Source organism: Ruegeria sp. CDSA193 (genome assembly GCF_059611885.1).
In genome coordinates, this window is sequence record NZ_JBXWPN010000002.1 from 344,211 (window position 1) to 399,878 (window position 55,668).

The window sequence follows — 55,668 nt, forward strand, 5'->3', positions numbered from 1 at the left end:
TCGAGGACTGGAAAGAACAGGCCAAGACCCTGACCGACGGGCGTGCGGTTGAGGTGTGCCGCAGCCACGAATTCGCGGCGGACCTGATGAACGCAATCGTGACCGATACGCCCTATACTGCCTATGGCAACCTGCCCAATACCGGCCAGATCCCGCAACTGCCCTTGGGGGCTGCTGTGGAAACGCCGTGCCTGGTGGACAGCAACGGGGTGCAACCCTCGGTCGTGACCGACATCCCACCGCAGCTGATTGCGCTGATGCGCACCCAGATCAACGTGCAGGAACTGACCGTGAGGGCGCTGACCGACCAGAACCCCGAATACATATACCACGCCGCCATGATGGACCCACACACAGCCGCCGAGCTCGACCTGCGACAGATCCGCAATCTGGTCAGCGATCTTTTGATCGCACATGCGGATTGGTTGCCAGACTGGTGCAAACCGGCCAAAGCGGCATGACCCAAAGATTACAAGGCTGAGAATAATGACAAAAAAACGCCGCTCGCAACATTGGTATGGCAAGCTGGACAAGGACGGGTTCATTCACCGGTCATGGATGAAGAACCAGGGCTTTCCCGACCATGCCTTTGACGGGCGACCCATCATCGGCATCTGCAATACGTGGTCCGAACTGACGCCGTGCAATTCCGGCCTGCGCGATCTGGCCGAAGGCGTCAAACGCGGCGTGTGGGAGGCTGGCGGCTTCCCGGTCGAATTCCCGGTCATGTCGCTGGGCGAAACCCAGATGAAGCCCACCGCCATGCTGTTTCGCAACCTACTGGCCATGGATGTCGAAGAATCCATCCGCGCCTATGGCATTGACGGCGTCGTTCTGCTGGGCGGTTGTGACAAAACTACGCCGGGGCAACTTATGGGTGCCGCCTCGGTCGATCTGCCCGCTATCGTTGTCAGTTCCGGCCCGATGCTGAACGGCAAGTATCGCGGACAGGATATCGGCTCGGGCACGGATGTTTGGAAGTTTTCCGAAGCCGTGCGCGCCGGGGAAATGACCCTGCAGGATTTCATGAATGCTGAATCCGGCATGTCGCGCAGCGCCGGTGTTTGCATGACCATGGGCACCGCGTCGACCATGGCCTCGCTGGTCGAGGCGATGGGCATGTCCCTGCCCACCAACGCCGCGCTGCCCGCCGTTGATGCTCGCCGAATGGCGCTGGCGCATCTGACGGGTAAGCGGATTGTCGAGATGGTGGACGAAGACCTCAAACCCTCGGACATTCTGACCAAGGAAGCCTTTGAAAACGCCATTCTGGCCAATGCGGCCGTGGGCGGATCAACCAACGCCGTCGTACATTTGCTGGCCCTGGCAGGCCGAGTTGGCGTCGATCTGACGCTGAAGGATTTTGAGATCGGGTCGGACATCCCCTTGCTGGTGAACTGCATGCCCTCGGGCCAATATCTGATGGAGGATTTCTGCTATGCGGGCGGTGTACCGGTGGTTCTGAACGAGCTCAAACCCTTCCTTCGACCGGCCAAAACGGTTCTGAACAAGGATATTTCGGCCCATTACGAAGGTGCAGAATGTTTCAACCGCGATGTGATCCGTCCCTTCAACGACCCAGTAAAACCTGCCGCAGGCCTGCGTGTGCTGCGCGGCAATCTGGCACCGAACGGGGCCATTGTGAAACCTTCGGCGGCCACGGACACACTGTTGGAGACCGAGGCTGTGGCCCATGTCTTCGAAAGCATCGAAGATATGAAGGCCAATATCGACAGAGATGACCTGCCGGTGACGCCCGAGACCATATTGGTGCTGAAAGGCTGTGGACCCAAGGGTTATCCCGGCATGCCCGAGGTTGGCAATATGCCGATCCCGGCCAAGCTGGTGAAGGACGGTGTGCGCGACATGATCCGTATCTCGGACGCACGGATGTCCGGCACGGCATTTGGCACTGTCATACTGCATGTCAGCCCCGAAGCCCAGGCGGGCGGCACGCTGGCGCTGGTCAAGACCGGTGACCGTATCCGTGTATCCGCTAGCAAGGGCGCGCTCGAGTTGCTGGTTGACCAAGTTGAACTGGACGCCCGACGCGCCGCATGGCAACCGGATGCTCCGCATTACACCCGCGGCTATGCCAAGCTTTACATAGACCACGTCCTGCAGGCCGATCAGGGTGCGGACCTGGATTTTCTTGTCGGCAAAGACACCCGCCTTGTGACCAGAGAGAGCCACTGATGGACCAACCCACCACTTTCCACGACCTGAACGGTGCATCCATCTTTATCACCGGAGGTGGTTCTGGTGTCGGGGCCGCTTTAACGGACGGATTTCTGGCGCAGGGTGCGCAGGTCGCCTTTATCGGGCGCTCCGACGCCAGTGCCTTTGTTGATGAGATGCGCGCCAAGCACGGGCGCGGGCCGCTGTTTCTGCAAGGCGACATGACAGATACCGACCTGCTGCGCGCCTCAATGGCCAAAGCCGCCGAGGCCCATGGCCCCCTTGGTGTGCTGATCAACAATGCCGCCAACGACAAACGCCATTCGCTTGACGAAACCACGCCCAAATTCTGGGACTGGATGATCGAGGTGAATCTGAAGGCGTATTTCTTTGCCTGCCAAGAAGCCGCACGTCAAATGCAGGACAAGGGCGGATCAATCATCAATTTCAGCTCGATCAGCTATATGATGGGTAATTCCGGTTATCCGATCTATACGACATCAAATGCCGGGATCACCGGGATGACCCGGTCGTTGGCGCGCGAGCTTGGCCCGCAGAAAATCCGCGTTAATGCGCTGGCCCCCGGATGGGTTCTGACACAGAAACAGCTGGACATGTGGGCCACGCCAGAAGATCTGGCCGCACATCTGGAACGCCAATGCCTAAAGGACCACCTGACGCCCGAGGATATGATCGCACCGACCCTGTTTCTTGCGTCGGAAGCCAGTCGCGCCATGACCGGGCAATGCATGGCCGTTGATGGCGGTGTTGTAGTAACAGGATGAGAACATGACAATCGAATGGATCGCTGTTGATTGGGGAACAACTCATCTGCGGGCATGGGCAATGCAAGGTGACACCATTCTGGACCAGGCTCAGTCCGCAAGCGGCATGGACCAAATTCCCCGGGATGGGTTTCAAAAAGCATTGCTGAACCTGATCGAGGGCTGGCTTGGCGATACGGTCATGGATGTGGTCGCCTGCGGTATGGTGGGTGCGCGTCAAGGCTGGGTCGAGGCACCATATTCCGCTGTACCTTCGGTTCCTGTTCCCGATGCACCTGTCCGCGTTCCGGCAACAGATCCGCGTATCCGCGCCTTTGTCGTACCCGGGCTAAAGCAAACAAGCCCCCCCGATGTCATGCGCGGAGAAGAGACACAGATCGCCGGTTTTCTGGCCCACCGGCCAAACTGGGACGGCATCATTTGCCTGCCCGGAACGCATACCAAATGGGTACAGGTCAGCGCGGATGAAATCGTCAGCTTCCGCACATTCATGACAGGCGAAATCTTCGGATTACTCAGCAATCAATCCGTCCTGAAACATACGGTCAGCGAAGGCTGGGACGACGCGGCTTTTGCCGAGGCTGTGGCGGATACCCTGTCCCGGCCGGAACAACTTGCCGCGCGCCTTTTCGGCCTGCGGGCCGCTGATCTGCTGCAGGGTCAGGACTCCGGTGTAGCACGTGCGTGTCTGTCGGGATATCTGATCGGAGCGGAACTGGCCGCGTCCCGTCCCTATTGGTTGGGCCAGCAGATTGCCATTATCGGGGACCAAAGCCTCTCGGAAATCTATGCCATCGCGCTAAAACAGCAGGGTGCATTTGTTGAAATAGCCGACAGCACGCAATCTACATTGGCAGGTCTTTTGCAGGCCCGAAATCTGACGAGGCAAACCGCATGAGCCGTCCTATCATTGCAATTCTGCGCGGTCTGCAACCCACCGAGGCCGCCGAAGTCGGGCATGCCCTGATCGACGCGGGCATAGACCGGATCGAGGTGCCCCTGAACTCACCCGATCCGTTGACCAGCATCGGCATTCTGGCGGAACGTTTCGGCGATCGCGCATTGATCGGCGCCGGAACCGTCCTGACCATCGAACAGGTCGATGCGGTGGCCGGGGTCGGCGGCAAGCTAATCGTCTCGCCAAATTTCGACGCTGAGGTCATACAGCAGACTATCAAACTGGGCATACAAAGCTGGCCAGGCGTCTATACCCCGACCGAGGCCTTTGGCGCGCTCAGCGCAGGGGCAACCGGGCTCAAACTGTTTCCGGGCGTGATGGCGGGGCCTTCGGGCCTGGCCGCAATACGCCCGATCCTGCCCAAGGACGCGCTTGTCTTTGCTGTGGGTGGGGCGGGCCCCGAAAACTTTGCCGATTGGCTCAAGGCCGGGGCGGACGGGTTCGGGATCGGCTCGGCCCTGTATAAACCGGGAATGGCCGTTGCCGACATTGCAGAGCGCGCGCGAAAGATCGTCTTGGCCTATGACAAGGCCACCCAATGAGTGTCGTGTTTGACGACCGTCCCTGCGATCTGGGCGAAGGGCCTTTGTGGCACCCGGAACGGGCGCAGCTATTCTGGTTCGACATCACCGGCAACCGCTTGATGACCCAGAAGGACGGACGACAGCAAAGTTGGCAGTTCCCCGAAAATGTCTCAGCCGCGGGCTGGGTGGACCAAGACACTTTGTTGATGGCTTCTGAAACCGGGCTGTGGCGCTTTAGTCTGAAAACCGGTGAGCGTAGCTTGATCACCCATCTTGAGGCGGACAACACCGTCACCCGTTCCAACGATGGCCGCGCTGATCCCAGGGGCGGTTTCTGGATCGGTACCATGGGCAAGAACGCCGAACCCGGCGCAGGGTCCATCTATCGGTTCTGGCGCGGAGAGCTGCGGCGGCTGGTGCCGGATGTCACGATCTCGAACGCCATCTGCTTTGCGCCCGATCGCTCTTGCGCCTATTTCGCCGACACGGTCACCAAACAGGTCATGCGCTGGGAATTGGACCCCAAAACCGGTTGGCCCGAAGGCCAAAGCACCGTGTTCCTCAACCTCACCAAAGACCAGTTGAACCCTGATGGAGCAGTGGTCGATACGAGCGGAAATATCTGGATCGCCCAATGGGGCGCCAACCGCGTGGCCGCTTACTCGCCCGAGGGTCGGTTCCTGAAGGCGGTCGGGTTTGATGCGGCCCATACTTCGTGCCCGGCTTTTGGCGGGCCAGACCTGACAACGCTGTTCTGCACCACCGCTCGCCAAGGGCTGGATGCGGCACAGATTGAAACCCAACCTACCAACGGAATGACCTTTGCCGCGCCCGACGCAGGCAAAGGTCAGGCAGAGCACAGAGTCATCCTATGAACCCCGAACTTGGCGTTTGCTATTACCCCGAACATTGGCCAGAGGCGATGTGGGCGGACGATGCAGCACGTATGGTCGAAACCGGCCTGACATGGGTGCGGATAGGCGAGTTCGGCTGGAGCCGGATGGAGCCCACGTCGGATGATATGCACTTCGACTGGCTGGATCGCGCAATCGAAACCTTAGGTGCTGCCGGGTTGAAAGTGGTGCTGGGCACGCCAACAGCGACGCCGCCACGCTGGATGCTGGACAAACACCCGGACATGCTTGCCGTGGATGCGCAGGGTCAGCCGCGCAAGTTCGGCTCTCGCAGACATTATTGCTTTAGCCACACCGGGTATATCGAAGAATGCGTTCGGATCGCACGTGTCATGGGCGAACGCTATGGGCGCAACCCGCATGTCGCAGCATGGCAGATCGACAATGAATATGGCTGCCACGACACCACTGTCAGCTATAGCCAACCCGCCCTACACGCCTTTCAAAACTGGCTGGAAGGTCAATACAGCACGATTGAAACCCTGAATGCAGCGTGGGGAAATGTGTTCTGGTCAATGGAATATGACAGGTTTGATCAGATCGACCTGCCGAACCTGACAGTAACAGAACCCAACCCGGCCCATGTTCTGGCCTTCCGGCGGTTCAGTTCAGATCAGGTGGTGGCCTTCAACAGGGCACAGGTCAAAGTGCTGCGGCCCCTGACCGATGCGCCCTTGCTGCACAATTACATGGGGCGTGTGCTGGATTTCGACCACTTCGCAGTGGGTACCGATTTGGATATCGCCACATGGGACAGCTATCCGATCGGGTTTCTATCTGACCGGCTTGAGGCGGATAAGGCACATAAGTCGGCCTTTCTGCAGCAAGGCGATCCCGACATGCAGGCCTTTCATCACGATCTGTATCGCGCTGTGGGACGCGGGCGTTGGTGGGTGATGGAACAGCAACCCGGCCCGGTGAACTGGGCCCCTTACAACCCTGCACCTCTGCCCGGTATGGTGCGCCTGTGGTCGCTTGAGGCCGTGGCGCATGGGGCCGAGGTGGTCAGCTATTTCCGCTGGCGGCAGGCGCCCTTTGCGCAAGAACAGATGCATGCAGGACTGCTGACGCCGGATAACCGCTCTGCCCCGGCTTTGGCCGAGGCACGCCAAACCGCCGATGATCTGGCCGGGCTGGGAGCAATCACACAGGCCAGAGCGGATGTCGCGATCCTGTTCGACTATGCCTCGGATTGGGCCTGGGCGACGCAACCTCAAGGGGCTGGGTTCGACTATTTCAAACTGGTCTTTTCAACCTACCAAGCCCTGCGCCGGGCTGGATTGTCAGTGGATTTCCTGCCTGCGGATAACATCCCAAAGGCGGGATATAAGGTGATCCTTGCACCGGGTCTGGCGACCATCAGACCCGATCTGGAACAACGCCTGACCAATGGTTGTGATCTGGCTGTTCTGGGCCCGCGCTCTGGCGCCATCACGCAGGACTTTCAGATACCCGCAACTGGTCGCCCCGGGCTGACTGCACTGGATTGCACTGTCGATCTTGTGGAAACCCTGCCCCCTCAGGTGACCCGGGAAGTTGATGGTGGCGGCGCAGCCCGTCACTGGGTCGACCGCCTGTCAGGAAAGGCCCCGGACCTTTTGACATTTCAAGACGGAACACCTGCCCTGAAAGGGACCGACCACATGTGGTATCTGGCCGGGTTCCCGGATGACACGTTATGGGATCGCGTGATCAGCATGGCCGCTGCTCTGACAGGCATTGCCTTGCATCCGATGCCTCAGGGTTTGCGGCGACGCCAGACGGCCGGGCATACATTCCTGATCAACTACAATTCGGCGCCGGTTGAATGGAACGGCCGGATGATCGAAGCCTGTGATGTGTTCATTCAGGAAAATGACACGCCCGCCGAGGGGTAACCCCGGCGGGCGCAAACTGCGAGGCGCTTAGTTCGCCTGCAAACTGTTGGGATCAAAGGCACCGCCATTGCCCGAAGGCGTTTCAGTACCAGAATCCTCTTCTTCGTCACCCAGAGTATTCGGCGCAAACACATTGCCGAAACCGCTGTTATTCGAGGGTTTCGGGGCCGATTCCTGCGCACCCTCTCCCTCTTGCTCAGCCGCTTCCGCCTCGCGCTTTTTGCGCTGTTCTTCGCGCTGCTTGCGCAGCTCTTGAATACGCAGATCAGCTTCAAGGCGCTTTTGCTCTTTGACATCTGCGACACACTGAGCCGGATTGTAGGCGGTTGCGGTTCCGACCACAGTGATCGTGGCAACCGCAAAGACAACCAGCAGAACCGCAGCAAGGTTCCCGGCAAAGAAGCTGGGAAGCTTGATCTTGCCCGCCAGTTCCTCGACCGTGGCGTTCTTGCGTGCAGCAGCCACCAGTTCCTGTCGCTTCAGCTTGGCCTCGTTCAGCAGGGCAAAGAACACCGTCAGCGCCACGATGATGAAGGCCAGCGCCGAGATCGAGGGCGTGATGCCATAGCGCACCTTCTGCGCCAGTTCGATGGTCAGCGTCGGGTATTCACCAAAGGTGAAGGTGGTGGTGTTGTAGTTCTCAAACGAGGCCAAGAACGCCAGCACTGCCGCGCTGGCAATCGCCGGACGCATGAACGGAAGCATGATCTTGCGGAACGCCTGAGCATGGGTTGCACCCAGATCCAGCGCGGCCTCGGTCAGCGCCATATCATAGCGCTGCAACCGTGCCACCAGCACCAGCATGCAATAGCTGGCGATAAAGGTGGATTGGCCGATCACCGTCAGGAATATCCCGTTTGACAGGAAACTGTCGGCACCCAAGCCCAACATCCGGTTGATCCGGTCCCAGAACACCAGTGTCGAGATACCCAGAACAACGCCCGGGATCAGGATCGGCGCGATGATGACCGTATAGTAGGTCGCGCGCAGTTTCGGCCAGATCTGCGTCAGCATCAGCGCGCCCGCAAGACCCATCGCCACCGATAGAACCACCGTTCCGGCGCCGATGATCAGTGAGTTCTTGATGCCGTTCAGGATACGTTGGTCCTGAAACAATTCGCCAAACCACTGGAAGGTCAGACACTCCCACGGTGTCATCCTTGGGAATTCGGACGAGTTGAAGGCCGTGACCGACATGATCACCAGCGGACCCAGAAGGTACAGGAAGAACAGCACCAGGTAGACCCAGATGCTTACACGGAGGAAGGACAAATTCATTTCCCGATATCCCCCATATTCACCTTGAACAGGCGCATTACGGCCAGCACGAACAAGATACAGGTCACCAGCAGAACGATGGCGTAGGCGGCACCCTGCGGCCAGTCATTGTTGTCGTTGAACTGCTGATAGATCAGCTGCGTGAACCACAGGGAGGACGGCCCGCCCAGAATTTGCGGCGCGGCCAACGCACCCGCGGACAGCATGAACACCATAGTACAGCCCGAACTGATCCCTGGCTTGGCATAGGGAATGACCACGCGCCAATGGATACGCCACCAGGGGGCTCCCAAATCTCGCGCCGCCTCGATCTGGTTTTTATCCAGACTTTCTATGACGTTATACATCGGGAAGATCATCAGCAAGATATAGGCATAGCCCAGCCCGGCATAGAGCGCGATGTCATTGCGGATGAAATCAAACGGCATATCCCAGACCCCCAGCCCAGTGAACAGCGTGTTCAGTACACCGGTTTCGCCAAAGATGATCCGCAGGGCAAAGGCGCGCAGGATCTCATTGATCCAGTAGGGGATGATCAGCATGATCGCAAAGATGCGGATGTGACTGCCCTTGGACTGACCCAGATAATAGGCGATCGGATAGCACAGGATCAGGTTGAAAATCGTAACGCATACCGCGGCCAGAAGGGTGCGGAAAAACACCCTCAGATCGACGGCGTTATAGTCCTGGCTGCCACCTTCCGGGCCATAGATCAGGTATTTGTAGTTCTCCAGCGTATAGACATCTTTTGGCCCCCCGATCTCGGGCGGGGGCAGGTTTGGCCGAAATGAGAAATCCAGCATCGACAGCTGCGGCAGGATGATCAGGCCGATGGTCCAGAACAGGACCAAACCGAGTATCATCAATCCCATGCCGGTGCCGTTGCGGTTGAAGAATTCTTTCAGAAAATGGGGCATATTTTTATCCCCTTATTCCGCGGCCAGCTCACCCGCTGGAACCAGAACCGCATTATGGGTCTGATATTCCAACGTGATGGTCTGCCCGGTATGGTCATCGAAAGACTGGCCTAGATTGGGCAGCGATACCTTAATTTCCTTGCCGCCATCACCTTCGGTGAAAATATTGAAGGCGTTACCTTCGAATTCTTCATGGTTCACGCGGGCGGTTACAAAATGGTCGCCCACTGCACCGTCCGGGGCAATCGCCAGCGCCTCGGGGCGAATGAACATCATCGCATCATCGCCCTCTTTGAGTTTGCCCTGATTGGCGGTGGAAATCCGCGCCACCAGTTCGCCGGACCGGTTGGTCGCAATTAGCGCCTCAGTTCCCATGACCTGCTTGATCTTGCCGCGGAAGACGTTGTTTTCGCCTACAAACGAGGCGGCAAATGCCGTGTTGGGATCGTTGTAAATTGTCTTGCCATCGGCAATCTGGTCGATCACTCCTGCACGCATTACGGCGATATTGTCCGACATGGTCAGCGCTTCGCCCTGGTCGTGGGTGATGTAGATGAAGGTGATACCAACACGCTTTTGAATCTCGCGCAGCTCGGTGCGCATATGCTGGCGCAGCTTCAGGTCCAGCGCCGAAAGAGGTTCATCCAGCAGCAGTACATCGGGTTCGGCACACAGCGCGCGGGCAATCGCCACACGCTGACGCTGACCGCCCGAAAGTTCGCTGGGCAGTTTGTCGCCCTGGCCCGGCAGCGCGATCATGTCCAACAGCTCATCGGCCCGCTTGCGGCGCTCGGCCGCGCTGGCGCCTTTGATCTCCATCGAGAAAGTGATGTTTTCCCAGACTTTCATCAGGGGAAACAGCGCGAGGTTCTGAAAGATCAGGGCAGTCGGGCGCTTGTTGGGCCCGATGCCGCGCATGTCATTACCACCGATCAGAACCTTACCCTCGCTGGGGTCCAGAAACCCCGAAACAGCGCGCAAAATCGTTGTCTTGCCGCAACCGGATGGTCCCAGGAACGAAAAGAAATCGCCCCCGTTTATGTTCACATTTGCGTCCCGCACCGCGACAAAATCGCCGAAACGGATCCACAGGTTTTCAAGATCTACACCGACCCCTGCACTCATTTTTGGTATCTCCGATTGATGCGCTTGGTGGTGCGCACCCAAATGGGTTCCGTCACGCAGTGGCGTGCGGGTTGGGAGCCCCCCGCGTTTGGCGGAGGGCACTTTTTTGAAAAGCTATCAGGCGCTTTTGAACTTGTTGACGAACTCGGTCCGGGTTTCCGCATACCAGGGCGCTTCGGCCGGCCACGGATTGAGGTTGGCCAGCGAGTCGCCCGGATAGGCTTCGGCGAAGTTCTTCTTGTAGGTGTCGCCCGAATATTGGTCGGCACCCAGAACGGGCGAGTTGTACCCGTGGCTGTCGATCGCAACACCGGCCGGTTTGGCCTGGTAGGCAAAGTCGATGAAGGCATAGATCTGGTCGATATTGGCAGCACCTGTTGGAATTGCCATACCATCAACCCAGGCCATCGCCCCCTCAACCGGAGCCTGATAATGCACAGGCTCACCTGCAGATTTAAGTGCCAGCGGCGGGCCATCCCATGTCTGGCCAACAATCACGCCTTCGTTCAACAGACCGTTCTTCTGTGTGTCGGCGTCGTTCCAGATCAGCTTGATGCGGTTCTTACGTTCGATACACCAATCTGCGATCTGACCCCAAACCTTGCGCATGGTATCTTCGTCGCCATAGGCGGCCCAGACGGAACCGGGCTCCATCTCGCCTGCGCGCTCCATGTACAGGCCTGCGCCCAGCATCATCGAGTGCGCGCGGCCCATGGTTTTACCTGCGTTTGCCTCGGACCAGACATCGCCATAGGACGGTGCATCACCTTCAGGCAGCCACAGGTCAGTCCGATATGCGATGCCTTCGGTGCCCCAGATATGTGGCAACCAATGCACACCGGAATCGCCAAAGTTCCAGGCATCTGTACCAATCGCTGCCATCGCCGGGTTCACCAGATCAATCGGAACCTTGTTCATGTCGAATGGCTGCAACAGCTCAAGCGGTTCCCACTGCAAAGACCGGTTATTGGTCGGCGACACGATGTCGAAACCCTGCCCCTTGGTGGCCTTCATCTTGTTGATGATTTCTTCGTTCGACCCGATACCGGTATAGTTCACCTTGATTCCGGTCAGTGTCTCGAATTCCTGCAAGAATGCTGGCGGCAGGTAATCGGACCACATCAGAATGTTGATCTCACCCGAGGACGCCAGCGCGCTTTTGCTGTACAGCGGTGCAGCAAGTGCTGCCGCCCCTGCGCTCTTCAAGATAGTACGTCTGGAAAGGTTTTTCCGTTCGGCCATATTCGATTCTCCCATAGTTGGACTTTCAGTCCTATTGTTATGCAATCACAGGCTAGAGGGTTGCTGCAAAGCTGTCAGTCCAAAAGGGACAGTTTGCAGAATTCATAGGTCCAGTTTGCAATCATGTCCGCAAGCTCTGGTTTACTTCCACTTCCAGACTGAGACACCATAGGATGGGATTTCTGAAGTACCAACAATATATTGCCGATTTTCGTCATCCGGCAGAACCTGTGCGGCAGCCCCGAAGTTGAACGCAAAGCCGAGGTCACCCCGCTGTGTAACACGAAGGTCCGGGTCACATTCCCGTATCGGAAGGCCCGCCCATGTCAGCGCTTTAATAAGGATCGACCGTAGCAACGGTCCGTTTGGGATCATCGCCAGATACATAGCCCGGTCCGATTGCACAATCGCCGGACTGCCAGCCTTGTAAGCACTTACGAAATGCGCGATTACCTGATTTTCGGTCTCGATGACTTCCCGCCAGCCCTTAAAATCAAAGGTTCCGGTGCTCTCGAGGCTTACGGATTCACCCGCCAGATCCGGCAGGGATTCGACGCGTATGACTTTTATCCCTGCAAGATCGGCCAACTCACCGGGAGCGAGATTTTCAGGGGTCCACATGTCCACAGTCTTGCTGCCCGCACGGGCACCGATCAGCAATTTGGCCTGGCTGTGGTGCAATCTCTTTGCCAGATCGGGCGAGATGATCATGTTTTGCGGCAATACGATCAATGAATACCCTGTCAGATCATCATCGGGACCAACGAAATCCAGATCGACCCCCAATGCACGCAGGCCAGCATACCAAACCCGGAAAATCCCGGCATTCGGGAATGCGTCATCTTGCGGCAGGATATCTGCAGCCCAGATGGATTCGTAATCCAACAGAATTGCCACAGCTGCCTTCTGCCGGGTGACTTCCGGCAGGGCAGCACGCTCTTGTGCAACCTGCGCCAGTTCCAGCGCAGCCTGATCCGGGCTGCCATCCGATCGCAGAAGCGCCGTGTGGAATTGTTCCTGCGCGAACTTCGCCTGACGCCATCGGAAGAACATCACTGCCTGTGCACCGTGGGCAAAAGCGGCCCAAGTCCAAAGCCTGACCATCCCATCCGCAGGTGAGGGGTTCTTTTCGGCCCAGTCCACCGGACCGGGCTGTTGTTCCAGAACCCACATTCGGCCCCTGCCCTGGCTGCGATACAAATCGCAGTGAAACCCCTGATAGTCCGGCGCGCCTGTTCGCAGGTATCGACGTTTGTCTTCATCAGACAGCGACGATCCCAACAGGTTGCCAAGCGGATAGCTGTCAAAACCGACTACATCCAGATCCGCCGCAACAGCGTGATGGTCGAACTCAAAGCTGCCTGCCATGAAATTATGGGTAATATCGCGGCCCGGCGCAAACCTGCGCAGAATATCCGCCTGAGCACGATTGAAATCCCGCACCCGATCCGAAGAATAGCGGGCAAAATCCAGAGCATGGGTCGGGTTCGGGCTGGCCACCAAACTTATAGGCAGTTCGATCTGATCAAAATCGGAATAGAGCGACCCCCAAAAGACTGTCCCCCATGTTCGGTTAAGCGCCTCAATCGTGCCATAGCGGTCTTGCAACCATCTGCGAAAACCGGTGCGAGCGGCGTTGGAATAGCTCAGAACCGTATCGTGATCGTTATATTCATTGTCGATCTGCCAGGCACAAACAAATGGATTTTCGCCATATCGACGGGCATATTCCGTGGTGATTCGACGGGCCTCGGTCAGGTAGATATCGCTGGAAAAACAATAGTGTCGGCGCGACCCGAACCCACGCACCCGGCCATCCGGCCCCACTGGCAGGATCTCAGGGCATTCATCCACTAGCCATTTCGGAGGTGCAGCCGTAGGCGTCGACATCATCACGCGCAAACCGGCATCGCCCAGAATTCCAATCACCTCGTCCAGCCAGCCCCATTCGAACCGGCCTCTTTCCGGCTCGATCAGGCCCCAGGTAAACTCAGCAATCCGAACCCAATCCAATCCCATATCGACCATGCGCTTAGCATCGTCGCGCCACAGCGATTTGTCCCATTGCTCGGGGTAATAGCAAACGCCCAGCTCAAGCCTGCTCATCGGTTTTCCCGTGCGCTGCGGCGTTCGATCCATTTGAGGAAACTAGCGCAACCAAGCGTCACCACGACATAGAGGATCGCCGCTGTGTTGAATGGCGCGAAGGGCAGAAAACTTGAGGCCTGAAACTCGCGCATGCGCTGAGTCATGTCGCGGACCGACAGGATGGACAGCAATGAGGTATCCTTGATCATCGCGATAAATTCATTGCCCAAAGGTGGCGTCACTATGCGCAATGCCTGTGGCAGGATAATAAGCCGGGCAGTTTGCCAGCGGGACAGCCCAAGCGAGCCGCCTGCTTCGATCTGACCTCGTGGGATAGCCTCAATCCCTGATCGGAAAATCTCGGCCATATAGGCCGAATACCCTATGGAAATGGCGATGATGCCGCGAGTCATGTTGGTCATGTCGATGCCGCCACCTGTCGCATCCTTGACCGCACCGGCAAGCGGCAAGCCGATATAAAGGATGATGACCAGCATTGGAATGCCGCGAATGGTATCGACAAAAAACTCGGCCCCTACAGCCAGCGGATGCAGCTTGTGCTGTGCGCCTCCGACCGTCAGTGTCAGAAGCAAAAACCCAAAAACCGCAAAAGTCAGCGCCGGGGTACGAAACTTGTCTGGCAGAAAACTGGATTGCCAGATCACCGGATAGCCCTGCGTATGAACGCCAGCCGGAACAAAAGCACCAGATACGCTGTCGACGGTTGTAATCTGATCCAGTGCAGAGACGGCATCGGGGGCGCTGCGAATGCGATACTGTTGGCCTTCACCTCCGTCGAACTCTCCGAAGCGGATCAAATCCGCCTGGGCCTGCGGCGTACCCCGAACAATGGCAATTCTTGCTTCAGTACTGCCAACCAGAACAAAGCTCACCTTTGGTTGCATAAAAAAGAACGCCGACACGGCCAATAGTGTCAGGCTGATGGACCCATAGACAACGGTTGTCCGAGCTTTGGGCTTGAAGGACTGCAAACCGACCCAGACCAGACCCATAATGGCCGCAAAGATATAGGCAAAGATCGCTGCACGGAACGTTATCGCGACCCCGGTCGCAAATTGCCAATGCGCCAGAAACATCAGGTAAAACAAAACCAGCCCGGTCAGCAGTTCGAGTCCAATCTGAACATAGACTTTCATGGATTGTGGGAAACGGGCCGTAAGAGGGATCACCGCAACCACCATCGCAAACCCTACCAGCAGGGCCTGTAATCTCATTTGCACCTTTGCGACGATCTCGGGGAACAAGACCCAAGGTTGCGAAGATCGGTCAATGAACTCAGACGTGTTTTCGCTGAGCGCATTAAAGAAGACGGATTCCGCAAAGGGCATCAGCACCTGAGGCTGGACAAGTCCAAGGATCGCCAACCCGACCGAGGCCGGGATTGCCAAAACCGCCGCAACCCTCAACCAGTTCGGCGCTATCGTTTGAAACCGGATGTGGCGCGCCGAGAGATAGGCCAATATGGCCACAGCCAGTATCAGAAGAAACCCAACAAAAATGGGCCCCGCATTTTCACCAATCCCCAAAATGGCAACCAATGACCTCAGATATTTCGAGGATGAGGCAAACAGGTAGATGATGAACGGGGCAGCGGCGAGCAAAACAAGATTACTCGGCCGGATCGAGCTTAGGCGGATCATGGCGTCCCTCGGGTTATGCGTGACCCGGCAGGTTTTCCCGCCGGGTCAGAAAGGGTTTCAACGGCTCAATCAGTGCCCCAGTATTTGGCAACCAATGCGTCCATCGTACCGTCAGCCTGAATGGCGGCCAGCCCTTCGTTTATGGCGTCAACGGTTGCGTCGCCTTCCTGAAACACAATACCCAGTGGATCAGACTGAAGGCCTGTGATGCCTACAGCCAATTCCCCGGCAAATTCCTGTTCATATGCCGATGCCGAGGTTCCATCAATGATTACCCCCTGTACGTCAGCATTCTGAAGCGCCAGGATCGCAGCAGAGAAATTGTCATACAGGCTGACATTCTCGCGTCCCACCAGTTCTTCGGCCAGCTGGGCATTGGTGGTGCCAGTCTGCGCGGCTAGCTTCTGACCACCTGCTTTGAAGTCATCCAACGTCATGTCAGCATTGTCGACCTGCAGCAGGATCGCCTGACTTACAATGATATAAGGCTCGGAAAAATCCATGTTCTCTTCGCGTTCCGGAGTGATTGAGACACCCGAGATCACGAGGTCGAACTCCCCTTGCTGAAGCGCGGCAAAGATCCCATCCCAGGCTGTATTTACGAAATTCGGGACGCAGTTCACCTTTTCACAGATCGCATTCATGACATCGACATCAAATCCCACAATCTGACCCGTGGACTCATCGACCGTCTCCATGGGCGGATAGGTGGCATCTGTTCCGATCTTAAGTACGCGCCCTTCAAGATCCGCTGCAAACACAGCAGGCGCGGCAAGCGCGGTCAGGGCGGCGGCGGCAAATAGGTTTCTTAACATCTCCGGTTACTCCTTTGTTGGTTCAGGTGTTTAGCGCCGCTTCTGGCGCGACTGTGTCAGGTTGCCGCTCGATCAAAATGGCCCTGATCTTTTTTTGTGTTTCGGACGGGTCAACCCCGTCCAAAGCCTTGAGCATATACTCACCCAGCAATCGACTGGTTTCCTCAATAGGGACGTAATAGGTGCTGGGCGGAGGGACAAAATAACGGCTAAGTTGCAGATCATCGGTCGAGATCACGGTCAGTTCGCGACCGACCTCAACACCCGCCGCATGGGCAGCAGAAAGCACACCCAGGGTCATGGCTTCGTTCGCGCAGATGATCGCGGTTGGCCTATCGGATAGCCGCATCAAAGCTTCAAAGGCATTATACCCCGTTCGCGCGGTCGTAGGCCCGCTGAAGATCAGGGCCGGGTCAACGGCCAGACCGGACGCTCTGAACGCCTGGGCATAGCCCGTTCGACGTTGCGTCGCATAAACCAGGTCATCCGGCGGGTTCACCAGGGCAATCCGGCGATGCCCCAAGGCTAGCAGTCGTTGCGTTGCATCGTGACCTGCTGCCTGACTGTCGATATCGACATAGGCATGTGATCTGCCGCTGTCGCTCATACCCATGGTGACAAAGGGGAAACCATTCTGTTGCAGATAGGCAATGCGCGGATCGGCGTGGCGCGTACCCGAGAATATCACCCCGTCTGCCAATCCGTTCTGAACGATTTCCTTCAGCGTCGCCATCGTTCCCTGCAGGCCCGCCACGCTGTGAACGCCAAGCTCATAACGCGACCCTTTCAAAGCCCGCGAAATACCCGCGACAATGCGTGTGAATTCGACGCCTTCCCATTCTTCATCTGAATCAGGTGACACGCTGACCAGAACGCCGATGCGATAGGACTTTTTTGTCCGCAGCTTCAGCCCGTCCAGATTGACCCGGTATCCAAGCTGTTCGGCGGCAGACTGAATCTGCTGCCGCGTTTCTTTCTTGACGGTTTCGGCACCACGCAGCGCGTTCGAGACGGTTCCGACAGAAAACCCCGTCTGCTTTGCAATCGACTTGATCGTCGCGCGCGCCACTATGTCACCTCAACGCTGCGCATTCGCATCAACAGGTCATGTCCCGTCTGCAATGTTTGCGCGTGATCGGCAGTTTCATCATGTTCCACAAAAAGGTCAGCGCAGGGACTGTCAGCCAGAACACGCAGGACCAGAGGCCAGTCCACAACCCCCTGCCCCAGATTTCGCCAGCGCTCGTCGCCTTGCCCGGCCAATAGATCGACGTCTTTAGTATGGACGGAAACGATCCGGTCGGAATAACGGCTCAGCAGTGCAGCGGGGTCAGAAAGCGCCGAATATAGCCAACCGATATCCGGCTGCCATCCAATGGTCTCATGCGACAGGACCATATCCAATGGCGAGCCCTGCCCAAGATCGACAAGGTCAAAATCGTGGTTATGATAGGCAAGGCGCACACCGTTTGCCGACAAGGCAACAGCCCATTCCGCCAACCGGCCCGACACTGCCTTCCACCCCTCGGCGGTGCCGGGCCGAGCCTTGGGCGACAGCCAAGGCATGACCGCCACAGGGCATTCCAAAGCTTCAAGCATTCTAAGAATGTCATCAAACCGTGTTTCAAATTCTTCCCAGTCAAAATGGGCCGATCGAACGGTGAAACCAGCCTGTCTAACCTCATTGGTAACCTGCTTGGGGGTAAGATCGTGGAACCCGACCGTTTCAATATCGGTGAACCCGCAGGCACGCACCAAGTCAAGCTGGGCCGCCAAATCCCCAACCTGCCGGACTGTGTATAACTGCGCTGAAACTCGCATTTTCACGGTTCTCCCACAAAATGAAACGTTTCAATCAAGTTGAAACAGCATCAGGGGTCTTGTCAAGAACCGTGTTGGAAAGGGTTATTTCCGCATGGAAACCCCCTGATGGAACAAATGAACCTTGTCAGGATTCGCAGAGACCATCACAGTTTTGCCCCGCATATTCTTCTGAACGCCCGGAAGCTTGGCAATAAGGGCATCCGTCCCATCCTCGACCGCGAAGTATAACAGCGTCACCTCGCCCAAAGCCTCGGTAAAGTCTACGACCCCTTCAAGGATTGGGTCGCTATCCACGGACACAAAATCCTCGGGGCGGACGCCGATATTCACCTGCTTGCCTTCGTCTCCAGCCTCGGTTGGTACCGCTGATATCGCCGTGCCGCCACCGTCCAGCTTGACGACTGTCTGTGCGCCGGTCGCGGTAATGACCCCCGACATCAGGTTCATTGCTGGTGAACCGATGAATTGCGCGACAAACTCGTTGTCCGGCGTCTCATACAGCTCCAGCGGCGTGCCAACTTGGGCGATCCCTTTGTTGGCTAGCACAACGATACGGCTGGCCAGGGTCATCGCTTCGACCTGATCATGGGTGACATAGATCATCGTGCTGTCCGGCATCGCCTCTTTCAGGCGGGCGATTTCGATCCGGGTGGCGACACGCAGCGCCGCGTCCAGGTTCGAAAGCGGTTCGTCGAACAGGTAAACCTTGGGGTCACGCACAATGGCGCGCCCGATTGCGACACGCTGACGCTGACCGCCGGATAGCGCTTTGGGCAACCGGTCCAGATAAGGTTCAAGCTGTAGGATGCGGGCCGCCCGATCGACCGCGGCGCCGACTTCAGCCACCGGCATTTTGGCTATCTTCAGCGCAAAGGCCATGTTTTCGCGAACGGTCATATGTGGGTACAGCGCATAGCTTTGGAACACCATCGCGATGCCTCGCTGTGCTGGCGGCACATCGTTCATCACCTGCCCTTCAATCTCGAGCGTTCCGCCCGAGATCTTTTCCAACCCGGCGACCATGCGCAGCAAGGTGGATTTGCCACAGCCCGAAGGCCCGACAAAAACGATCAACTCGCCCCGCTCAATCTCAAGATTGATGTTCTTCAGAACATCCACATTGCCATAGGTTTTGGCGACATCTGTGAGGTTTAGCTCTGACATGGTTTATTCCTTCTCCCTCAACAGCAGGCAGAATTGTGCAGCACCTAGAGACACTGTCCCCGTTCCCGCGACGCCACCCAACTCTTCTCCGATCACGCGCCAGTTCCCGCCTGGCAAGATTACTTCAGAACGTTCGGTACCGAGGTTAAATGCGCAGAACACCTCTTCTGCATGATCTTCACGCGTGAAGGCCAGAACGGTCCCGATCTGCGTCATGTTCTTTTGCGCCCCCAACATCAAAGCTGAATGGGCATGGCGGAATGCAATCGCACGACGATAATGGTGAAGCATGGACTCGGGCTCAGCCTCTGACCGGTCCACGGCACGCTCGGCTTGAGGGTCACTGACAGGCAACCAAGGCTTGCCGGTGCTAAAGCCCGATTGTTCATCCTGCGCAGCCCAAACCATCGGCGTCCGGCATCCGTCGCGGCCCTTGAACTCGGGCCAGAATTCGACGCCATACGGGTCTTGCAGATCGTCAAAGGCCACGTCCGCCTCGGGCAGGCCCAACTCTTCGCCTTGATACAAGCAGGCCGAGCCGCGCATGCACATCATCAAAACTGCATGCTGTCTGGCGGCTGCATCGTCCAGACGCCAGCGCGACGCGTGACGTTCCACGTCATGGTTCGAAAATGCCCAGCAAGGCCAGGCATCACCTGCTTTGTCCTCGAGCTGATCAAATACCTGCTGTGCATAGCTGGCAGTCAAAGCGCGCTTTTCAAGGAACTCGAACGCATAGCACATGTGCATGCGCTTATTACCGCTGGTGTATTCGCCCATAATCTCAAGCCCACGCTGTGCGTCGCCCACCTCGCCCAGACAGGCGCGACCTTCATATTGATCGGTCAGGGCCCGCAGGCGTTCCAGAAAGGCAATGTTCTCGGGCTGGCTTTTGGAGAACAGGTGGTCCTGATGGTTATACGGGTTTACCATCGGCGCGATTGAGGCATTGCGCTGCTCCACGGGCAGGGCAGGATTATCTCGCAGCTTTTTGTCGTGTAAATAGAAGTTGATTGTATCCAGACGAAACCCATCGACACCCAGATCAAGCCAGAAACTGGCGACATCCAGCAAGGCGTCCTGCACATCCGCGCAGTGAAAATTCAGATCCGGCTGTGAGGTCAGGAAATTATGCAGGTAATACTGCAACCGCCGAGCGTCCCACTGCCAAGCCGAGCCCCCGAAAATCGACAACCAGTTGTTCGGCGGCGTACCGTCCGGTTTTGGATCGGCCCAAACATACCAATCGGATTTGGCGTTTTCACGGCTGGCGCGGCTTTCGCTGAACCAGGGGTGCTGATCTGACGTGTGCGACAGAACCAGATCGATCATCACCTTCAACCCCTGGGCATGGGCGTGATCCAGCAGGTCCCGAAAATCCTCCATCGTGCCGAACATCGGATCAACATCGCGATAGTCGCTGACGTCATATCCGAAATCCTTCATCGGAGATTTGAAGAAGGGCGAAATCCAGATCGCATCAACGCCCAGAGAGGCAATGTACCCCAATCGCTGGGTGATGCCTTTCAGGTCTCCGATCCCGTCACCATTGCTGTCCTGAAAGCTGCGCGGATAGATCTGATAGATGACGCCACCACGCCACCAGTCAGCGGCCACCTTGGTTGCATTGGAAAGTTCTGTTGTGTTCTGCACGTTCATCAGACGCCTCTATTTGACGGACCCGGCCAGCAGGCCTCGGACCAGGTATTTTTGCATTGCGAAAAAGACAGCCAGCGGCACAGCGATCGAGACGAAGGCCGCCGTGGCAAGGATTTCCCAGTTCCCACCGCGCGTGCCCAACAGCTCGACAATCCGGTTTGTCATCACCGTGGTCTGGCCGGAGGCGTCGATCAGGAACACCTTGGCGACCAGCAGATCGTTCCATGTCCAGAGAAACTGGAAGATCGCAAATGACGCCAGCGCCGGAAAGCTGAGCGGCAGGATCAGTTTGGTAAAGATCTGGAACTCGGTCGCGCCATCAACGCGTGCGTTTTCGATCAGATCGCGCGGCAGCCCAGCCATGTAGTTGCGCAACAGGTAGATGGCCAATGGCATCCCGAACCCGGTATGGGCCATCCAGACTCCCAGATAACCTTTGCCTATCCCGATACTCAGGTGAAATTTCAGCAAGGGGATCAGTGCCAGTTGCAGCGGCACCACCAACAGGCCAACAACCGCAGCGATCAACAGCGCCCGACCGGGGAAATCCATCCAAGCCAAGGCATAGGCGGCAAAGGCGGCCACTAGGATCGGAATGATCGTCGCTGGTATCGTGACGGTCAGCGTGTTGAAAAACGCCCGTCCCATACTGTCAGTGCTGTCTTCAGCAAGCAGGACCTTGTGGTAATTTGCCAGGGTGAACTCGGGAGGCAGTTCCGCCGTCACAAAGACGCGCACGCCGCGACTGCCGGTGAACTCTTCGGTGTTTTCCATCCGGTACTTGCCGTCGGCATCCACCGTAATAGTACCGCCCTTACGCAGTTCCGCGGTATCGCCCGGTACAAAATCATCGATCGCACGAGAACTGATGCCCCATTTCGAGATCGCCGCCTGCGCGCCGGTTTCAAACAGGTTGCCTTCGATCATGTAAACGCCATTCTCCAGCACCTGAGTTTCAGGTGCTGCAGCGCGCAGGGTCAGGTTCTGCTCGGATGGGAACAACGACCGCCACCAGCCGCTTGTGGCAATCTGGTCAGCCGTGCGGAAGGATGAGATCAACAGCCCCAGCGTCGGCACCACCCAGAGCACGACCAGAAAAAGAACCGAGGCATGGACAGACCAGCGAAGGGCGGGTTTGGTTCCTGCTATATCGCTCATGGCCTACTCCATCTCTTTGCGCGCATTGCGCACATTCCAGACAAGGATCGGTGCCACCAGCAGCATGATCACCATGGCCGAGGCCGAGCCCACGCCCCAGTCATTGGCGCGAAACAGCTTGTCATACATGTAATTGGCCAGAACCTGCGTTTCCCACTGGCCGTTGGTCATGGCAAACACGATGTCAAAGACCTTGAGCACGGTGATGGTGATCGTGGTCCAGACCACCAGGATGGTGGTTTTGATTTGCGGCACTTTGATACGGAAGAAAATCTGGAACGGATTGGCCCCATCCAGAATGGCAGCTTCGATGGTTTCCTCGGGAATACCGCGCAGGGCGGCCGACAGGATAACCATGGCAAAACCGGTCTGAATCCAGACCAGCACCACCATTAGAAAAAAGCTGTTCCAGAAAGGGATGGTCAACCATGTCTGCGGCTCTACTCCTCCGAAAAAGATGTAGAGCGCGTTCAGCATCCCGATCTGGTCCTGCTCAACCGGACGGGTGTCATAGACTAGCTTCCAGATCACCGAGGCCCCCACGAACGAGATGGCCATCGGCATGAAAATCAGAGACTTGGCGATGTTGCCCCAGCGGATGCGGTCGGTCAGCTGAGCCACCAATAGGCCAAACGCTGTCGACATTGCAGGCACCACGATCAGCCATAACATGTTGTTGCGCATGGCTTCCCAGAATTTGGGCTCTTGCGCCATCTGGACATAGTTATCCAAGCCCGCCCACTCGTACCCGCCGCCAGGAATGCGCTGCGTCAACGACAGGCGCAGCGTTTCCACCACCGGGTAAGCCAGATACAGGCTTAATGCAGCCAATGCGGGAAACAGGAACAGCCATGGGCGGATCATGCTCGCTCGGTTGATGTTGCGGCCTGCATTGGGACCGCGCGCCGGGAACAGAATTTTGTCCAGAAACTGATTAGACAGGTAGAAATAGCCCACACAGGCTGACACGCCGATTGCGATGGTCAGCAGGCCCTGAAATGCCGGATGCATGACGCTTCTCCCTTGTGACGGTTAGCTTGGGCAACCCGATGGTGCGGGTTGCCCAACCCCGGACGCTTAGTCCAGCGCATCCCAGGATGACTGAATTTCATCCGCCACTTCTTGGGCAGAGGCACCGCCTGCATAATCAACCATTCCGGTCCAGAATGTTCCGGCGCCTACGCCGCCCGGCATCAGGTCAGAACCGTCAAACCGGAACGTCGTTGCACCAAGAAGAATGTCGTTCATCTTTTTCAGCGTCGGATCCGAGAAGACCGAAGTATCTACCCCCTTATGCGGGGTCAGAAATCCGGTCAGCGCCATCCAGGTCTCATGCGCTTCAGGTGTTTGCAGATACTCGATCAGCGCATGTGCACCGGGACTGTCATTGGTGATTGCCCATAAAGTGCCCGCACCCAGAACCGGGCTGCCGAGGTCTTTGCTTTCATAGGCCGGGAAATAGAAGAAATCCGCATCTTCACCTACAACGGTGCCTTCCGGGAAAAACGCCGGAATGAATGAGGCCTGACGGTGCATGTAACATTGCGGAGGAGAGCTGAACATACCTTTCGGGCTGTCACGGAAATCGGTCGTTGCAACCGCACCGGCGCCACCAGCGACATAGTCTTCGTTGCGGGCAAAGGCCCCAAACTCCTCGATCGCGGCGACAACCTTTGGATCGTTGAACTTCAACTCATTGGCAACCCAGGCGTCGTAATCTTCGGGCGATTGGGTACGCAGCATCATGTCCTCGACCCAGTCGGTCGCGGGCCAGCCGGTGGCCCCACCCGAACCCAGACCGATGCACCAGGGCGTGCCGCCATCTGCCACGATCTGATCGGAAAGCGCCTTCAGCTCTTCCATCGTGGTCGGCACCTCATATCCCGCATCCTCAAAATTCTCGGGCACAAACCACACAAGGGATTTCACATCGACCTTATAGAAGAACCCATAGAGATGATCCTGACCGTCCGGCCCCGGATAGGTGCCGAGATCGACCCAGGATTGCCCGGCGGCATAGTTGTCGCGAATCCAGTCCCCTGACCCTTCTCCCAGTGGCGTCAGAAATCCGGATTTGGCCATATCCGCCGCCAACCCAGGCTGCGGGAAAACGGCGATATTCGGGGCCGATCCGGCCTCAGCATCAATACGGATTTGCGATTCAAAACTGTCCGAACCGACATAAGCGTATTCATGCCCGGTCGCCGCCGCGAACCCATCCAGAACCTTTTCGACATTCTCTTGGTCCGGCCCCAGCCACGGGCCGAATACGGTAACCTTGTCGGCCTGTGCGACGCCCCCGATCAGGGTAAATGCGGCGACGCCAGCATAAAGCGAGTGTTTCATGAATTTCTCCTCCCAACGATATCTCGCGCCTTTGGTCTCGAATATCCAAAGCGCTTTGGCTGGAGTGAGTTTATGCGCTAACAGCCTCCACCTGTCAACGATTGCTTTGCGAAGGCCCATAAATATAAATATCAAACAAGATGTTCGTGAAATCTGTTGACCACCAGAGAAAATGCCCGCAAAAACAGGAATACGCAGTAATTTGTAGGCGCTTTGAACAAATATGAACCTAAAGCAGCTCTCTGAAATCCTTGGTTTGTCCCAAACAACCGTCAGCCGTGCGCTGAACGGATACCCCGAGGTCAGCGAAGCCACGCGCACAAGGGTTCAGGCCGCCGCAACAAAACACGGGTACCGCCCGAACAGCCGAGCCAAGGGTCTTGCGACAGGTCGATCACACGTGATCGGGCACGTGATTCCCAGCTCATCCCAGCATGAAATGGTGAACCCAATCTTTGGCGATTTTGTCGCCGGGGCTGCTCGTAGATATGCCGAACACGGCTATGACATGATGTTCACCAGCGCCGACGACACATCTATTGAACGCGCTTATCGCGACCTGTTTCAGCGCGGTGCCGTGGACGGTGTCGTTCTGCAGGGCCCCAAGGTGAACGAGCAGCGGATTGAAGTCCTCAATCGCATGGGCGCGCCCTTCATTGTGCACGGACGATCCACTGGAATTGACGCGCCCTATGACTGGGTTGATGTGAACAACAAAAGCTCGTTCATGCGCGCCACCCAGTTTCTGATTGACCTGGGGCATCGACGGATCGCCCTTATCAACGGACTTGAAGATATGGATTTCGCCCAACGCCGCCGGGCCGGTTACCTGCAGGCCCTGAATCAAGCCGGTCTGTCACCGGACCCTGAATTGATGCGCAGCGCCGAGATGACAGAGGTATATGGCCACCACGAAGCGCGCGATATGGCTCAACTTAAGAACCCTCCGACCGCCATCCTGGTTTCGTCAATGATTTCGGCCATCGGAGTTCGGCGGGCATTGAACGAAGCAGGGCTGCAGATGGGCCGCGATGTTTCGGTGATCGCCCATGATGACGACCTGTCCTATCTGAAAAACGGGCAGGATGTACCGATCTTCACCGCCACGCGATCCTCGGTTCGGTTGGCCGGTGAAATTGCTGCCGAAATGCTGATCGAACGAATAAATGCGCCCGAAGATCCGGCCAAAACTAGATTGCTGGAGGCCGAGCTGGTAGTTGGCGGCTCGACTGGCCCCGCCCCCAACAGGTTCTGAATATGAAATACAACCGCACTGATTTCCCCAAAGATTTCCTCTTTGGCGTCGCAACCTCGGCCTATCAGATCGAAGGCCACGCACAGGGAGGGGCAGGGCAAACCCATTGGGATACCTTTGCCAGGACCCCCGGCAATGTTGTGCGAAATGAAAACGGGGATCTGGCCTGTGACCACCTGAACCGGTTCCCGCAGGATCTGGATCTGGTGCGCGATGGCGGCTTTGATTGCTACCGGTTTTCGACCAGCTGGGCGCGGGTTCTGCCCGAAGGCCGTGGTCAGATGAATGAGGCCGGGCTGGATTACTATGATCGGCTGGCCGATGCGCTGCTGGAACGCGGTATCCGCCCCTGCGCCACGCTTTACCATTGGGAGCTGCCCTCGCCGCTGTCCGATCTGGGCGGCTGGCGCAATCGCGATATCGCCGGGTGGTTCGCCGATTTCACCGAGGTCATCATGGGCCGCATCGGCGATCGGATGTACAGCGTCGCCCCCATAAATGAGCCGTGGTGCGTCAGCTGGCTCAGCCATTTCGAAGGCCATCACGCCCCGGGTCTGCGCGACATCCGTGCAACCGCCCGCGCGATGCACCACGTCCTTCTGGCCCATGGCAGCGCCATCGACGCGATGCGGGGCCTTGGCATGTCCAACCTGGGCGCGGTTTTCAACCTGGAATGGGCCCAACCCGCAGATGACAGCCCCGAAGCGCGCCGCGCGGCTGATCTGTATGACGGCATCTACAACCGGTTCTTTCTGGGCGGCGTTTTCAACAAGGCCTATCCAGACAACGTTCTGGAGGGGTTAGAGCCCTATCTGCCCGCTGGCTGGCAGGATGATTTCGACATCATCGGTACGCCGGTCGATTGGTGTGGTCTGAACTACTATACCCGCAAGTTGATTGCGCCTTCGGAGACCACCTGGCCCAGTCTGCAGGAAATCGCCGGCCCGCTGCCCAAAACTCAGATGGGGTGGGAGATCGAACCCGCCGCCCTGACCCGGTTTCTGACCCGCACCAAGCAGGATTACACCGCGGACCTGCCGATTCTGGTGACGGAAAATGGCATGGCCAGCCCCGAACGGCAGCAGGATAGCGACCGGATCGACTATCTGAACCAACATCTATCGGCGGTACAGAACGCCTTGGCACAGGGCGTGCCGATCAAGGGCTACTTCATCTGGTCCCTGCTGGACAACTACGAATGGGCGCTGGGATATGAGAAGCGGTTTGGCCTTGTGGACGTGGACTTTCAGACGATGGAGCGCACACCCAAGGCGTCCTATACCGCAGTACAAAACGCCCTGACGGGAAGCACAGTGTCCTTACCGCTGGCGCAACCGGCTGGAGCCATGCACGACCATTGGAACCTCGTGGCCGATATCGGCGGCACCAATACACGGCTTGGCGTTATCACCAATGGTGAGCTGACAGATCTGCGCAAATACCCCACCGGCAAGCTGCCCGAATTGCTCGAAGCCTTTCACAGCCTGCGCGACGAGATCGGAACCGACCCAAGGGCCGTGGTCGCCGCCGGGGCAGGACCTGTCCGCAACGGTACAATCAGGCTGACCAACGCCCAACTTGATCTGTCAGAGGATGATATCGCCCGGGCAACGGGCGCCCGACATACCTTTGTGATCAACGACTTCACTGCCGCTGCGTGGTCTGTTGCCGAAATTTCCCATGACAATGTTGAAGTCTTGCAAGGGGCCAAGCATCCGCCGACCGGCACACGTCTGGTCGTCGGGCCTGGAACCGGGCTAGGTGTCGGATCGCTGCTATATTCGAATGGCCGCTATCACACGGTGTCCGGCGAAGGCGGCCATATCGGCCTCTCGCCCCGAAATCAGGACGAGGTCGAAATATTCAACGCCGCTCGGCAGGTGGCCCCCGAGTGTTTCTTTGACGACACTCTGACACTTGAGGCGGAAATGTTCCTCAGCGGCACGGGTTTGCCAATCCTCTATCAGGCCATCGAACTGGCAGGGGGTCGGGCAAAGGCCGAGCCCAGAACCGCGCGCGATATCCTTCAGGATGCACGCGACGGAACCGATGCCCATGCCGTCAAGGCCGCGCATATGTTCACCACACATCTAGGCGCGGTCATGGGCGATCTGGCGGTCGTCATGATGCCTGCCGGTGGCGTGTTCCTTGTGGGCGGCGTGGCCGAAAAGAACCGCTGGCTGTTCAAGGACGCCTTCCGAGACGCCTTTAATGCCGGAGGCCGGTTCAGCGAGTTGCGCCGATCCATGAACCTGTATGTCTCGGAACAGGATGAATTTGGCATTGTTGGCGCTAACAATTTCTGTAAAAATGCGCTAAGGCGGTAGTCTGACCGCACGTTTCAGAAACAGAAAGGTCCCGGCATGATCCTATGCTGTGGTGAAGCCCTGATCGATATGATCGAGACGCCCACGATCTCGGGCGAACTGGGGTTTGTGCCCCATTCTGGCGGTGCGATTTTCAACACGGCTATTGCCCTGGGTCGATTGGATACGCCGGTGGGTCTGCTGACCGGGCTTTCCTCTGACATGTTCGGGCAACAGCTTATGACCGCCCTCAAGGCCAGCCATGTTGACTCCGACCGAGTAATCCACTCGGACCGCCCGACAACATTGGCATTTGTACAGCTCAAGGATGGGCAGGCAGCCTACAGTTTCGTCGATGAAAACTCGGCCGGACGGATGTTGACGCCAGAGGATATGCCAACCCATCTGCCCTCGGTCTCGGCGCTGTATCTGGGCGGTATCAGTCTGGCTTGCGAGCCTTGCGCAGATGCCTATGCGGCGGTGCTTGACCGCTTTGGATCAGAGCGCGCCGTCATGTTAGACCCAAACATTCGCCCGGATTTCATCCGGGATCAGACCCGGTATCGCACCCGGCTGAACCGCATGATTGCGCAAGCGGATATCGTCAAGGTCTCGGACGAAGATCTGGACTGGATCATTCCGGGCCCAGAAAGCCTTGCTGAGAAAGTTCCGCTGTTGCTGCAGGCAGGACCTTCGGTGGTGATCGTCACCCGGGGCAGCGAAGGCGCGATCGGGTATCTTGCGGACGGGTCCGACGTTTCTGTTCCCGTAAAAAAGGTCGAGGTCGTCGACACCGTTGGCGCCGGTGACACTTTCAACGCAGGCGTCTTGTCCGCCCTAGATCAATCAGGCCACTTAACAAAACCCGAATTGCGCACATTGCCAGCAAACGCCTTGCGCGCAGCCCTTTCGAAAGGGGCGGAAGTCGCCGCTGTAACTGTCGCGCGCGCCGGGGCAAACCCGCCCTGGGCACATGAACTCTGACCCAACGAAGAAGCCGATGAAACGATCAGACATCAACGAAATCAAATCCGAGGCCGAGGCCTTTATCCGTTCCTTTGGCGCGGTGCTGCCGCCCTTTGCGGATTGGTCGCCCGAGAAAATGCGCAGCGAACAGGCCGCCGGTATCCGTGAACGCGGGCTTGGGTGGGACATAACCGACTATGGCCAGGGTCGGTTTGACGAACTTGGCCTGTTCCTGTTCACCCTACGCAATGGCGATGTCAGCGATCTGAACAAGGGGCAAGGCATGCTCTATGCCGAGAAACTGCTGGTGTCGCGGGACAAGCAGCTTTCGCCGATGCACCGGCACATCGTCAAAGCCGAGGATATCATCAACCGGGGCGGTGGCGATCTGGTGATGGAAATCTACGCCTCAGACCCTCAGGGCGGCATTGACCGCGATACCCCTGTGACCGTGCCTAGCGACAACTGCCCTGTGACGCTTCAACCTGGCGAACTGCTGCGGCTAAAGCCCGGTCAAAGCGTGACCTTGATGCCGGGTATCTGGCACGCGTTCTGGGCGGAAAAAGGCGATTGTTTGATTGGCGAAGTGTCTACCGTCAATGACGACCGAACCGACAACGTCTTCGAACAGTCGATCCCTCGCTTTGCAACAATCGAGGAAGACGCCATCCCGGATTTCCTGCTGGTTGCGGATTATTGACATTGGCGCATAGGCGCGCTGGCACCGGCTTTGAACCCGATAAGCCCCTTTTACTAAATCGGAAAATCAGTCTACCATGGGCGATACTGGCACGCTGATAGTGGTCCGCCGGGAAGGAGCCTGAGCAATGGTGACAAAAGCCGAGCTTGAAACAGAGATCGCAGAGTTGCGACGGCAACTTGCCAAGCAGCCAACGGCAAAAAACGCTTCGCCAGATAAAGGGGCTGACGCCCCGCCGCACGAAACCATCGCCGACCGGCTTACAGATAACCTCGAATCCTGGTCCACACAGCTTGACGATATACTTGAGGAATTCGAAGATCTGCCGCACAGAAAATCAATTCTGTTTGCCGCTGGTATTTTTGCCCTAGGCTACATGCTTGGCCGGTCACGCTAGGAGACGCCCATGAGCCGCATATCCCGCAATGTCTCAGTCATTTTGCGCGCTGAACGCTTGATCGCACGCGCACAGCTTGCGATCACCGTGAAACGGGCCGGGTTTTACATAGCCGCCGGAGTGGCGGTGGGCCTGGCGATCATCATGCTGAATCTCGCCGGATTTTTCTGGCTTTCCGCGACCCTGTCGAAACCCGTTGCTGCGATACTTGTTGCGGGGACCAATCTGGTACTTGCTTTGGTTCTGGTTCTGCTCGCCAATTCGATAAACCAACACGGCGATGCCTCGGCCGCAGTCGAACTTCGGGATATGGCGCTGCAAGACATTGAATCCGAAATCAGGGATTCCCTGGCCGAGGTCCAAAACACCGTAGCCGGAATTCGCCGCGACCCGGTTGGCGTACTGGCGCCCGAAGCCATCACGGCCTTGCTGAGCATGCTGCTGAAATACGCCCGGCGCCGGAAAGAAACGCCGAACGAATAAGACCTATTCCAGAAAATTTACCGCAGCCCGCGCGATCACCATCTCCTCATTTGTGGGGATCGTCAGAATCCGGACACGGCTGAAATCCGTGGACAGGACTGTTCCACCATCGGCATTCCTGGCGTGGTCCATTTCGATCCCGATCCATCGCATTCCATCACACACCATCTGCCGGATCTGGGCCGCATTCTCTCCAACGCCACCGGTGAAGACAAGCGCATCAATCCCTTCAAGTGCGGCGGACAGGGCGCCAAGCTCTCGCCGGATACGGAAGACGTAATAGTCGATTGCCTTTCGGGCTTCGGGCGTATCAGCGGCCAGCAATGTGCGCATATCCGATGATATCCCCGACAGGCCAAGCAGGCCGGATTTTCTGTACAGCATTTCGGCAATCTCTTCTGCGGTCATTCCGTCCTGCTGCAGCATATACAGCACGACACCTGGATCCAGTTGACCGCAGCGCGTGCCCATCGGCAACCCGTCAAGCGCCGAGAACCCCATGGTCGAAGCCACAGCGCGCCCACCTGAAACCGCGCACATGGATGCCCCGTTTCCAAGATGGGCGATAACCACACGGCCATCATACAGACCCGGTGCCGTTTCTTTCAGCTTGCTCGAAATGTAGTCATAGCTCAGCCCGTGGAACCCATAGCGGCGAACACCTTTGTCATAGTAGCTTTTCGGTAAGGCAAAGGTGTCGTTTACCCACGGATGGGTGCGATGAAACGCCGTGTCAAAACAGGCAACCTGAGTTGTTCCGGGGAAGGCAGCGCTGGCTGCGCGAATACCCGCAAGACTGTAGGGCTGATGCAGAGGAGCAAAGGGAATAAACCCTTCTAAAATGTTGATGACGGTGTCATCCACGCGCACAGGCTCGGAATAGACTGTTCCTCCATGCACTACGCGATGACCTATTGCGCGCACATGAATGTCAGGAAGATATTCCCGCGCCATTTCAAGAAATGCGTGGATTGCTTCATCATGGCTTTTGGTGCTCGACAGGGGACGATCTACTGATCTGCCGCCTGCCGACTGGGCCAATAGGCGTGGTGCATCACCTAAACGTTCTATTTGTCCGCGCCACCGCATGCTGGGGCGGTTGTCATCAACCAGCTCGTACAGCGCGAATTTCAGTGATGAGGACCCGGCGTTCAGTGCCAGAACATGGTCAGCCATGGAGTTTGCCTTTACTTGCATATGCATGGAGCGCCGCCACCGCGCAGGACGCCAGACGCGAGTCGTCATCATCCGAACGCGAGGTCAGGATAATCGGAGCAGCAGCCCCGACCACGATCCCAGCCGCCTCGGCATGAGAGATGAATGTCAGCTGTTTCGCCACCATATTGCCTGCTTCTATGTTTGGGGCGACAAGAATGTCCGCAGCACCAGCCACCTCGGACGTAATCCCTTTGGTGCGTGCCGCATTCAGATCGACCGCGTTGTCCATAGCCAGGGGGCCGTCAACCAACCCTCCTGTGATCTGACCCCGTTCGGCCATCTTCGACAGCAAGGCGGCATCAACTGACGACGCCATGCGCGGGTTGATCGTCTCAATGGCTGAAAGCACGCCTACCTTTGGGGTCTCAATCCCGATGGAATGTGCCAGATGGATCGCATTCTGAACAATATCAGCCTTGGTTTCGAGGTCAGGGGCAATATTCACGGCCGCGTCAGTGACCATGATCGGACGCGACATCCCCGGAACATCCATAACAAATATATGTGACAGCCTTCGCCCGGTTCTCAACCCGTTTTCGCGGCGCAGAACCGCGCGCAACAAGTCATCGGTGTGCAAATGCCCCTTCATCAGTGTTTGCGCCCTGCCCTCAACCACCAGGTCAACCGCGCGATGGGCGGCGGCTTGGTGGCCATAGGCCTCGATAATTTCAAATCCGGACAGATCGGCACCCAGTGCCTCGGCTGCGGCGGCGATCTTGCCGGGATCACCCACAAGGATCGGCGTGATAATGCTGTTGCTGTACCCCAGCAAAGCACCCCCCAATGAGTTTGGCTCTTCAGGTGCAACAACAGCAGTTGGCATCGGGTCAAGGGGTCTGGCTTTCGCCAGCAGCGCTTCGAAATGTCGGTGGCGTTGTACGATAAGTCCCGGCACCTCTATCGAATCGAATTCCATATGCTTTGCGGGCGGCGTGACTCGGACATCTCCGCTCAGGACCAGGGTGCTGTCGCCAACACGCCGAACCTCGGCGGTACAGATAACATCACCATCGTCAGATTTTTCTGTAACCCGAACAACTGCGGTCAACTCATCTCCGGCCAGAACGATCGCGTGAAACCGCAGATTGGCCGCTCGGGTCTGGGTTCCCGCGCCCGGCAAAATATTCCCCAAGACGGCCGCCACCAGACCGGCGGGCCAAAGCGCAGGGGCCACCGCCTCGGGGTGTCCGTCGCCGTCACCGTCATAGGCCGCCAGATGCAGAGGATTGTGATCCCCCGATGCCGAGGCGAAGGCGTAAAGATCGTCAACCGTGCACAATCGTGTCAGCTGGGCTTCGTCTCCGACCTCGAGCTGTGAAAAGGTTCGGTTTTCCTGGATCTTCATTTGGTCAGGCCTTTTTTCAGACGGTGCATCGGCATGCCTCGGAATTGGCGGCGGGTCGGAGCGGGGCATTCTCGGTCACTATTCGACCTGCGCCAAATCCTCCAGATCGGATGGCAGATCCATACCTTCGCCAATAACACGTTCACCTACCTCTAGCCGATCCTCTGCTGACGGCAATAGGCCGGACAATGTTTCAGCAGCCCAATTTAAAATGATGGTTTGTTCGACAACAGCACTGCCCGGACCCTCCGTGGGAGTACTGCGCCTGAGGTGGCTTGCCATCCACACCGTCAACCAAGAATAGTTTTCACAAATTGCGAGTTAAACTTTTGATTTAAGAACCACTTTTGACATATATACGACCCGGCCAAACACTTTGCCGCCCTTAGACCTGTTCCCACTAGCCAGTAATGCGGGGGCAAAAATGGGACGGGCATTCACATCTGCACAGGCAAAAACCTGCGGAAGCAGGTATTCAATGCGGCAGACCGGGCATATTGGTCTGATGACCCTGTTTGGGCTACAGCGCCGCTGTCCAAACTCTGTAACGTCCCTGCCCTGTCACCTCGCGGATCAAGCCCCTCCGACTGAAACGGTCAATGTTGCGCTGAACCGCAGCGCGTGAGGCTTTAGTCAGCTCTTCCGCCAATGGGGCCGAGACCATTGGCCAGGCCGTAAACACGTCGATCAGTCTTGGTGGTGTGCGCCCGCTCAACTCTGCAGTGGTCTCTCTGGCGCGTTGCTCCCAGGCGCTGACCCGGTCCAGGTGCAGCAAGGCGGACAATACCGCCTGCCCTGTTCCCCTGATCCAGGTAGCAAGCTTTTCTGATGGTTCACCAACACCTCTCAACGCACCCGGACCCGACAGAACCAAGGGCATGAACACAGCCCCGCCCCGCCCCATCTTGGCCGCATGACGGGCGGCAATGATTGTAGCCTCGGTATCCTGTCCGATGCCTTGAGACAGGGCCCGCCAGGCATGAAAACCGATGGCGGCCTGCGTCACCGGGTGCAGCCCCTCGGAATTGCGCATGACTTCGGCAAGATCGGCGATGGCTTCGGGGACTTCGTCAATCCCCTGCGCAATTCGATCTAAAAAGGCTGTCAGGCCAATCTCCCACCCGCCATCCGATGGCGCGGCGCCGGATGTTAGCCGCCGTACGGCCCAACCCGCGCGGTACAGGGCCTGCACATCATCCCCGGTTGCACCAATGCGAAGCCCGGTCCAAAGCGCCAGCCGATCAACGCTGATCCGGTCGCCGGTCCACCATCCCAAATCGGATACATCCATCAGCGCCAGCCGGTGTGTCCACCCATCCGGACCGGCGCGCAAACGTTCGTCCAAGGCGCCAAAACTAACTGCCAGATCGGCCAGTTCAAACGACAGATCTGCCTGCGCCGCACGCCAGTCCTTGGGATCAAACAAAAGACTGCGGTCGACCCTTGGGCCGGGCGGCAGGAAATCCTCGACGGCCTCTTCGTCAGGTGGCAGGAACCACAGATCATCCTCATCAGCGTCGTCATCATCATAGATGCTGCGCGGGCCGAGGGGGTCCTCGTCCTCATCCGGGTCGGGGATGAAGGGTGTAGTGGTCATGCCCGCTATATTTCTGGTATTTCCGCAGGTTCACAAGGCGTTTTTGACACCACCTCAGCTTGCAAAGGTCGCGGTCAGAATATCCAGCTTACTTTCCAGGTCAGTCTGATCGCTGTCACCAATCAGCATATAGCCATAACCGTCTTTGGACCAGGTGGCCGTCGCCAACCCGCTGAGCACTGCCTCTTTCAAATCCTTGCTTGGCGCGCCTTCACCCTGACGGATGACACAGAAGGCAAAAGGCTGGCCCTGTTCATTCGCAAAGACCACTTGAACCAACGGTTTGCCCCTGAAGGACAACACCTGCGCACGCTTCAATTCCATCCCCGGCAACGCCTCAAGAGTGTCACGTCTCAAGGACAGACCCAGCTGTGCCTCGGCCTGATCAAACTGAGTTGTCAACGCCTGTTCCGAGCTGTCCATCCCCGCGATCGTGTCCGCCGCATATAGTGATTGATAGATCGCCGCCTGCTCAGCCCACCCCATGGGCTGAGGCCTGGTTACCCAATATGTGGCCGACACAGAAATCACCGCGACAGATGCAGCTACGGCCAACAGGCGCAGAGGATCGCCACTGGTTTGTATCTCGGCATTTGGGTCAGACAAAACCACCTGGGGCATCTCGGCCGGGACATGTTCAAACACCGCTTGTACCACCGGTGCGAATGGATCAAGCCCCATCAGGCGCGCCTCAAGCTCGGGTTCGGCCGCAACCGCAGCTTCTATCGCCTGTGCCTCGGCTTCATTCGCTTTGCCTTCCAGGTACGCTTTGAGAACTTCATCGGAAAACTTCATTTGCGACTCCGTCGAACGGCATCTGCCGCCTCATGCTGCATCACGACTTTCAGTTTTTGTCGCGCATTGGACAGCCTGCTCATGATCGTTCCTATTGGCACCTCCAGCAATGCTGCGGCCTCGCGGTAGCTATAGCCTTCGACATAGACCAGCATCACCGTTTCTCGCTGTGCTTCTGGCAACTGCATCACTTGGGTAAACACTTCGGCGGCGAATATATTCGTTTCCGAGTCCGGTCCGGATGCAATCAGCTCTGACTCTGGGGTCAACGACAGTGCCTGCGCTTTTCGGACCGAGCGGGCACGCAGCTCATTCAACCAGATTGAACGGCAGATCGTCATCAACCAACTGTCCAACCGCTCAAATGACGTGACCTGGTGGTGACGTTCAAGTGCACGCAGGCAAGTGGCCTGCAACAGATCATCGGCCACATCGGAAGCACCCGACAGGGCAAGCCCAAACCGCCAGACGCGCCTAGAATGCGTCTGGATCGCGCCGCGCACGGCCTGCTCGGAACTCAATTCACCGACCATAGTTTGCTTCACGACCTCTATCATTTTCACGAACCAGGTTCGCTGGGTCAGGCCTGACATACCCTGCGCGGGAAAGAAATGGAACTTATGTTGAAAAGGAAAGTACCATGAGGTCTTTGAAATTGCCCGTAATCTGATCGGAAATCCGCAGGCTCTGATCGAAACATCCTCACTAGGAACGGAGTCTACATCCAGACAGCCGGATCAAGGAGATGGGTTTAGGTCGCGAAGATACACGTACATATCCCGCGTACTCTATTTTCTGGATCGTTGTTGTGAGGTCAGATTTCAGGCATGAAGCCGCTTCACGACTGCGCTTCATCTAGGCGTTTGATCTCTGTGCAGATATACTCGGCCAGCTTTTGTTGAAATGCTGTGAGGTTCCGGTCTTTTCGTTGAACAAGATAGATCGGAAAGGCCAGCGACATCCCCGGTGTTTTTATCTCTCGTAAAGACCCGTTTTCCAATTCGTCTTTAACAGAAGACCAAAACAGGAATGAGATGCCCGCCCCTGCCCGGACGGCCTGTTTGATGGCTTCGCCATGTCCAAATTCCAGTGTGACGTTGCTTCTGATTATTCCATGAGTCATCAGCGCATAGTCTTCGAGATCGCGCCGGGCAGTATTTGTCCTTGCGGTGACAAATGGAAGGTCCTTCAACTTCTCTGGTGTCACCTGATTGCCAACAAAGGTCGTCTTATCTGACCCCGCCAAGATCAATCTTTCATTGTACAACGGCGTTACATCAAGCCCGCGGATTCCGTGAATCTGGTCGACAATCGTCAGTCCAAAGTCACATTCGCCTCTCAATACCTGCTCGCTGGCCAGTTTTGGGCTCGCGACCTGTACTGAAATATCACTCTGTTCGTGGTCCGTTTTGAACTGAGAAACAATGGACGGCAGGATGTATGACCCCAAAGTCATTGACGCGGCGATTGAGGCGTGCCCAACCGCGCCGGATTTGCGGTCCTGAAGTTCCTGCTCAAGCTCTCGTGTCTGCGACACGATTTCCTTGGCCCAGACGTATATGCGTTTCCCATCTTCTGTCAGCGCTATCCGCCGCCCATTGCGCTGCGTAAGCTGCACCCCCAGTTTTTCAGAAAGCGCCTTGATATGCGTAGTTACAACGGGTTGTGCGATGCTGCATTCCTCAGCAGCCCGCGAAACGCTTTCTAACTCGGCGACGTGACAAAACACTTCAAGCTTGTGAAGTGTTAGCTGACTGATGAGTGACCGCATCTGTTGACCCTCGCCCTTGGACTTTTTTGTTCTGATGAACTTCCACTGTCATATCTATTATATGATATGAATTACCTCTGTACTATATATTTTTCATCAGGCGTCAGCGTTTCTATTTTGCACCCCAACTTGGCTTGGAGATGTAGATGGCTCTTGATCACGACTCACAAAACGACGCTCGGCTAATTGATGCGGCTATTAACGAGTTGGTTTTGGCCAATAGAATTCTTGCGCGTGAAGACGTTATAGACAGTTTTGGGCACGTCAGCGTGCGCCACCCGCTGCGGAAAGATCGCTATTTTCTGTCCCGTTCGCGCAGCCCTATCAATGTGACTCGCGAGGACATCATGGAGTTCACTTTGGAAGGTGAACTTATCGGCGAAGATCATCGTCGGCCATATAACGAACGACATATTCATGGGGCGATCTACAAAGACCGACCCGATGTGAACTCGGTGGCGCATCATCATGCGCGCTCGATCATTCCGTTCACAATGAATGATGTGTCCTTGCGTCCGATCTTTCACATGTCGTCAGTCATTGGCAAAGAAGTTCCGACCTGGGACAGCCAGGACGAGTTTGGTGACACCAACATGTTGGTTGACCGGATGGATATGGGCCACTCTCTTTCGCGCGCGCTTGGGCAAAACAGTGTTGCCCTGCTGCGTGGCCACGGCTGTATCTGTGTGGCTGCAAACATCCGGGCAGTTTGCATGGTTGCGACCGGTCTTAAAGACAATGCCGCGCTGGTTCAGCAGTCGCTGGCGCTGGGTTCCCTCAAACATCTTACAGATGGTGAAATCGACAAAACCAGCGCGATGCTTTTGGGCGACATGCCCTTGGCCCGGGCTTGGGATTACTGGGTGTCGCGTGCGGGCTTCGCCGGCTTGTAACAAAGCCGAGCCGCGCATTTCCGGCAAATGGATATAGCTAAGAGCGTTGCCTGTGTGACCTCTTGCCAAAGTGACTAAGGAGGCAACAGTGCCAATAGAGCCTATTTTGATTGCAGGTGCCGGAATCGGCGGCTTGGCCGCCGCAGCTGGTCTTGCCCGCAAGGGTTTTCGTTCGATCGTTGTCGAACAGGCCCCCATTTTGGGAGAGATCGGTGCTGGTATCCAGATCGGACCAAATGCCTTTCACGCTTTTGACTATCTGGGCGTTGGAGACGAGGCGCGATCCAAGGCCGTGTATGTCGATTCACTGCGTCTAATGGATGCTAAGAACGGGAATGATATCACAACAATCCCACTGGGTGAGGACTTCAGAAAACGTATGGGCAACCCATACGCTGTTGTTCACCGCGCCGATCTGCACTCGGTCCTACTGGATTATTGCGAAGCAAGTGACCTGATCGACATTCGAACGAACACACTTGTCAGCGGTTACGAACAGGATGGAAAATCCGTCAGCCTCAAGACATCTCTGGGTGTATTCAAAGGCGCTGCGCTGATCGGTGCGGAAGGGCTTCGTTCACCAATCCGAGCCCAGATGATCGGAGATGGCGAGCCCAGAATTTCAGGTCACACCACATATCGAAGCGTCATTCCCACAGAGCAGATGCCTGAAGATCTGCGCTGGAATGCTGCAACATTGTGGGCTGGCCCCAAATGCCACATCGTGCACTATCCACTGAAGGGCGGGAAGGTTTACAATCTGGTTGTCACCTATCACCGCGACCTGCAGGAGCCTATTGCAGGTCGACCCGTTAGCCGCAAAGAAGTGATGCAGGGCTTTGAACACATTGCCCCCCGAGCGCGTCAGATCATCGAACACGGTCAGGACTGGAAGCTTTGGGTGCTTTGTGACCGCGATCCGATTTCCAACTGGCGCGATGGTCGCGTGGCTCTCTTGGGCGATGCGGCTCATCCAATGCTGCAGTATTTTGCTCAGGGCGCATGTATGGCGCTCGAGGATGCTGTCTGCTTGTCGCATTGCATGGAAAACTATGGCGACAACATCGAGAACGCGTTGGAAACCTACCAGAACCAACGCCGGGTTCGGACGGCACGTGTTCAGATGAACTCGCGCCTGATCGGCGACTATATCTATCACCCGGACGATGCGCAGGCCGCCGTACGCGACCACGTAATGTCGAACATGACACCCGACGAATGGTGCGACCAACTTCATTGGTTGTACGGATCGAATGGACTTGAAAATTAAAGGATAACAGATGGGCTACGTTTTCCCCCCTCAAAACACCGTAACCCTTCCGGTAGCTGGCAGCGATGATCGTCTGCCAGTGCGCCGTATTTTGTGCGTCGGCCGGAACTATGCGGCACACGCACGCGAAATGGGTAAAGACCCTGACCGCGATCCGCCGTTCTTCTTTTCGAAACCCGCTGATGCAGTGGTTATGGACGGCGAAACCGTCGCATACCCGGCTGAGACCGCCAATTTCCACTACGAAGCGGAATTGGTCGTTGCGATCGGCAAAGAAGGTCGCAACATTCCAATGAACAACAGCCTCGATCACGTCTGGGGCTACGCTGTCGGCAATGACCTGACCCGCCGGGACCTGCAGCTTGCAGCCCGGGAACAGGGACGCCCCTGGGACATGGGTAAGTCGTTTGACCGCTCGGCCCCGATTGGCCCGATCCACCCGGTTTCGGCCGTTGGCCACCTGTCAACCGGGGAAATCAAGCTGACCGTCAACGGAGAAGTTAAGCAGCAGGCTGATCTTTCGGAATTAATTTGGTCCGTTCCCGAAATCGTTTCGATCCTGTCCAGCTTCATCGAGCTAAAACCAGGCGACCTGATCATGACCGGCACGCCGGCAGGTGTTGGATCGATGGTTCCTGGTGATGTCTGTGTCGTCAGCATCGAAGGGCTGGGGCACATCACCACAACAATCGGGGCCGCTGAATGAACTTTCAGCTGCATAACTTCTTCAGGTCTTCAACATCGACGCGTTTGCGTGCGGTGTTGAACCTGAAAGGGTTGGACTACGACTATATCGCCTATGTTCTTCGCACGGGCGAAACCAGAAGTCCCCAATATCTGGCTATGAACCCCCAAGGGTTGGTTCCTTCCCTTGTACGGGAAGATGGCACGGTCATGACCCAATCCCTTGCCATCATCGAATGGCTGGATGAGGTTTATCCCGAACCTGCACTTTTTCCTTCCGATCCAGACGGAAAGGCGCAGGACCGTGCGCTTGCCTATATGATTGCATGTGACATCCATCCGCTGAACAACCTGCGCGTATTGCAATATTTGGGCAGTGAATTCGATGCGGATGAGGAAAAGCAGAAAAGCTGGTTCACACATTGGGTGAAAACCACACTTGATGCGTTTGAACAGACGCTGGCGTCTCGGGAAGAACAATCAATCTATTGCTTGTCCGACACACCCGGATTGGCCGATGTCTGTTTGTATGCGCAAATCTGGAACAATAAGAGATTTGGCATCCCGATGAATGATTGGCCAAACATATCGCGTATTTACAAAGCATTGGATGCACTTCCTGCGTTCCGAAATGCGGCGCCACCGAACCAGCCCGATGCAGTATAATGAAAGACTTTAGGAGACTGTTTTGAGTTCCGATACCAGCCACGAGAACGTTGAGCATTCAATGCAGCCCGAAGACAGCCCCGAGCTGCGCAATTTGTACAAGAATTTTGCAGACGAGCATATCATTCCGCTCTGGACTCAGCTTGGGGATTTGATGCCCATGCATCCCAAGCCGAAGGCCATTCCTTATGTTTGGAAGTGGCAAACGATCCTGCCTCTGGCCGAAGCGTCTGGTGATCTTGTCCCGGTCGGTCGGGGTGGCGAGCGTCGCGCGTTGGGATTGGCCAATCCCGGCCTTGGCGGCAACGCATACATAACCCCCACGCTTTGGGCAGCGATCCAATACTTGGGCCCCAAGGAAACCGCGCCTGAACACCGCCACTCACAAAATGCGTTTCGTTTCGTCGTCGAAGGCGAAGGGGTTTGGACCGTTGTCAATGGCGATCCGGTTCGAATGAGCCGCGGAGACCTGTTGCTGACACCAGGTTGGAACTTCCATGGTCATCACAACGATACCGACAATCCCATGGCCTGGATTGATGGTCTGGACATTCCGTTCAGCCAACAAAACGATGTCGGATTCTTCGAGTTCGGATCGGATCGGGTAACCGATTATGCGACGCCGCGGTTCTCACAAGGAGAGCGTCTGTGGTGCCACCCAGGTCTGCGGCCATTGTCGCAACTGCAGAACACCGTTTCGTCGCCAATCGGCGCATATCGCTGGGAGTTCACGGACCGGGCGCTGACAGAACAGCTTTTGCTGGAAGACGAAGGAAACCCGGCAACCATAGCGCCGGGCCACGCCGCGATCCGATATGTGAATCCAACGACCGGAGGCGATGTGATGTCGACAATCCGGTGCGAATTCCATCGTCTGCGTGAAGGAACAAATACCCAGACACGACGCGATGTCGGATCAACCGTGTTCCAGGTATTCGAAGGCAGTGGTGCGGTCATCATAAACGGTGAACGTCGCGCGTTGGACATCGGCGACCTGTTTGTGATCCCGTCCTGGGTTCCATGGGCCTTGGAGGCGGAAACACAATTTGATCTTTTCCGTTTTTCGGATGCCCCGATTATGGAACGGCTCAACTTCGCGCGCAGCTACGTCGAAGGCCAAGAGTGACCGATAAGGCACGGCAAGACCACCGAGCAAGAATGGGTTCTGGCGCCAGATTTGATTCAGATCTGGCACCAAAGCAAGACTTGCTTCTAGCCCGCCGCGGCACCGCATTTTTTGCACGCTTATTAAATGATCTACCCGATACCGCTTTATCAGCGGACAGCACTGTGCCTGGTTGGCAGCGGCGACATGTCATTGCTTCAGTCGGTTTGCACGCCCGGGACATGTGCGAAACGATTGAACGTGTTCGATCTGATAGCCCCAGCTTTGAAACAACGGTCCCTGGGCGAAATGACATACATGAATACGCAACAATTCCAGCCCGCGCGCTTCATCATCTCTTCAGCCACGCGGCCGTTCACTTAAATGTAGTTTGGCGTGACTTAACTGATTTCGAATGGGGAATGTCCGATCCTCAGACCTCAATATCGGACACGCCTTCCGAACGTGCAAAGGTCATATGGGGCGCGGCGCTTGACTTGAATGTCGGGGCTGACTCCGCTGTATTTCCAGATCAGGCCCGGGCCCTTTTGGAAGAGCGCCATCACCAATAGACGGCGAGTGGATCCGTCTGAATATCGCTTCTGATCGCTGGGCGTGAATGCACATCAAAACAGCGACGAAAGTCCATTCGACTTCAATCTATGCGCGATCTACGAATGCTAGATAGCAATTCGAATCTCTCGCTTTGCATCCCCCAAAAGGCGTCAAAGTTTCTCTTTTGGTTGTCAATCCTGACGAACTTCAACCCCAGTTTGAAAATCTATGACAGAATTATCATTTTAAAGGAAAAACACTGTATTTTTAAAAGTGTTTTCTTTGTATTTGGGAATTCTGTACTCTATAAGCTTCCCAATACTCATATTTAGGGATTTCTAGGGAGGACCTCATGAATACCAAGACACCACTAATGGGCATGGCCTTGGCGGCGTGTGCTACCATGGCAATGGCAGAAGAACAGGACACTCAGGATGGCGGCCAGCAGGGCCAGCTACCGGTTGGGATTGCTGCGATCTACAACCTTGGCGGGTCTGGCTTGCTGGAAAGCTATCTGTCGAATGAACCGTTTGGCATAGCTCAGACAAGGATTGGGGTCGCGCGCGCTGTTACCGGTGTCGCGCATGCAGGAGGGCCAACATCCGGATATGAGACGTCACCTGTCTCGGGGATCATTGATATTCATGCGTTGAAGATGATCGGGCCGGATTCCTTCATTCGGTTTTCGACTGAATACGTCGCCACAGATGGTGATGGCAGCATCGTCGTGGTAGACGCCGACACCATTCGTCTCGATGCTCAGTACGTCAAATTTTTTGATGTGAATACGATGCTTGCATTCGGCGCCTTTTACGAAAACACCGACATCGAAAACATTGGCGTTGCCGATTTGACCTATGGCGGATGGGGTCTGCGCGCGGATGCCTTGAAGCAATTCAATCCAAATTGGGGCATGTCGGCTCGGATGGAATACATGTTCGGCGAGACTGATATCTCGCTGCCGGTAAGCCCAACAGCCACATTGACCCAAAACCAGGACGATGATCGCCTGTACATCCAATCTGAGCTTGTCGGCCGGTTTGATAAGTCAGACTTGAAATGGTTGCCCCAAGGATGGGTGTTGAACCCAATCTTTGGCGTTTTGTACCAACGGGCATGGATCGAAGAGACTGCTGACAGCTTTGGCAATCTGGCGTCAGGTGTCGATGGTCCGGACGAGACCTATAGCACAATCTGGGCCAAGGCCAGGATCTCAAAAGAGCTGAGACCAGGAACTTGGTCACCCAAGGCGACGTTGGGCCTTGAACATGAGTTGGTCAACGACTTGGATGAGTACCTTGACGAACCGACCTACGGTGTTGTCGGGCTGGGGATTACGCATCTGACGAATTCCGGCGGCTATTTCGACCTGACATATTCCGGTCGCCTCGGCCTGAACGGTGTGCGCCGGCAAAACGGGCTCACTTTTGCCTTCACCAAGGCGTTCTGATCTATTTAGAAAAAGGGCGGCACATCTGGGCCGCCCATTACCCAAGTACAACAGCATTCAAAAGCTGCAGAAGAAAGCCAGCCCTCATAGACGATCCGGCGGCTACTTTTGATAGGCTGTATGTTCTCGTCACCCAGTTCTAGTGCTCTGAATCTTGTAACGTATGAAGCACGCGTTGCATCAGGCTCACAAATTGCTCCCGTTCGTCCGGAGCAAGGTCTTTCAATGCCAAATCGTTGACTTTCGTCGCAGCTTCGTAGGCATCGTCGCGGATCGATTTGGCTTTTTCTGTCAGAAAAATGAACTTTGCGCGGCCGTCTGTAGGGTGATGTTTACGCGAAATCAAACCATCACGTTCCATTCTGTTCAACGTGTTCGCCATAGTCGCCTGCTCGATGTCCAGCTTGTCGACAAGTTCCTTCTGCGTCTGCCCATCCTTCTGCCACAGCGCAAGTAATGCGGGGAATTGTCCCGGCACTATGCCCAAAGGTTCAATACGTCTGCGCAATTCCTCAAAAAACAAACGAGCCAAATGGTTTATGAGGTACCCGGGCGAAGACGTGTGATCAAATTCCATAGAACCTTTTAGATTTGCATAGCGGTGGATGCAATGATATATAGCAGGCTATGCACAGCCAAATGTACGACACGCGCAACTGCATAGAAGGACTATCCAGATGAAAACCCGCATCCATGCCACCGCCGGTGGCATCGCGTTTCTAACAATTTTGACATTTTGGACGTCGAGTGTTTTTTCAGAACTGTTCCTTGATCATGAAGCCATTGCATCGGTGAAGACCATGATTTTGCGGGGTATGTTTATCCTGATACCCGCGATGATCATTGCGGGCGGCTCTGGTATGGCGCTTGGGAAAAACCGGACGGACCAGCTGGTATTGGGCAAGAAAAGGCGCATGCCGTTCATTGCCGGAAATGGAATTCTCGTCCTTATCCCATGTGCATTTTTCCTTTCCAGCAAGGCCTCGGCAGGAGAATTTGACACTGTGTTCTATGTCGTACAGGCCGTCGAACTTCTTGCCGGTGCAACCAACCTCAGCCTGCTGGGGATGAATATACGGGATGGGCTGCGTATGACCGGCAAGATCGGCGGCGGTTCTAGCGTTGCGGACAATACCGCAACGATCCGCGGTCTTCCGGATGGCCCCCTTCTGGCTAGAGAGATCCCCAGATTGACCGATGCTGACGGTTCCGATGTAGCCGTGAAAAAATCTTTGGCCTTGTGTCGTTGCGGAGCGTCAAAGTCCAAGCCTTACTGCGACAATTCACATACTAGTATTGGCTTTAGTTCAGCGGTGTCCAAGGATCGAACCCCGGACAAGCTGACCGCCTATCAAGGCAAGGATATCACAGTTCACTACAATCGCCTGTTGTGTTCCCATGCGGGGGAATGCGGCCGCAGATTGAAGCCTGTTTTCGACTCGAGCAGAAAGCCATGGATTGAGCCTGACAATGGCGACGCCAATGCAATTCGCGAAATTGTTGCAGCCTGCCCTTCCGGCGCGTTGTCCTGGAGCGAACCAGGTGGCGAGCCACAGCAACCCAGCGTCGACAACCCCGGCATTACAATCGAGCGTAACGGACCCTTTCGGGTAACCGGAGTTGACTTGCAGGATGTTCAGTGGGCTGAGGGCGCGTCATCCAATAAATACGTCCTTTGCCGGTGCGGTGCCTCCAAGAACAAACCATTCTGCGATGGGTCGCATGTCGACATTGGTTGGGAAGACAGCGCTGTGTGATCTCGATATTCAACTGAGGCAATCGAAATGAAAAGTACAACAACGTCTTATGGGACTGTGGCAATCACTCTGCATTGGCTCAGCGCAGCATTAATCATTGCGCTGTTTGCAAGCGGGTTTCGGGCGGCGTCCATTGATGTCAGCGCCGCGAAGGCAGGGGTTCTTTCAGTCCATGTCCCGATCGGTATTTCGGTACTGTTGCTCACACTTATCCGTATCGGGTGGTGGATGTTTGCTGATCAAAAGCCCGCCCATTTGGAAACTGATCCGGCTTGGCAGGTGTTTATCGGCAAAGCGGTTCATCTCCTGCTCTATATCGTTACCTTGGGTATGGTCGCCAGCGGAATAGGCATGGTCGTGATGTCTGGCGCCGGGACTATTCTATTCGGCGGATCAACTGCACCGTTACCGAACTTCTTCGACTATCCGCCACGGCTTGCACATGGGGCCGGTGCGCGGTTTCTGCTTGTTTTGCTAGCGCTTCATGTCGTTGGCGCGCTTTACCATTACTATGTCAAAAAAGACGGCACTTTCGGGCGCATGTGGTTTGGTCAAAGTTAACTAACTGATTGGGGCGCGGTGCGATTTAGGCCGCGTCTCAATATCTAGCTCGCGTGCCATTTGCCTTGATAGCTTTGGTAATAAGAGCAACAATTTGCTGCTGCTCAGTATCGCTTAGCCCCTCCAGTATTAACTCGTTTTGCTTGCTTGCCCGCTTCAGCGTTGGCTCTTTCAAAGACTTACCATGCTCTGTCAGCCATGTTTGTCGGATGCGCCCATCTTCTGTATCTCGCCGACGGATGATCAGGCCGTCTCGCTCCATCCGAGCCAAAGTATAGGCCATTGTTGCCTGTTCGATCCCGACACGCTCAACCAGTTGTTTTTGCGTCAGGCCGTCGTCTTCCCATAAGTGCACCATGATCGGGAAAACACCTGTTGAAAGGCCAAGAGGCTTTATTTGCTCTTGCAGCGCGTTCGCAAACAGGCGCGCGAGGTGATTAATCAGATATCCCGGAGAATTCTCTCGTGAAAAGGTCATATTCCTTCGATTCTTTTACATAGTAGACTATACATTTATTGTATAGCTTGCTATATGTGTTCTGGCAATGAGTCGTTTCGCATAAGACTCACACCATTAAACATAGCTTACTATGTAATTATGCGAGAAAGGAGACTTCAGATGACTAAGAAAATTCACCCGATTGCAGGCGCCCTTGCCTTTCTTATGATCGCCAGTTTTTGGCTTTCCACTGTGATCGTAGAACTCTTTGGCACCGAAGCACAGATCATCGCGGTCAAAACGACAATACCTTGGGGCTTCTTAATTCTCGTCCCGGCAATGGCCGCTGTTGGCGGCTCGGGTTTCACCCTTGCAGGCAAGCGTCGCGGCGGGGTCCTTGGGGACAAGGCCCGCCGGATGCCAATCATCGCCTTCAACGGCATAGCTATCCTGATTCCTGCAGCCCTTTTTCTGGCCGCTAAAGCGAAAGCCGGAGAACTCGATAGTACCTTTTATCTGGTGCAAACTCTCGAGCTGGTCGCCGGTGCGACGAACCTCACGCTAATGAGCCTTAGCATGCGCGACGGTCTTCGCATGAAAGGTCGACTTCGTCATCGGAAGGTAAAAGCATGATGTCCTTGGCCCGCACGGCGGAAGCGATCACAATCATAGCCTCGGGCATGTTTGCCGGGTCGATGCTGTTTATTGGAATGACGCTTGGCGGCTATTGGCAAAGCCTTGACGCGCAGCAGTTCCTGGACCGGTTTGCTGTGAACAACGTTTTCATCCAGCGAACCATACCCTTGGTATCGATGCCGGCTCTTCTCGGCTCGATTCTCTGCGTGGCTTTGTTTTGGCGAAGCCCCGCTCGTGGAATGTGGATTGCGGCGCTACTCAGTTGGATGATCGTGGCGATCCTGACATTCGCATTCTTTGTTCCGACGAACACGGCTTTTGCCTCTGGGGGTATGCCAACAGCTGAAGTTGCTGACACGCTGGAGCTTTGGCTGCAGGTGCATTGGCTTCGGATCATCTGCGGGATTGCCGCAACTGTCTTCGCTTATCTGGCAATACGACGAGCTTAAAATCTCGGCACTGACCAAAGGAACCTAAGACGATGAAATCACCTCTCATTCTAGCCACAGCCATAGTGATCACCACGGCTGCATGCGGCGCGACCTATTTGCAAACCGTTCAGGATGCCAAAGCTGCATTACAAGGTGCTCCTGCCGAACGTCTGAAAACCTGCATTGGCGAACCCGCGACTGTGGAAATTCAGGGCCGTCAATTCATTGCCACCTATAGTTCTGCTCAGGCGCGCGGACCGGACGGATTAACACTGCCATCAGCTGCAGCCGCCGAAGACCCTAAGGCTTGCGTCTTCAACTTCATCATCTCGGACCGCGTTATTCAGAACATCAATAGCGAAAACCGCGCCGGTTGGGGCGGTGACAGCATCACGAAATGTGCTGAACTTGTAAAAGCCTGCACAAATCAGGCTCAGTGAAAGGGTTCAAAAATGGATTTTGAGATTGGACTTCGCGGGGGGCTTTCCGCGCTGGTGACCGTGTTCGCTTTCAGCGCTGGCAGCCCGGTTGTTGCAGATAATACTACCTTTCAATCCGTATGTGCAGAATGCCACACGGGCGGCTTTAAAGGCTTCATGTCAGGCGCGCCCAACGTCAAGAAACCGGACACCTGGCAAAAGTTCCTGCAACGGGATTCAGAACAGCGCATGCGCGATATCGTGTTACGTGGCACCAAGGACCATAAAGCGAAAGGCGGCTGCACCACCTGTAGCGACGAACAGATCGACGCTGCGATCGACTACATGTTGGAGTTGGTGAAGTAACAATGGAACGTTACCACCCTCTTCTTGTTACGCTGCATTGGCTTATGGCAATTCTCATAATCCTGACACTTTTGTCGGGAGGCATTGCCCCTCTGAGTTTCCATTTGACCAGCGGAATCTTGATCCTGGGGCTGATTATGCTTCGGCTTCTTGTCCGTTTCAAAACAGAGAAACCAAGCGCGCCGGAAAGTGGGTTGAATATACAAGTGCGACTGGCAAGCTGGATGCATACCGCCTTGTATATTCTTCTTGGCGCCGTCGTCGTATCGGGCACCGGGATCGCAGTCGAGTCAGATTTGATACACGTGGTTCAAGGCAACAAGATGCTACCCGCCGGGTTCACTGAGACAGTCCTGTACAGGGTTCATAGCCTTGCAACGGATCTGTTGATGGTCGCAGTCGTCGCTCATGCCTTCGCTGCCGCTTGGCATCAGTTCGTTCAAAAAGACAAGCTCTTTGCGCGGATGTGGTTCAAAAGGCCCAAGCGTGGCCGTGCACAGACATCCTGATACTTGATGAACGACATCGCGAAATTTGCGCACCAGTGCACCAAACTATTAAGTCAGACGCCAAAATCTGAGCTTTTAGTTCTTTAGTTAAATCCCGAGGCACACCGATGCTGTTTACGCTTATGAAGTTCACTCACTTGTTCGGAATCCTACTGGTCGCGGCCGGTTTGTTTTCGGTTTTTGTCCAAGACATTCTGTCCCGCAGAATTGCAACACAGGCTGGCTACAAGAACGCACTTGGGGCCATGGGCATTGCCTATAGCTTCCTCGCCCTGCCGGGGGCCCTGTTTGTCATCTCATCAGGCGGATGGCTGATTGCGAACTACTATGGCCCGGTTGAATTATTGGAAACACCATGGTTGGCGGGCATGGTTGGCCTGTTTTCGGTTTGGCTGTTTGTGGTTCACGTCAAAGTAAGATTTGACCTGCGTCGCTGTCGTAGAATGCTTGGCGAGGGACAAACGGTCAAAAAGCTCGAGGCACTTCGAAACAACAGTTTGTCCTTATTTTGTCTGGCTCTGGATTTACCAATACTTATTTTGATCTTGGTCCTGGGAAGCTTTCGGCCCGAAAGCTGGGCCCTGCTTTTGATCGGGATCGGCTTCGCGATCGAATTCGCGCTTATTCTGACAACCGTAGGTCCTTGGCTCTGTCGCCAAGCTAATCGTCAGGAAGCCACGGGTTTTTGACAGAGTGATGGACTTTAACGCGTTGGGACCGCTCAGCACTAAGCTATTGCCGGTTCCTCGCGCATCGCTTGGCTAGTAATGCCCCACGAATTTCAGAGGTAATGGTGGCCCTTTGGCCCGAAGAACCAGAAGTCATCGGGCCAAAAGATTGATGACAATACTGAGTATTAACCCACGCAGAAACCTGGGACGGTCATCTTGGTGAACAAGTGAGGACGCACGACTGCGCTCTCAGGGTATTGACCGATCCGGGCCTGGAATTCCGGGTTGGTAAACGCGTTGCGGAAAGACGCGACGTCCTCCCAGATTGCATAGTTCATATAAGTTCCGCTACCGGCCAGACCTTTGTGCATCTGAGTCGAAATGTAGCCAGGCTGCGCCTTCATAAAGCCGGCATCATGCGCCCACGCGGCAACCAGCGCTTCTTCGTCTTTCGGATCGATCGAGAATACGTTCACCAGAACAACTGGGCCTTCACTGCTGCCCAGTTGCTCGGCCAATGTGACGACCTCATCAAGTTCTACAAGTTTAGCCATGATTTTCTCCTAGTTGGTGGGTTTGCTAACTGTTGCGGGTCAAATCTGCGTCCTACCCGCCTGGATTCTGGTGCGCCTTTTTGCGCCCAAACGCCTATGACTAGGCATGCTTTGTGTTGACCAAATAACATAGTCAGCTATGATTTTATATATGATCTTTTTTGACATCATCAAATAGACCCTACGAACATCGTGCAAGCTTTGGCGCTATCTTGTCATTGTGCAAAGGTTCGGCTTCAGATCAGTTTCACCTTGTTTTGAATGAGTTAGCTGCGCACTTCACTTTCTTTATCATTTTTCCCACTTTACGGGAATTTCTTCATTGTTAAATATTCATTAATCCTATAAAGAGACAAAAGCAACAGGAGATGCCCTTAAGATGACAACTGCGCCAAATATGGACAAACAGCCAAAACTTGATCGCAGTGTTCACCTGAACTTTACTGGTGACTGGGGCCAAGCAAATTTTCACCGCATCTGCTCATGGCTGTGCCAGGAGGTCTGCGACCGCACCGAAAAAGGATCGCGCGTTGCAATTTGGAATCTGATTGCCGGTGCTGACTCTCCGATTGCTGTGTCTAACGGTGAGGTTGATCTCTGCATCGCCACGCCCGTCCAAATGTTGCCCGGCGCGCTGGCTGGGGAAGGGATCTTCGAAGGAAGCCCGCTTCCACGGCTGCGCACGCTTGCAATTCTTCCACAAACAGACCGCATGGTTTTCGCCATCGATCCAAAATATGGCGTCTCAACATTTGAAGAGCTGCGTGAGAAAAAACCACCAATCACACTCGCCACTTCGGAAGATGACGGTGTAAATCTGATCGGTTATACGGCCGCCCGTTATCTAGAGGCCCATGGCATCGACCGCGACACTCTGGAGTCCTGGGGTGGTAAATTGATTACGGATACCAGACCCGAACAATCGGTGTTCCGTATGCGTGATGGCGAAGTCGACGCCCTACTGCAGGAGGCATATATGACGCCTTGGTGGCGGGATGCTGTCGCAAACCGCTCTCTGGTGTTCTTACCAGCAGAAGATGCTGCCCTGACAAAGCTGGAGACCCAGTACGGCTGGCCCCGTGCCGTTGTGCCTGCTCATTTCTGGGAAGGTCAAACCGAAGATCTGCCCGCGTTGAATTTCTCTGATTTCGCCGTGCTTGTGCGTGATGATATGCCCGAAGATCTTGCGCATCTGTTGACCTGGTGTCTGATCGAAACTCGCGAGGTTATCGAACAACAATTCCGTCACATCCCATCACATCACAGCCCCCTCAGCTATCCGCTTGTGCCGGAACGCATGGCGGATTCCCCGATACCCTTACATCCCGGTGCTGCGCGCTATTACAAAGAAGCGGGCATCATCGAGTAGAACAACCCCATAACACCTACTCACTCACAAACCCCCCTCGCTCTACCACTCACACCCCCCCTCACTCACAGACCCCCTCGTTCTACCACTCACAACCCCCCTCGAACTTGTTCCCTTCAACATTCAACACGGAGCACGACATTATGGCTATTGATAGTAAGACAATCACTATTGCTGCAGCTGATGGCCAATCGTTTTCAGCCTATCGCAGCAGACCGTCATCGACCGACGCTATCGGTGGAATCGTTCTGATCCAGGAAATTTTCGGTGTAAACGACAATATCCGAGCAGCATCCGACTGGTTTGCCGAGCAAGGTTATGATGTCATCGCACCGGATATGTTCTGGCGGCAGGAGCGCGATATCGAACTGAACGCCGCACTGGAAGAAGATCGCGAAAAGGCGATGGGGTTTATGCAGGGGTTTGACCTCGAGGCAAGCCTTGGCGACATGGATGCCGCCGTTGCACTTCTTCGCGAGGATGCCAAGCTGCAAGGCAAGATCGGTGTTGTTGGCTATTGTCTGGGAGGGCGCGTTGCCTTCCGCATGGCGACGTCCAATGCTGCCGATGCCGTCGTTTGCTTTTATCCAGTGGCTATCAGTCAGGATCTTGGGAGCAGCACTGGTCCTCAGGCTCCGCTTTTGATCCATTTGGGTGCCGACGATCATCTTTGCCCGCCTGAAGCTCAGACCGCGATTACCGAACATGTCGAGCAGTCAAAAGACGGCTCTGTAACTGTACATGACGGTGTCGGCCACGCATTTGCACGTTTGGGCCGTTCTGGTCGTGCAGAAGAAGCTGCTATTGCCGCAGAATCGGCCACTCTGGAGTTCTTCAAAAAGCATCTGGGTGCATAAACCCAAGGCGAACCAAGCGGGTCACCTGCTCTTCAAACGTTATGAGAACCGGATTTCGTAAGCCCGGTTCTTATTGCATGCGCAAGCACCTACTCAGCTCGCTGAGCTTGCTGCGCAACGTCCGTAAACTCTAACTCGATGGGGAATGTAAATGAGCACGATGCCAAGGAAGATAATATCCTGGATTCCAAGACTAACTTTGCTGTTGTGTGGGCTCATCATGTGTCTCGCCGGTATTGCTGGCGTAATGGACCCTACCGTCATCAGTGGAACTGCAACTCTTGCTCCTGACGGGATCACCAGCATCCGCGTCGACTTCGGCGGCTTCCACTTGGGTTTGGGACTGTTCGCTCTTTACGGCGTATTCTTTCGGTCGTTTTTGAAGCCTGGGTTGGTGGCAGTTGCCACCACACTGACTCTTGTTGTCATTACCAGACTTACCGGGATCAATCTGGACGGGTCGAACGATGCCCAGCTCACAATCCTATCCAGAGAATTGGTTCCCTTCACCCTCTCGGTCGTGGGATTGCTATGCCTCGTAGTTTCATCCAGAGCGCATTCTGAAACCTGAAGCTCTTTTAGGGCAATCATCCGATTACAAAGACTGGCCCGCGGCCCCTACCTATCCAGTGAGAACAGGTAGGGGTCAAACGCGTCGCCTAAATTTATTCAGCTTTCATAGCTTCGATCGAAATCGAAATGTCGACTTTGTCGCTGACACCCGGCGCGTATTTGCCCAAACCAAATTCAGACCGTAGCACGGATGCTGTCGCATCGAACCCCACCCAATCCTTTTGCTCTTTGTCATGGAAACCCATTTTATTCATTCTTGCATCAAGAGTGACTGGATGTGTTGAGCCATTCATCGTCAGGTCGCCAGTTATCTTGGCCGTTGTCTCACCAGTGACTTCAATATGCGTTGACTTGAACTCGATCTGATCATTCTCAGTCGCAACAAAAAAATCTCCACCGACGGTAAAGTTCGCATCTCTCTGCTCGAGGCCGGTGAACATCGTTGACACCGGGAACCAGACCGCAACACTGGATCCTTCCGGGTTCTCTTTGTCAAAGTCGATCTCACCTTCAATACCTGAGAACATGCCGGTTGTTCTGGAGTAACCAAGATGATCGTAGCTAAATATAATTTGTGACCATTTCGGCGCCAGAAGGTATTTTTCCGAGTCAGCCACACTGGTGGATGCCAGAGCCGAGGCGGTTAAGGCCATTGCGGCAAACAACACCGAAAGCTTCATGAAATATCTCCTGATAGAAGCGTGAAATTCTAAGGACAAAAAGCCACTCGTAAGAAAGAGCTCACTTTGTCTCCGCTAGCGTCGTGCTGATTTCATTATCTTCCTGAGCGGCACGGAATCGTCACTAAAGATGGCTTCGTCACCGTGAAAATTCGGGTCGGCGATCATTCTCCGTAACAAAGGCATATCGCGGGCCTGATTGATCGTAACCGCACCTTGGATTTTGTTGTCGACAAGCTGAATCAGGGTCAGCCCATCATCCTCGCCCGCACGCTCAATACAATGCATCTCTGCGTCCAACTGCCCCAGAATTTGAATATTCAGATCGCCCTGATCAGACCAGAACCACGGAATTGTGGAGACTTCGGTCAGCTCGCCCACCACCGATTTACCGACCGCATCACCCTGTACATTGGCATTTTCCCAAGATTCCAGGCGCATGTGACGATCATATTCAGGGTTCATCTGGTTAACTGCATCACCTATGGCGAAAATTTCAGGATCAGAAGTTCTGCCAAAACTATCCGTCTTGATGCCGTTTTCGATAGTCAATCCAGCATCTTCGGCAAGCGATGTTTCGGGGTCTACCCCAATACCGACCAGGATCATATCGGTGGGAACAGACGTGCCGTTCGACAATACCAAGTTTTCGCCATCCATTGCCTGGGCCTGAACACCAAACAGAAAGCGCACGCCTTTGTCAGAGTGATAGGTCTGCACAAAGGTACTGACAGTGGGTGATCCAACTCGGGGCAACAGCGTTTCACCAGCTTCAACGATTGTGACAGTGCACCCAAGCTTTTGGGCCGTTGCCGCAACCTCAAGTCCGATGAACCCTCCACCAATGACGGTCAATCGTTTGCCTTTTGTCAGTTGATCCCGCAATTTGCTGCAGTCATCCATGCTGCGAAGATAGTGAACACAATCCTCTTCGGCACCGTCCAACGAGATACGCCTTAGCCGGCTACCGGTCGCGAGAATCAGTTTGTCATAAGCTATGTTTTCGCCATCTTCGAGAAGAACGGTTTTTGTCGCCCGATCAATTTTTGTCACCGACACTCCCAAGTGCAAACGAATATCCCGTTCCTTGGCCGTCGCATCATCAAAGACAAAAGGAAGCTTGGTTTCGTCATCCAGCAACATGGCTTTCGACAGAATCGGCCTTTCGTATGGTGCGCAAGGCTCCATTGAGATCAGAGAGATGTCGGCAGCTGGGTCTGATGCGCGCGCCGCCAGAGCCGCACGGCCACCCGCTTGTCCGCCACCCACAATCACGATTTTTTGTCGCTGTGACAATGCTCCACCCTTTCTTTCGTGAGTCGGGATTCGATGAACCCTTCCTGCGATATGGACTCCTGCCTGGCGAGTGCGAATATGTCAGGAAATGCGCGCTCAGACAGCATTCAATTTCAATCGCATATGGCACATTTTCTCGCATTTAACAATAAAATTAGATGTTCTATTTGACATTTTTCCCAACATATGCGATTTCTGGATGAAATTGGTGATCAAGTTGAACACCTATTAACGAACCATTGCTCAATGGGAGGAAATCCAAATGGCTAAACCAACACTTGAAGAAATGACTCAGGAAATGCGCAAGCGCGTCGGTGAAGACAGCGGCTTTGGGCACACTGTAAAATTCAACTTTGGCGACGAAGGCGTCATCTATATTGATGCCAAAAATGTCCCTCATATCGTTTCGAATGAAGACAATGACGCCGAAACAATCGTAAACATCAAATTTGGGGATTTCTGCAAGATTTCTGACGGCAGCAAAGACCCAACCGAAGCCTTTATGGCTGGCCGGATGACGATCGACGGAAACGTTGACGCAGGCTGGAAGCTCGGCTCGATCATCGGACCCGACCGGGCTT

58 protein-coding genes and 1 pseudogene (2 of these 59 running past the window's edge) are annotated in these 55,668 nt (G+C 55.6%); 33 read left to right on the plus strand and 26 right to left on the minus strand.

What is annotated here, in order from left to right:
- The 7 genes in view from AC2FLG_RS04560 to AC2FLG_RS04590 are tightly spaced (at most 25 nt apart) and all read left to right on the plus strand, a layout consistent with a single transcriptional unit that may run on beyond the window.
- A protein-coding gene (locus AC2FLG_RS04560; RefSeq protein WP_496705167.1) for an alpha-glucosidase/alpha-galactosidase crosses the window boundary here: on the plus strand, positions 1-461 show its 3' portion. 880 nt of this gene lie to the left of the window's left edge; the window shows 461 of its 1,341 coding nt (coding positions 881-1,341); its start codon lies off the left edge, out of view; it ends in the stop codon at positions 459-461.
- Positions 462-486: 25 nt separating this feature from the next.
- Positions 487-2,196, plus strand: a complete 1,710-nt coding sequence (locus AC2FLG_RS04565) for an IlvD/Edd family dehydratase (RefSeq protein ID WP_496705168.1) — start codon at positions 487-489, stop codon at positions 2,194-2,196.
- Positions 2,196-2,963, plus strand: coding sequence for an SDR family NAD(P)-dependent oxidoreductase (locus tag AC2FLG_RS04570; RefSeq protein ID WP_496705169.1), 768 nt, complete (start codon positions 2,196-2,198; stop codon positions 2,961-2,963). Before AC2FLG_RS04565 ends, AC2FLG_RS04570 begins: the two co-directional genes overlap by 1 nt.
- 4 nt (positions 2,964-2,967) lie before the next feature.
- The gene (locus AC2FLG_RS04575; RefSeq protein ID WP_496705171.1) at positions 2,968-3,861 is read left to right on the plus strand and encodes a 2-dehydro-3-deoxygalactonokinase; all 894 of its coding nucleotides are present in this window, start codon (positions 2,968-2,970) and stop codon (positions 3,859-3,861) included.
- Complete coding sequence (locus AC2FLG_RS04580) at positions 3,858-4,463, plus strand: 2-dehydro-3-deoxy-6-phosphogalactonate aldolase (protein WP_496705173.1); 606 nt, start codon at positions 3,858-3,860, stop codon at positions 4,461-4,463. Before AC2FLG_RS04575 ends, AC2FLG_RS04580 begins: the two co-directional genes overlap by 4 nt.
- A complete protein-coding gene (locus AC2FLG_RS04585; protein ID WP_496705175.1) occupies positions 4,460-5,320 on the plus strand; it encodes an SMP-30/gluconolactonase/LRE family protein in 861 nt (286 codons plus the stop codon). Before AC2FLG_RS04580 ends, AC2FLG_RS04585 begins: the two co-directional genes overlap by 4 nt.
- On the plus strand, positions 5,317-7,236 hold the full coding sequence (locus AC2FLG_RS04590) for a beta-galactosidase (protein WP_496705177.1): 1,920 nt from the start codon (positions 5,317-5,319) through the stop codon (positions 7,234-7,236). The genes AC2FLG_RS04585 and AC2FLG_RS04590 overlap by 4 nt, the downstream gene beginning before the upstream one ends.
- A gap of 27 nt (positions 7,237-7,263) precedes the next feature.
- Here AC2FLG_RS04590 and AC2FLG_RS04595 read toward each other — a convergent pair whose 3' ends face one another.
- The 14 genes from AC2FLG_RS04595 to AC2FLG_RS04660 all read right to left on the minus strand — a co-directional run bounded on the left by AC2FLG_RS04595 (position 7,264) and on the right by AC2FLG_RS04660 (position 24,513).
- Positions 7,264-8,514 (minus strand): ABC transporter permease, encoded by a 1,251-nt coding sequence (locus AC2FLG_RS04595; RefSeq protein ID WP_142636150.1) that lies wholly within the window; start codon positions 8,512-8,514, stop codon positions 7,264-7,266.
- On the minus strand, positions 8,511-9,431 hold the full coding sequence (locus AC2FLG_RS04600) for an ABC transporter permease (RefSeq protein WP_142636148.1): 921 nt from the start codon (positions 9,429-9,431) through the stop codon (positions 8,511-8,513). The genes AC2FLG_RS04595 and AC2FLG_RS04600 overlap by 4 nt, the downstream gene beginning before the upstream one ends.
- A 12-nt stretch (positions 9,432-9,443) precedes the next feature.
- The gene (locus AC2FLG_RS04605) at positions 9,444-10,556 is read right to left on the minus strand and encodes an ABC transporter ATP-binding protein (RefSeq protein WP_496705178.1); all 1,113 of its coding nucleotides are present in this window, start codon (positions 10,554-10,556) and stop codon (positions 9,444-9,446) included.
- Positions 10,557-10,673: 117 nt separating this feature from the next.
- Entirely contained in the window at positions 10,674-11,798 is a 1,125-nt protein-coding gene (locus tag AC2FLG_RS04610) for an extracellular solute-binding protein (RefSeq protein WP_496691368.1), read from the minus strand.
- Positions 11,799-11,939: 141 nt separating this feature from the next.
- Positions 11,940-13,937, minus strand: coding sequence for a beta-galactosidase (locus tag AC2FLG_RS04615; RefSeq protein ID WP_496705179.1), 1,998 nt, complete (start codon positions 13,935-13,937; stop codon positions 11,940-11,942).
- Positions 13,901-15,547: an amino acid ABC transporter permease gene (locus AC2FLG_RS04620; RefSeq protein ID WP_496705181.1), complete on the minus strand. Its 1,647-nt coding sequence runs from the start codon at positions 15,545-15,547 to the stop codon at positions 13,901-13,903. The genes AC2FLG_RS04615 and AC2FLG_RS04620 overlap by 37 nt, the downstream gene beginning before the upstream one ends.
- 65 nt (positions 15,548-15,612) lie before the next feature.
- Positions 15,613-16,362 carry a basic amino acid ABC transporter substrate-binding protein gene (locus AC2FLG_RS04625; protein WP_142636138.1) on the minus strand — a complete coding sequence of 250 codons (750 nt, stop codon included), beginning with the start codon at positions 16,360-16,362 and terminating at the stop codon, positions 15,613-15,615.
- Positions 16,363-16,384: 22 nt separating this feature from the next.
- Complete coding sequence (locus AC2FLG_RS04630) at positions 16,385-17,431, minus strand: LacI family DNA-binding transcriptional regulator (RefSeq protein ID WP_496705183.1); 1,047 nt, start codon at positions 17,429-17,431, stop codon at positions 16,385-16,387.
- Positions 17,431-18,183 (minus strand): sugar phosphate isomerase/epimerase family protein, encoded by a 753-nt coding sequence (locus AC2FLG_RS04635; protein WP_496703123.1) that lies wholly within the window; start codon positions 18,181-18,183, stop codon positions 17,431-17,433. Before AC2FLG_RS04635 ends, AC2FLG_RS04630 begins: the two co-directional genes overlap by 1 nt.
- Before the next feature lie 84 nt (positions 18,184-18,267).
- The gene (locus AC2FLG_RS04640) at positions 18,268-19,350 is read right to left on the minus strand and encodes an ABC transporter ATP-binding protein (protein ID WP_496691373.1); all 1,083 of its coding nucleotides are present in this window, start codon (positions 19,348-19,350) and stop codon (positions 18,268-18,270) included.
- Between the two features lie 3 nt (positions 19,351-19,353).
- Positions 19,354-21,009 carry an alpha-amylase family glycosyl hydrolase gene (locus tag AC2FLG_RS04645; RefSeq protein ID WP_496705185.1) on the minus strand — a complete coding sequence of 552 codons (1,656 nt, stop codon included), beginning with the start codon at positions 21,007-21,009 and terminating at the stop codon, positions 19,354-19,356.
- A 9-nt stretch (positions 21,010-21,018) separates the two neighbouring features.
- The gene (locus AC2FLG_RS04650) at positions 21,019-22,167 is read right to left on the minus strand and encodes a carbohydrate ABC transporter permease (protein ID WP_496705187.1); all 1,149 of its coding nucleotides are present in this window, start codon (positions 22,165-22,167) and stop codon (positions 21,019-21,021) included.
- Positions 22,168-22,170: 3 nt separating this feature from the next.
- Positions 22,171-23,178, minus strand: coding sequence for a carbohydrate ABC transporter permease (locus AC2FLG_RS04655; RefSeq protein ID WP_282021727.1), 1,008 nt, complete (start codon positions 23,176-23,178; stop codon positions 22,171-22,173).
- A 66-nt stretch (positions 23,179-23,244) separates the two neighbouring features.
- Complete coding sequence (locus AC2FLG_RS04660; RefSeq protein WP_496705189.1) at positions 23,245-24,513, minus strand: ABC transporter substrate-binding protein; 1,269 nt, start codon at positions 24,511-24,513, stop codon at positions 23,245-23,247.
- 223 nt (positions 24,514-24,736) lie between these two features.
- Between AC2FLG_RS04660 and AC2FLG_RS04665 the strand changes: the two genes are divergently transcribed.
- The 7 genes and pseudogenes from AC2FLG_RS04665 (at position 24,737) to AC2FLG_RS04695 (ending at position 30,620) form a co-directional block, all read left to right on the plus strand.
- Positions 24,737-25,768 (plus strand): LacI family DNA-binding transcriptional regulator, encoded by a 1,032-nt coding sequence (locus AC2FLG_RS04665; RefSeq protein WP_142636124.1) that lies wholly within the window; start codon positions 24,737-24,739, stop codon positions 25,766-25,768.
- Positions 25,769-25,770: 2 nt separating this feature from the next.
- A pseudogene (locus AC2FLG_RS04670) lies at positions 25,771-27,075 on the plus strand (GH1 family beta-glucosidase); the annotation flags it as partial.
- A 39-nt stretch (positions 27,076-27,114) separates the two neighbouring features.
- A complete protein-coding gene (locus tag AC2FLG_RS04675; RefSeq protein ID WP_496697250.1) occupies positions 27,115-28,095 on the plus strand; it encodes a glucokinase in 981 nt (326 codons plus the stop codon).
- Positions 28,096-28,131: 36 nt separating this feature from the next.
- Positions 28,132-29,058, plus strand: a complete 927-nt coding sequence (locus AC2FLG_RS04680) for a carbohydrate kinase family protein (RefSeq protein ID WP_496705191.1) — start codon at positions 28,132-28,134, stop codon at positions 29,056-29,058.
- Between the two features lie 16 nt (positions 29,059-29,074).
- Positions 29,075-29,740 (plus strand): D-lyxose/D-mannose family sugar isomerase, encoded by a 666-nt coding sequence (locus tag AC2FLG_RS04685; protein WP_281972980.1) that lies wholly within the window; start codon positions 29,075-29,077, stop codon positions 29,738-29,740.
- A 127-nt stretch (positions 29,741-29,867) separates the two neighbouring features.
- Positions 29,868-30,137, plus strand: a complete 270-nt coding sequence (locus AC2FLG_RS04690; RefSeq protein ID WP_496705192.1) for a hypothetical protein — start codon at positions 29,868-29,870, stop codon at positions 30,135-30,137.
- Positions 30,138-30,146: 9 nt separating this feature from the next.
- Complete coding sequence (locus AC2FLG_RS04695) at positions 30,147-30,620, plus strand: hypothetical protein (protein WP_496705194.1); 474 nt, start codon at positions 30,147-30,149, stop codon at positions 30,618-30,620.
- A 3-nt stretch (positions 30,621-30,623) separates the two neighbouring features.
- Here the strand turns inward: AC2FLG_RS04695 and AC2FLG_RS04700 are convergent, their stop codons facing one another.
- The 7 genes from AC2FLG_RS04700 to AC2FLG_RS04730 form a co-directional block, all read right to left on the minus strand.
- The gene (locus AC2FLG_RS04700) at positions 30,624-31,796 is read right to left on the minus strand and encodes an acetate/propionate family kinase (protein WP_496697124.1); all 1,173 of its coding nucleotides are present in this window, start codon (positions 31,794-31,796) and stop codon (positions 30,624-30,626) included.
- A complete protein-coding gene (locus tag AC2FLG_RS04705) occupies positions 31,789-33,183 on the minus strand; it encodes a bifunctional enoyl-CoA hydratase/phosphate acetyltransferase (protein WP_281972984.1) in 1,395 nt (464 codons plus the stop codon). The genes AC2FLG_RS04700 and AC2FLG_RS04705 overlap by 8 nt, the downstream gene beginning before the upstream one ends.
- Before the next feature lie 78 nt (positions 33,184-33,261).
- Positions 33,262-33,465: a hypothetical protein gene (locus AC2FLG_RS04710; RefSeq protein ID WP_496705195.1), complete on the minus strand. Its 204-nt coding sequence runs from the start codon at positions 33,463-33,465 to the stop codon at positions 33,262-33,264.
- A 238-nt stretch (positions 33,466-33,703) separates the two neighbouring features.
- Complete coding sequence (locus tag AC2FLG_RS04715; RefSeq protein WP_496705197.1) at positions 33,704-34,780, minus strand: helix-turn-helix domain-containing protein; 1,077 nt, start codon at positions 34,778-34,780, stop codon at positions 33,704-33,706.
- A 54-nt stretch (positions 34,781-34,834) separates the two neighbouring features.
- On the minus strand, positions 34,835-35,575 hold the full coding sequence (locus AC2FLG_RS04720) for a hypothetical protein (protein WP_496705199.1): 741 nt from the start codon (positions 35,573-35,575) through the stop codon (positions 34,835-34,837).
- Positions 35,572-36,168: an RNA polymerase sigma factor gene (locus tag AC2FLG_RS04725; protein WP_246097204.1), complete on the minus strand. Its 597-nt coding sequence runs from the start codon at positions 36,166-36,168 to the stop codon at positions 35,572-35,574. Before AC2FLG_RS04725 ends, AC2FLG_RS04720 begins: the two co-directional genes overlap by 4 nt.
- A gap of 245 nt (positions 36,169-36,413) precedes the next feature.
- Positions 36,414-37,346, minus strand: a complete 933-nt coding sequence (locus AC2FLG_RS04730; protein WP_496701964.1) for a LysR family transcriptional regulator — start codon at positions 37,344-37,346, stop codon at positions 36,414-36,416.
- A gap of 146 nt (positions 37,347-37,492) precedes the next feature.
- On the opposite strand from AC2FLG_RS04730, the gene AC2FLG_RS04735 reads away from it, so the two are divergent.
- The 7 genes from AC2FLG_RS04735 to AC2FLG_RS04765 all read left to right on the plus strand — a co-directional run bounded on the left by AC2FLG_RS04735 (position 37,493) and on the right by AC2FLG_RS04765 (position 43,969).
- Positions 37,493-38,239, plus strand: coding sequence for a class II aldolase/adducin family protein (locus AC2FLG_RS04735; RefSeq protein WP_496705200.1), 747 nt, complete (start codon positions 37,493-37,495; stop codon positions 38,237-38,239).
- Between the two features lie 88 nt (positions 38,240-38,327).
- Positions 38,328-39,509: a 3-hydroxybenzoate 6-monooxygenase gene (locus AC2FLG_RS04740; protein ID WP_496701968.1), complete on the plus strand. Its 1,182-nt coding sequence runs from the start codon at positions 38,328-38,330 to the stop codon at positions 39,507-39,509.
- A gap of 10 nt (positions 39,510-39,519) precedes the next feature.
- Positions 39,520-40,215, plus strand: coding sequence for a fumarylacetoacetate hydrolase family protein (locus AC2FLG_RS04745; protein ID WP_496705202.1), 696 nt, complete (start codon positions 39,520-39,522; stop codon positions 40,213-40,215).
- Entirely contained in the window at positions 40,212-40,859 is a 648-nt protein-coding gene (gene maiA / locus AC2FLG_RS04750) for a maleylacetoacetate isomerase (protein WP_496703105.1), read from the plus strand. Before AC2FLG_RS04745 ends, maiA begins: the two co-directional genes overlap by 4 nt.
- 22 nt (positions 40,860-40,881) lie before the next feature.
- Entirely contained in the window at positions 40,882-41,985 is a 1,104-nt protein-coding gene (locus AC2FLG_RS04755) for a cupin domain-containing protein (RefSeq protein WP_496703104.1), read from the plus strand.
- A gap of 32 nt (positions 41,986-42,017) precedes the next feature.
- Entirely contained in the window at positions 42,018-42,536 is a 519-nt protein-coding gene (locus AC2FLG_RS04760; RefSeq protein ID WP_496702092.1) for a maleylpyruvate isomerase N-terminal domain-containing protein, read from the plus strand.
- 335 nt (positions 42,537-42,871) lie between these two features.
- Positions 42,872-43,969, plus strand: a complete 1,098-nt coding sequence (locus AC2FLG_RS04765; protein ID WP_496701976.1) for an autotransporter outer membrane beta-barrel domain-containing protein — start codon at positions 42,872-42,874, stop codon at positions 43,967-43,969.
- 139 nt (positions 43,970-44,108) lie between these two features.
- On the opposite strand, the gene AC2FLG_RS04770 is transcribed toward AC2FLG_RS04765, so the two are convergent.
- A complete protein-coding gene (locus tag AC2FLG_RS04770) occupies positions 44,109-44,546 on the minus strand; it encodes a MarR family winged helix-turn-helix transcriptional regulator (RefSeq protein ID WP_496701978.1) in 438 nt (145 codons plus the stop codon).
- Between the two features lie 100 nt (positions 44,547-44,646).
- On the opposite strand from AC2FLG_RS04770, the gene AC2FLG_RS04775 reads away from it, so the two are divergent.
- Together AC2FLG_RS04775 and AC2FLG_RS04780 are read left to right on the plus strand one after the other, a co-directional pair.
- Positions 44,647-45,726 carry a CDGSH iron-sulfur domain-containing protein gene (locus AC2FLG_RS04775; RefSeq protein ID WP_496705205.1) on the plus strand — a complete coding sequence of 360 codons (1,080 nt, stop codon included), beginning with the start codon at positions 44,647-44,649 and terminating at the stop codon, positions 45,724-45,726.
- 27 nt (positions 45,727-45,753) lie between these two features.
- Positions 45,754-46,287 (plus strand): cytochrome b, encoded by a 534-nt coding sequence (locus AC2FLG_RS04780; protein ID WP_496705207.1) that lies wholly within the window; start codon positions 45,754-45,756, stop codon positions 46,285-46,287.
- A gap of 37 nt (positions 46,288-46,324) precedes the next feature.
- Here the strand turns inward: AC2FLG_RS04780 and AC2FLG_RS04785 are convergent, their stop codons facing one another.
- Entirely contained in the window at positions 46,325-46,765 is a 441-nt protein-coding gene (locus AC2FLG_RS04785) for a MarR family winged helix-turn-helix transcriptional regulator (protein WP_496701984.1), read from the minus strand.
- A gap of 141 nt (positions 46,766-46,906) precedes the next feature.
- Between AC2FLG_RS04785 and AC2FLG_RS04790 the strand changes: the two genes are divergently transcribed.
- The 6 genes from AC2FLG_RS04790 (at position 46,907) to AC2FLG_RS04815 (ending at position 49,776) form a co-directional block, all read left to right on the plus strand.
- Positions 46,907-47,359: a hypothetical protein gene (locus tag AC2FLG_RS04790; RefSeq protein WP_496705209.1), complete on the plus strand. Its 453-nt coding sequence runs from the start codon at positions 46,907-46,909 to the stop codon at positions 47,357-47,359.
- Positions 47,359-47,811 carry an anthrone oxygenase family protein gene (locus AC2FLG_RS04795; RefSeq protein WP_496705211.1) on the plus strand — a complete coding sequence of 151 codons (453 nt, stop codon included), beginning with the start codon at positions 47,359-47,361 and terminating at the stop codon, positions 47,809-47,811. The genes AC2FLG_RS04790 and AC2FLG_RS04795 overlap by 1 nt, the downstream gene beginning before the upstream one ends.
- Positions 47,812-47,843: 32 nt before the next feature.
- Positions 47,844-48,233 (plus strand): hypothetical protein, encoded by a 390-nt coding sequence (locus AC2FLG_RS04800; RefSeq protein ID WP_496705213.1) that lies wholly within the window; start codon positions 47,844-47,846, stop codon positions 48,231-48,233.
- A gap of 12 nt (positions 48,234-48,245) precedes the next feature.
- Positions 48,246-48,578, plus strand: a complete 333-nt coding sequence (locus AC2FLG_RS04805; RefSeq protein WP_496705214.1) for a c-type cytochrome — start codon at positions 48,246-48,248, stop codon at positions 48,576-48,578.
- Positions 48,579-48,580: 2 nt separating this feature from the next.
- The gene (locus tag AC2FLG_RS04810) at positions 48,581-49,087 is read left to right on the plus strand and encodes a cytochrome b (protein ID WP_496705216.1); all 507 of its coding nucleotides are present in this window, start codon (positions 48,581-48,583) and stop codon (positions 49,085-49,087) included.
- A 107-nt stretch (positions 49,088-49,194) separates the two neighbouring features.
- Positions 49,195-49,776, plus strand: coding sequence for a DUF2269 family protein (locus AC2FLG_RS04815; RefSeq protein ID WP_496705218.1), 582 nt, complete (start codon positions 49,195-49,197; stop codon positions 49,774-49,776).
- Positions 49,777-49,943: 167 nt separating this feature from the next.
- Here the strand turns inward: AC2FLG_RS04815 and AC2FLG_RS04820 are convergent, their stop codons facing one another.
- Positions 49,944-50,312: an antibiotic biosynthesis monooxygenase family protein gene (locus AC2FLG_RS04820; protein WP_496701997.1), complete on the minus strand. Its 369-nt coding sequence runs from the start codon at positions 50,310-50,312 to the stop codon at positions 49,944-49,946.
- Between the two features lie 379 nt (positions 50,313-50,691).
- Here AC2FLG_RS04820 and AC2FLG_RS04825 point away from each other — a divergent pair, with 379 nt between their 5' ends.
- The 3 genes from AC2FLG_RS04825 (at position 50,692) to AC2FLG_RS04835 (ending at position 53,109) form a co-directional block, all read left to right on the plus strand.
- Entirely contained in the window at positions 50,692-51,681 is a 990-nt protein-coding gene (locus tag AC2FLG_RS04825) for a TAXI family TRAP transporter solute-binding subunit (protein ID WP_496705220.1), read from the plus strand.
- Positions 51,682-51,824: 143 nt separating this feature from the next.
- Positions 51,825-52,538: a dienelactone hydrolase family protein gene (locus AC2FLG_RS04830; protein WP_496705222.1), complete on the plus strand. Its 714-nt coding sequence runs from the start codon at positions 51,825-51,827 to the stop codon at positions 52,536-52,538.
- A gap of 151 nt (positions 52,539-52,689) precedes the next feature.
- On the plus strand, positions 52,690-53,109 hold the full coding sequence (locus tag AC2FLG_RS04835) for a DUF4345 family protein (protein ID WP_496705223.1): 420 nt from the start codon (positions 52,690-52,692) through the stop codon (positions 53,107-53,109).
- Between the two features lie 94 nt (positions 53,110-53,203).
- On the opposite strand, the gene AC2FLG_RS04840 is transcribed toward AC2FLG_RS04835, so the two are convergent.
- Positions 53,204-53,791 carry a YceI family protein gene (locus tag AC2FLG_RS04840; RefSeq protein ID WP_496705225.1) on the minus strand — a complete coding sequence of 196 codons (588 nt, stop codon included), beginning with the start codon at positions 53,789-53,791 and terminating at the stop codon, positions 53,204-53,206.
- A gap of 75 nt (positions 53,792-53,866) precedes the next feature.
- Complete coding sequence (locus tag AC2FLG_RS04845; protein WP_496705226.1) at positions 53,867-55,087, minus strand: NAD(P)/FAD-dependent oxidoreductase; 1,221 nt, start codon at positions 55,085-55,087, stop codon at positions 53,867-53,869.
- Between the two features lie 262 nt (positions 55,088-55,349).
- Here AC2FLG_RS04845 and AC2FLG_RS04850 point away from each other — a divergent pair, with 262 nt between their 5' ends.
- A protein-coding gene (locus tag AC2FLG_RS04850) for an SCP2 sterol-binding domain-containing protein (protein ID WP_496702006.1) crosses the window boundary here: on the plus strand, positions 55,350-55,668 show its 5' portion. Its footprint extends 2 nt past the window's final position; only the first 319 of its 321 coding nucleotides appear in the window; the start codon lies at positions 55,350-55,352; its stop codon straddles the right edge of the window (only 1 of its three bases is visible, at position 55,668).

Coding starts and splice junctions, on each gene's coding strand:
- AC2FLG_RS04565 (WP_496705168.1), top strand. CDS start 487: ATGACAAAAAAACGCCGCTCGCAACATTGGTATGGCAAGCTGGACAAG.
- AC2FLG_RS04570 (WP_496705169.1), top strand. CDS start 2,196: ATGGACCAACCCACCACTTTCCACGACCTGAACGGTGCATCCATCTTT.
- AC2FLG_RS04575 (WP_496705171.1), top strand. CDS start 2,968: ATGACAATCGAATGGATCGCTGTTGATTGGGGAACAACTCATCTGCGG.
- AC2FLG_RS04580 (WP_496705173.1), top strand. CDS start 3,858: ATGAGCCGTCCTATCATTGCAATTCTGCGCGGTCTGCAACCCACCGAG.
- AC2FLG_RS04585 (WP_496705175.1), top strand. CDS start 4,460: ATGAGTGTCGTGTTTGACGACCGTCCCTGCGATCTGGGCGAAGGGCCT.
- AC2FLG_RS04590 (WP_496705177.1), top strand. CDS start 5,317: ATGAACCCCGAACTTGGCGTTTGCTATTACCCCGAACATTGGCCAGAG.
- AC2FLG_RS04595 (WP_142636150.1), bottom strand. CDS start 8,514: ATGAATTTGTCCTTCCTCCGTGTAAGCATCTGGGTCTACCTGGTGCTG.
- AC2FLG_RS04600 (WP_142636148.1), bottom strand. CDS start 9,431: ATGCCCCATTTTCTGAAAGAATTCTTCAACCGCAACGGCACCGGCATG.
- AC2FLG_RS04605 (WP_496705178.1), bottom strand. CDS start 10,556: ATGAGTGCAGGGGTCGGTGTAGATCTTGAAAACCTGTGGATCCGTTTC.
- AC2FLG_RS04610 (WP_496691368.1), bottom strand. CDS start 11,798: ATGGCCGAACGGAAAAACCTTTCCAGACGTACTATCTTGAAGAGCGCA.
- AC2FLG_RS04615 (WP_496705179.1), bottom strand. CDS start 13,937: ATGGATCGAACGCCGCAGCGCACGGGAAAACCGATGAGCAGGCTTGAG.
- AC2FLG_RS04620 (WP_496705181.1), bottom strand. CDS start 15,547: ATGATCCGCCTAAGCTCGATCCGGCCGAGTAATCTTGTTTTGCTCGCC.
- AC2FLG_RS04625 (WP_142636138.1), bottom strand. CDS start 16,362: ATGTTAAGAAACCTATTTGCCGCCGCCGCCCTGACCGCGCTTGCCGCG.
- AC2FLG_RS04635 (WP_496703123.1), bottom strand. CDS start 18,183: ATGCGAGTTTCAGCGCAGTTATACACAGTCCGGCAGGTTGGGGATTTG.
- AC2FLG_RS04640 (WP_496691373.1), bottom strand. CDS start 19,350: ATGTCAGAGCTAAACCTCACAGATGTCGCCAAAACCTATGGCAATGTG.
- AC2FLG_RS04645 (WP_496705185.1), bottom strand. CDS start 21,009: ATGAACGTGCAGAACACAACAGAACTTTCCAATGCAACCAAGGTGGCC.
- AC2FLG_RS04650 (WP_496705187.1), bottom strand. CDS start 22,167: ATGAGCGATATAGCAGGAACCAAACCCGCCCTTCGCTGGTCTGTCCAT.
- AC2FLG_RS04655 (WP_282021727.1), bottom strand. CDS start 23,178: ATGCATCCGGCATTTCAGGGCCTGCTGACCATCGCAATCGGCGTGTCA.
- AC2FLG_RS04660 (WP_496705189.1), bottom strand. CDS start 24,513: ATGAAACACTCGCTTTATGCTGGCGTCGCCGCATTTACCCTGATCGGG.
- AC2FLG_RS04665 (WP_142636124.1), top strand. CDS start 24,737: ATGAACCTAAAGCAGCTCTCTGAAATCCTTGGTTTGTCCCAAACAACC.
- AC2FLG_RS04675 (WP_496697250.1), top strand. CDS start 27,115: ATGCACGACCATTGGAACCTCGTGGCCGATATCGGCGGCACCAATACA.
- AC2FLG_RS04680 (WP_496705191.1), top strand. CDS start 28,132: ATGATCCTATGCTGTGGTGAAGCCCTGATCGATATGATCGAGACGCCC.
- AC2FLG_RS04685 (WP_281972980.1), top strand. CDS start 29,075: ATGAAACGATCAGACATCAACGAAATCAAATCCGAGGCCGAGGCCTTT.
- AC2FLG_RS04690 (WP_496705192.1), top strand. CDS start 29,868: ATGGTGACAAAAGCCGAGCTTGAAACAGAGATCGCAGAGTTGCGACGG.
- AC2FLG_RS04695 (WP_496705194.1), top strand. CDS start 30,147: ATGAGCCGCATATCCCGCAATGTCTCAGTCATTTTGCGCGCTGAACGC.
- AC2FLG_RS04700 (WP_496697124.1), bottom strand. CDS start 31,796: ATGGCTGACCATGTTCTGGCACTGAACGCCGGGTCCTCATCACTGAAA.
- AC2FLG_RS04705 (WP_281972984.1), bottom strand. CDS start 33,183: ATGAAGATCCAGGAAAACCGAACCTTTTCACAGCTCGAGGTCGGAGAC.
- AC2FLG_RS04710 (WP_496705195.1), bottom strand. CDS start 33,465: ATGGCAAGCCACCTCAGGCGCAGTACTCCCACGGAGGGTCCGGGCAGT.
- AC2FLG_RS04715 (WP_496705197.1), bottom strand. CDS start 34,780: ATGACCACTACACCCTTCATCCCCGACCCGGATGAGGACGAGGACCCC.
- AC2FLG_RS04720 (WP_496705199.1), bottom strand. CDS start 35,575: ATGAAGTTTTCCGATGAAGTTCTCAAAGCGTACCTGGAAGGCAAAGCG.
- AC2FLG_RS04725 (WP_246097204.1), bottom strand. CDS start 36,168: ATGTCAGGCCTGACCCAGCGAACCTGGTTCGTGAAAATGATAGAGGTC.
- AC2FLG_RS04730 (WP_496701964.1), bottom strand. CDS start 37,346: ATGCGGTCACTCATCAGTCAGCTAACACTTCACAAGCTTGAAGTGTTT.
- AC2FLG_RS04735 (WP_496705200.1), top strand. CDS start 37,493: ATGGCTCTTGATCACGACTCACAAAACGACGCTCGGCTAATTGATGCG.
- AC2FLG_RS04745 (WP_496705202.1), top strand. CDS start 39,520: ATGGGCTACGTTTTCCCCCCTCAAAACACCGTAACCCTTCCGGTAGCT.
- maiA (WP_496703105.1), top strand. CDS start 40,212: ATGAACTTTCAGCTGCATAACTTCTTCAGGTCTTCAACATCGACGCGT.
- AC2FLG_RS04760 (WP_496702092.1), top strand. CDS start 42,018: ATGGGTTCTGGCGCCAGATTTGATTCAGATCTGGCACCAAAGCAAGAC.
- AC2FLG_RS04765 (WP_496701976.1), top strand. CDS start 42,872: ATGAATACCAAGACACCACTAATGGGCATGGCCTTGGCGGCGTGTGCT.
- AC2FLG_RS04770 (WP_496701978.1), bottom strand. CDS start 44,546: ATGGAATTTGATCACACGTCTTCGCCCGGGTACCTCATAAACCATTTG.
- AC2FLG_RS04775 (WP_496705205.1), top strand. CDS start 44,647: ATGAAAACCCGCATCCATGCCACCGCCGGTGGCATCGCGTTTCTAACA.
- AC2FLG_RS04780 (WP_496705207.1), top strand. CDS start 45,754: ATGAAAAGTACAACAACGTCTTATGGGACTGTGGCAATCACTCTGCAT.
- AC2FLG_RS04785 (WP_496701984.1), bottom strand. CDS start 46,765: ATGACCTTTTCACGAGAGAATTCTCCGGGATATCTGATTAATCACCTC.
- AC2FLG_RS04790 (WP_496705209.1), top strand. CDS start 46,907: ATGACTAAGAAAATTCACCCGATTGCAGGCGCCCTTGCCTTTCTTATG.
- AC2FLG_RS04795 (WP_496705211.1), top strand. CDS start 47,359: ATGTCCTTGGCCCGCACGGCGGAAGCGATCACAATCATAGCCTCGGGC.
- AC2FLG_RS04800 (WP_496705213.1), top strand. CDS start 47,844: ATGAAATCACCTCTCATTCTAGCCACAGCCATAGTGATCACCACGGCT.
- AC2FLG_RS04805 (WP_496705214.1), top strand. CDS start 48,246: ATGGATTTTGAGATTGGACTTCGCGGGGGGCTTTCCGCGCTGGTGACC.
- AC2FLG_RS04810 (WP_496705216.1), top strand. CDS start 48,581: ATGGAACGTTACCACCCTCTTCTTGTTACGCTGCATTGGCTTATGGCA.
- AC2FLG_RS04815 (WP_496705218.1), top strand. CDS start 49,195: ATGCTGTTTACGCTTATGAAGTTCACTCACTTGTTCGGAATCCTACTG.
- AC2FLG_RS04820 (WP_496701997.1), bottom strand. CDS start 50,312: ATGGCTAAACTTGTAGAACTTGATGAGGTCGTCACATTGGCCGAGCAA.
- AC2FLG_RS04825 (WP_496705220.1), top strand. CDS start 50,692: ATGACAACTGCGCCAAATATGGACAAACAGCCAAAACTTGATCGCAGT.
- AC2FLG_RS04830 (WP_496705222.1), top strand. CDS start 51,825: ATGGCTATTGATAGTAAGACAATCACTATTGCTGCAGCTGATGGCCAA.
- AC2FLG_RS04835 (WP_496705223.1), top strand. CDS start 52,690: ATGAGCACGATGCCAAGGAAGATAATATCCTGGATTCCAAGACTAACT.
- AC2FLG_RS04840 (WP_496705225.1), bottom strand. CDS start 53,791: ATGAAGCTTTCGGTGTTGTTTGCCGCAATGGCCTTAACCGCCTCGGCT.